The 57671-nt window shown below is 64.8% G+C and carries 46 protein-coding genes, 1 other RNA gene and 1 pseudogene (1 of these 48 running past the window's edge); 35 read left to right on the top strand and 13 right to left on the bottom strand.

The annotated features are described in order from the left end of the window. On the top strand, positions 1-307 hold the 3' end of the coding sequence (locus tag LN450_RS08755) for a sensor histidine kinase (protein WP_011347342.1). It extends 734 nt beyond the left edge of the window; 307 of the gene's 1041 nt are visible here — the last part of the coding sequence; its start codon lies off the left edge, out of view; it ends in the stop codon at positions 305-307. Next, complete coding sequence (locus LN450_RS08750; RefSeq protein WP_049756418.1) at positions 304-1008, top strand: LytR/AlgR family response regulator transcription factor; 705 nt, start codon at positions 304-306, stop codon at positions 1006-1008. The genes LN450_RS08755 and LN450_RS08750 overlap by 4 nt, the downstream gene beginning before the upstream one ends. A gap of 144 nt (positions 1009-1152) precedes the next feature. On the opposite strand, the gene LN450_RS08745 is transcribed toward LN450_RS08750, so the two are convergent. After that, positions 1153-2526, bottom strand: a complete 1374-nt coding sequence (locus tag LN450_RS08745; protein ID WP_011347344.1) for a serine hydrolase domain-containing protein — start codon at positions 2524-2526, stop codon at positions 1153-1155. Positions 2527-2921: 395 nt separating this feature from the next. Here LN450_RS08745 and LN450_RS08740 point away from each other — a divergent pair, with 395 nt between their 5' ends. The 3 genes from LN450_RS08740 (at position 2922) to LN450_RS08730 (ending at position 5926) form a co-directional block, all read left to right on the top strand. After that, positions 2922-3338, top strand: a complete 417-nt coding sequence (locus LN450_RS08740; RefSeq protein WP_011347345.1) for a hypothetical protein — start codon at positions 2922-2924, stop codon at positions 3336-3338. Then, positions 3335-4648, top strand: coding sequence for a PQQ-dependent sugar dehydrogenase (locus tag LN450_RS08735; RefSeq protein ID WP_011347346.1), 1314 nt, complete (start codon positions 3335-3337; stop codon positions 4646-4648). The genes LN450_RS08740 and LN450_RS08735 overlap by 4 nt, the downstream gene beginning before the upstream one ends. Positions 4649-4891: 243 nt before the next feature. Next, a complete protein-coding gene (locus LN450_RS08730; protein ID WP_011347347.1) occupies positions 4892-5926 on the top strand; it encodes a Gfo/Idh/MocA family protein in 1035 nt (344 codons plus the stop codon). Positions 5927-6244: 318 nt separating this feature from the next. Here LN450_RS08730 and LN450_RS08725 read toward each other — a convergent pair whose 3' ends face one another. From LN450_RS08725 to LN450_RS08715, 3 genes and pseudogenes are all read right to left on the bottom strand, one after another. Beyond that, on the bottom strand, positions 6245-6523 hold the full coding sequence (locus tag LN450_RS08725; RefSeq protein WP_029819423.1) for a hypothetical protein: 279 nt from the start codon (positions 6521-6523) through the stop codon (positions 6245-6247). A 134-nt stretch (positions 6524-6657) separates the two neighbouring features. After that, positions 6658-6825: pseudogene (locus tag LN450_RS08720) on the bottom strand (DedA family protein); the annotation flags it as partial. A gap of 27 nt (positions 6826-6852) precedes the next feature. After that, complete coding sequence (locus LN450_RS08715) at positions 6853-7815, bottom strand: hypothetical protein (RefSeq protein ID WP_011347349.1); 963 nt, start codon at positions 7813-7815, stop codon at positions 6853-6855. Positions 7816-8498: 683 nt separating this feature from the next. On the opposite strand from LN450_RS08715, the gene tssB reads away from it, so the two are divergent. From tssB to LN450_RS08595, 24 genes are all read left to right on the top strand, one after another. Next, positions 8499-9005, top strand: a complete 507-nt coding sequence (gene tssB, locus LN450_RS08710) for a type VI secretion system contractile sheath small subunit (RefSeq protein ID WP_011347351.1) — start codon at positions 8499-8501, stop codon at positions 9003-9005. After that, positions 8998-10515 (top strand): type VI secretion system contractile sheath large subunit, encoded by a 1518-nt coding sequence (gene tssC, locus LN450_RS08705; RefSeq protein WP_039416769.1) that lies wholly within the window; start codon positions 8998-9000, stop codon positions 10513-10515. Before tssB ends, tssC begins: the two co-directional genes overlap by 8 nt. Positions 10516-10614: 99 nt before the next feature. Then, positions 10615-11118, top strand: a complete 504-nt coding sequence (locus LN450_RS08700; protein ID WP_008571946.1) for an Hcp family type VI secretion system effector — start codon at positions 10615-10617, stop codon at positions 11116-11118. A 32-nt stretch (positions 11119-11150) separates the two neighbouring features. Beyond that, positions 11151-11984 carry a type VI secretion system accessory protein TagJ gene (locus tag LN450_RS08695; RefSeq protein ID WP_039416793.1) on the top strand — a complete coding sequence of 278 codons (834 nt, stop codon included), beginning with the start codon at positions 11151-11153 and terminating at the stop codon, positions 11982-11984. After that, a complete protein-coding gene (gene tssE, locus LN450_RS08690) occupies positions 11972-12475 on the top strand; it encodes a type VI secretion system baseplate subunit TssE (protein WP_008571949.1) in 504 nt (167 codons plus the stop codon). Before LN450_RS08695 ends, tssE begins: the two co-directional genes overlap by 13 nt. 2 nt (positions 12476-12477) lie before the next feature. Beyond that, positions 12478-14355, top strand: a complete 1878-nt coding sequence (gene tssF / locus LN450_RS08685; RefSeq protein WP_008571950.1) for a type VI secretion system baseplate subunit TssF — start codon at positions 12478-12480, stop codon at positions 14353-14355. Continuing rightward, entirely contained in the window at positions 14319-15329 is a 1011-nt protein-coding gene (tssG, locus tag LN450_RS08680) for a type VI secretion system baseplate subunit TssG (protein ID WP_011347354.1), read from the top strand. Before tssF ends, tssG begins: the two co-directional genes overlap by 37 nt. 32 nt (positions 15330-15361) lie before the next feature. After that, positions 15362-18100, top strand: a complete 2739-nt coding sequence (gene tssH / locus LN450_RS08675; RefSeq protein ID WP_074038553.1) for a type VI secretion system ATPase TssH — start codon at positions 15362-15364, stop codon at positions 18098-18100. 11 nt (positions 18101-18111) lie between these two features. Next, positions 18112-18561 (top strand): hypothetical protein, encoded by a 450-nt coding sequence (locus LN450_RS08670; protein ID WP_039417406.1) that lies wholly within the window; start codon positions 18112-18114, stop codon positions 18559-18561. A 191-nt stretch (positions 18562-18752) separates the two neighbouring features. Then, positions 18753-19301, top strand: coding sequence for a hypothetical protein (locus LN450_RS08665; RefSeq protein ID WP_011347357.1), 549 nt, complete (start codon positions 18753-18755; stop codon positions 19299-19301). Between the two features lie 207 nt (positions 19302-19508). Further along, positions 19509-20051, top strand: a complete 543-nt coding sequence (locus LN450_RS08660) for a hypothetical protein (RefSeq protein WP_074038552.1) — start codon at positions 19509-19511, stop codon at positions 20049-20051. Between the two features lie 331 nt (positions 20052-20382). Next, positions 20383-20580: a hypothetical protein gene (locus LN450_RS08655; RefSeq protein WP_039417404.1), complete on the top strand. Its 198-nt coding sequence runs from the start codon at positions 20383-20385 to the stop codon at positions 20578-20580. Further along, positions 20565-21044, top strand: a complete 480-nt coding sequence (locus LN450_RS08650) for a hypothetical protein (RefSeq protein WP_011347359.1) — start codon at positions 20565-20567, stop codon at positions 21042-21044. Before LN450_RS08655 ends, LN450_RS08650 begins: the two co-directional genes overlap by 16 nt. Further along, the gene (locus LN450_RS08645; RefSeq protein WP_011347360.1) at positions 21041-21610 is read left to right on the top strand and encodes a toll/interleukin-1 receptor domain-containing protein; all 570 of its coding nucleotides are present in this window, start codon (positions 21041-21043) and stop codon (positions 21608-21610) included. The genes LN450_RS08650 and LN450_RS08645 overlap by 4 nt, the downstream gene beginning before the upstream one ends. Positions 21611-21786: 176 nt before the next feature. Further along, positions 21787-23724, top strand: a complete 1938-nt coding sequence (locus LN450_RS08640; RefSeq protein ID WP_039417400.1) for a type VI secretion system Vgr family protein — start codon at positions 21787-21789, stop codon at positions 23722-23724. Positions 23725-23732: 8 nt separating this feature from the next. Further along, entirely contained in the window at positions 23733-24272 is a 540-nt protein-coding gene (locus tag LN450_RS08635) for a DUF6931 family protein (protein WP_011347362.1), read from the top strand. Beyond that, positions 24269-25654: a type VI secretion system-associated FHA domain protein TagH gene (gene tagH, locus LN450_RS08630; protein ID WP_011347363.1), complete on the top strand. Its 1386-nt coding sequence runs from the start codon at positions 24269-24271 to the stop codon at positions 25652-25654. The genes LN450_RS08635 and tagH overlap by 4 nt, the downstream gene beginning before the upstream one ends. Then, complete coding sequence (gene tssK, locus LN450_RS08625; RefSeq protein ID WP_011347364.1) at positions 25651-26988, top strand: type VI secretion system baseplate subunit TssK; 1338 nt, start codon at positions 25651-25653, stop codon at positions 26986-26988. The genes tagH and tssK overlap by 4 nt, the downstream gene beginning before the upstream one ends. A gap of 1 nt (position 26989) precedes the next feature. Continuing rightward, complete coding sequence (gene icmH / locus LN450_RS08620) at positions 26990-28306, top strand: type IVB secretion system protein IcmH/DotU (protein WP_011347365.1); 1317 nt, start codon at positions 26990-26992, stop codon at positions 28304-28306. A gap of 3 nt (positions 28307-28309) precedes the next feature. Further along, positions 28310-31768 (top strand): type VI secretion system membrane subunit TssM, encoded by a 3459-nt coding sequence (gene tssM / locus LN450_RS08615; RefSeq protein WP_011347366.1) that lies wholly within the window; start codon positions 28310-28312, stop codon positions 31766-31768. After that, positions 31765-32418: a type VI secretion system-associated protein TagF gene (gene tagF, locus LN450_RS08610; RefSeq protein ID WP_011347367.1), complete on the top strand. Its 654-nt coding sequence runs from the start codon at positions 31765-31767 to the stop codon at positions 32416-32418. Before tssM ends, tagF begins: the two co-directional genes overlap by 4 nt. Next, positions 32415-33137 carry a PP2C family protein-serine/threonine phosphatase gene (locus LN450_RS08605; RefSeq protein WP_011347368.1) on the top strand — a complete coding sequence of 241 codons (723 nt, stop codon included), beginning with the start codon at positions 32415-32417 and terminating at the stop codon, positions 33135-33137. Before tagF ends, LN450_RS08605 begins: the two co-directional genes overlap by 4 nt. Next, positions 33134-36037, top strand: coding sequence for a bifunctional serine/threonine-protein kinase/formylglycine-generating enzyme family protein (locus LN450_RS08600; RefSeq protein ID WP_011347369.1), 2904 nt, complete (start codon positions 33134-33136; stop codon positions 36035-36037). The genes LN450_RS08605 and LN450_RS08600 overlap by 4 nt, the downstream gene beginning before the upstream one ends. After that, positions 36034-36360 carry a hypothetical protein gene (locus LN450_RS08595; protein WP_008575757.1) on the top strand — a complete coding sequence of 109 codons (327 nt, stop codon included), beginning with the start codon at positions 36034-36036 and terminating at the stop codon, positions 36358-36360. Before LN450_RS08600 ends, LN450_RS08595 begins: the two co-directional genes overlap by 4 nt. 25 nt (positions 36361-36385) lie before the next feature. Here LN450_RS08595 and LN450_RS08590 read toward each other — a convergent pair. The 8 genes from LN450_RS08590 to LN450_RS08555 form a co-directional block, all read right to left on the bottom strand. Beyond that, positions 36386-36470: non-coding RNA, sX9 sRNA (locus LN450_RS08590), on the bottom strand. 58 nt (positions 36471-36528) lie between these two features. Then, entirely contained in the window at positions 36529-37557 is a 1029-nt protein-coding gene (tssA, locus tag LN450_RS08585; protein WP_011347370.1) for a type VI secretion system protein TssA, read from the bottom strand. A gap of 8 nt (positions 37558-37565) precedes the next feature. Continuing rightward, positions 37566-38537, bottom strand: a complete 972-nt coding sequence (locus tag LN450_RS08580) for a LysR family transcriptional regulator (protein WP_011347371.1) — start codon at positions 38535-38537, stop codon at positions 37566-37568. A gap of 113 nt (positions 38538-38650) precedes the next feature. Continuing rightward, positions 38651-41107 carry a two-component system VirA-like sensor kinase gene (locus tag LN450_RS08575; RefSeq protein ID WP_011347372.1) on the bottom strand — a complete coding sequence of 819 codons (2457 nt, stop codon included), beginning with the start codon at positions 41105-41107 and terminating at the stop codon, positions 38651-38653. Then, positions 41104-42096 (bottom strand): cytochrome-c peroxidase, encoded by a 993-nt coding sequence (locus LN450_RS08570; protein ID WP_011347373.1) that lies wholly within the window; start codon positions 42094-42096, stop codon positions 41104-41106. The genes LN450_RS08575 and LN450_RS08570 overlap by 4 nt, the downstream gene beginning before the upstream one ends. Next, the gene (locus LN450_RS08565; protein WP_011347374.1) at positions 42093-42872 is read right to left on the bottom strand and encodes a response regulator; all 780 of its coding nucleotides are present in this window, start codon (positions 42870-42872) and stop codon (positions 42093-42095) included. Before LN450_RS08565 ends, LN450_RS08570 begins: the two co-directional genes overlap by 4 nt. A gap of 401 nt (positions 42873-43273) precedes the next feature. Continuing rightward, positions 43274-44101: an alpha/beta fold hydrolase gene (locus LN450_RS08560; protein ID WP_011347375.1), complete on the bottom strand. Its 828-nt coding sequence runs from the start codon at positions 44099-44101 to the stop codon at positions 43274-43276. A 47-nt stretch (positions 44102-44148) separates the two neighbouring features. Next, positions 44149-45735: a GMC family oxidoreductase gene (locus LN450_RS08555; RefSeq protein WP_011347376.1), complete on the bottom strand. Its 1587-nt coding sequence runs from the start codon at positions 45733-45735 to the stop codon at positions 44149-44151. Positions 45736-46339: 604 nt separating this feature from the next. On the opposite strand from LN450_RS08555, the gene LN450_RS08550 reads away from it, so the two are divergent. The 6 genes from LN450_RS08550 to LN450_RS08525 all read left to right on the top strand — a co-directional run bounded on the left by LN450_RS08550 (position 46340) and on the right by LN450_RS08525 (position 55915). Next, positions 46340-47548 carry a cytochrome P450 gene (locus LN450_RS08550; RefSeq protein ID WP_228885039.1) on the top strand — a complete coding sequence of 403 codons (1209 nt, stop codon included), beginning with the start codon at positions 46340-46342 and terminating at the stop codon, positions 47546-47548. A gap of 141 nt (positions 47549-47689) precedes the next feature. Further along, positions 47690-48223, top strand: a complete 534-nt coding sequence (locus LN450_RS08545; RefSeq protein WP_228892355.1) for a LuxR C-terminal-related transcriptional regulator — start codon at positions 47690-47692, stop codon at positions 48221-48223. Beyond that, positions 48220-51309, top strand: coding sequence for a sensor histidine kinase (locus LN450_RS08540; protein WP_011347379.1), 3090 nt, complete (start codon positions 48220-48222; stop codon positions 51307-51309). Before LN450_RS08545 ends, LN450_RS08540 begins: the two co-directional genes overlap by 4 nt. Before the next feature lie 38 nt (positions 51310-51347). Further along, complete coding sequence (locus tag LN450_RS08535; protein ID WP_031422732.1) at positions 51348-51950, top strand: response regulator; 603 nt, start codon at positions 51348-51350, stop codon at positions 51948-51950. Positions 51951-52089: 139 nt separating this feature from the next. Next, positions 52090-52476: a hypothetical protein gene (locus tag LN450_RS08530; RefSeq protein WP_008575730.1), complete on the top strand. Its 387-nt coding sequence runs from the start codon at positions 52090-52092 to the stop codon at positions 52474-52476. A gap of 421 nt (positions 52477-52897) precedes the next feature. Beyond that, entirely contained in the window at positions 52898-55915 is a 3018-nt protein-coding gene (locus tag LN450_RS08525; RefSeq protein WP_011347381.1) for a sensor histidine kinase, read from the top strand. A 364-nt stretch (positions 55916-56279) separates the two neighbouring features. Here LN450_RS08525 and xopJ read toward each other — a convergent pair whose 3' ends face one another. Further along, positions 56280-57401, bottom strand: a complete 1122-nt coding sequence (gene xopJ, locus LN450_RS08520; RefSeq protein WP_011347382.1) for a type III secretion system YopJ family effector XopJ — start codon at positions 57399-57401, stop codon at positions 56280-56282. Positions 57402-57671 lie beyond the last annotated feature (270 nt).

The raw sequence follows: 57671 nt of genomic DNA, 5'->3' as shown, positions 1-57671 counted from the left end.
TGCAGCCGCATTGCTGCGACGGGTACCACGATTCTGCGTGCAGCTGCTGGTGGAAAACGCGATCAAGCACGGTCTGGGGCTCAGCAGCAGCGTCGGCGATCTGCAGGTAGGCATTGCCGTGCAGGATGATGCGCTGCATATCCATGTGCGCAACAGCGGGCGATTGCAAGCCGGCAGCAGCGGCGGCACGGGCCTGGCGAATCTGCGGCAACGCCTGCAACTCTCGTTCGGATCACATGCCGGTCTGCAATTACATGAAGAAGGCACGTGTGTGGTGGCACATGTATGGATTGGAGAGGGCGCGTGATTGAAGCGGTGATCGTGGAAGATTCGGAGCTGGCCCGCTTCGAACTGGAGCATCAGCTCAAGGGTTACCCGCAGCTGCGTGTGCTGGGCCATGCCGATGATGTGGACAGTGCGGTGCAGTTGATCGAATCGGCTACGCCGGACGTGGTCTTTCTGGATATCGACCTTCCCGGCGGCAACGCGTTCGATGTGCTGGAGCGCCTGAGTCGGGTTCCGCGCATCATCTTCACCACCGCCTTCGACGCGCATGCGCTCAAGGCGTTCGGCTACAACACGGTGGACTACCTGCTCAAGCCAATCGAACCGCAGCGGCTTGCCCAGGCAATCGAGAAACTAGGCGACGCGGTTGCCGCCCCGCCGGTGCGGCGTGCGATGGACAGCGCCATCTTCATCAAGGACGGCGAGCACTGCTTCCTGGTCAAGCCGCGCGATGTGCGGTTGATCGAGGCGGTCGGCAACTACAGCCGGGTGTACTTCCAGAACCACGCGCCACTGCTGTATCGGCCGCTCGGGGCGATTGAAACGCAGCTGGCGCCGGACAAATTCTTCCGCGCCAGCCGCAAGTACATCGTCAATCTCGACTTCGTGGAGCAGGTTGCACCGTGGAGCAACGGCGGCCTGATGCTGACCCTGCGCGGTGGGCTGGAAGTGGAAGTGTCCCGCCGCCAGAGCGCACGCTTCAGAGAGCTGCTTAGCCTTTAGCTTTCGGCGGTTTCTGGGTGGCTGGCAACGTGGGGGCAATTTGCCAGATCAGTGCCGATGGCGCACGCGAGCCACGGGGCATGCGTGTGGCATATGCCCACTCTGTGCACCGATTCCGCCGGAGGGCAGCCGCGCAGCCGCTTGTCAGTTGTCCCCGGTCGGTTCGCGAGTGCCGCTGTTGTCACCCATCAAGCGGTCGTGCATGGTCATGACTGCGTTGCCATTGCCGTCGTTGTTGAAGCTCAACGCATCCAGGCTCTCGCCCAGGTAGTAACGGCCGTCGGCATGCGGCAGCACGGCAACCGGGTCTTCTCCCTCGCGCTGCAGTTGCAGCGCGCCGTCCACTTCCGCAAGCACGCGGACATCATCTGCAGCAAAGCGATAACGGCCCAGCCATGCGCGGTCCTGGCTGCGCAGCGCGACCGTCGCCGCATAGGCATGCCCGGCGGCGATGGCGGCCAGACGCACGCTCAGGTTGGTCGGATCCAGGAACTCGGCATTGGTCAATACGGTCACGAAGACGTCCGGCTGCGTCACCCGCATCACATAGCTGTTGAAGCCGTTGATGAAGCCGCCATGCTCCACGTCGGCCATGCCGTTTACCTGGCCGATGATCCAGCCGAAGCCGTAGGGCGAGGCGCTGCCATCGGCCAACGTGGTCTTGCGCATCGCCTGCGCCAGCAGCGATGCCGACACCGGCAAGCCGTCGCGCAATGCGCGGTGCCAGATCGCCAGATCGTCCACCGTGCTGATCAGACCGCCCGCGCCTTGCGGCTGCGACATGCTGATGAAGTCGGCGTTCTGCAACTGGCCCTGCGCGCGGCGATAGCCATGCGCGCGTTGGGCGATCACGGTGAGATGGTCATCGTAGCGGGTATGCAGCATGCCCAGCGGCTGGAACAGCGACTGCTGCATATAGACCGGGTAGGGCTGAGCAGTGATACGTTCGATCAGATAGGTCAGCACGATGTAGTTGGAGTTGCTGTAGCGAAAGCGCGTGCCCGCAGCAAACTCCAGCGGCAGGTCCTTGAAATAGTTCATCAGGCTCCGCGCATCGGTGTCTTCCCGTCGCGCGGCGCGCGAGGCAGCGATGCTGCTGACATTCTTGATGCCGGAGGTATGCGTGAGCAGTTGCTGCACGGTGACCTTGGCGAGCGGGCCGCTCAGCGCCGGGTCCACTGACTCCAGGCAGGTATCCAGTTGCAGCTTGCCCGCCTGCACCAGTTGCAGTACCGCCATGGCGGTGAACTGCTTGCTGACCGAAGCCAGCCGCATTGCCGCGTCCGGTTGCATGGCCACGCCATTTTCGATGTCCGCCATGCCGTAGGCCCGGCGCAGCAGCACCTGATCGCCGCGCGTCACCAGCACCACGCCGCCCGGCTGGCTGTCCTTGAAAAACGCAGCGGCCTCGCGCGCCAATTCGGCCGTGGCTGACGCCGGCGGTGTGGTTCCCGTCGCGCGGGCCGTGCCGGCCATGCTCAGCGCGGTAGCCAGCAGCATCATCGCAATTGTCTTCATACACCTGCTCCTTCAGTGGATGGAGCGCAGCTTGGAAGCGGAGCCGTGCATCGCCCAGCGATGCATGACGTGCGGTCGAGACAGGCATCGAACGGTCGACGGAGCGGATGAGCGGGAGCCGTAAGTGACGGTCTGCGCTGCACGTGGCCCGGCATCGCGTGGGGTCAGGGCGTGGGCGCTATGGACATGCGGTGGCACTTCCCAGGCAGCCCGGCAGCAGGCTGCCCAGGCATCGAACGCGACAATAGATGCAGCCTGCGTGCGTTCGAAAGGCACTAGGCAGCGCCAGCTTCGGTTATCTGCACGGGCACGAATTGCGCGAATATCACGCTGCTCATCACATGCAAGCTGTCAGCATCGGGGCACGTTTCGCCATTGCCCCCAATGAGTCCGCTATGAATTCAACGACCGTTCCGGCCCGTCCATGGGCCGTCCACCCGTTCCACGCAGCCGTGCTCGGCGGTGTGTGGCCGCTGTTTCTCGGCGCCTTGCTCAGCGATTACGCCTACTGGAGCAGCTACCAGATCCAGTGGAGCAACTTCGCATCCTGGCTGCTGGTAGGCGCGATGGTGTTGACCACGATTGCGCTGGTGTGCGCCATCGTCGCGTTGGTGCGCGGAAGCCGTAACCTGATCTACATCATTGCGCTCATTGCTACGTGGATCGTGGGCTTTTTCGACGCCTTGCATCATGCCCGCGACGCATGGGCCGTCATGCCGGCAGCCCTGGCGCTGTCCGCGATTGCGACGTTGTTCGCATTGGTTGCGACCTGGGCAGGATTGTCCGGTCTGCGCGTAGGAGGTGCACGATGAAGCGTCAGACCACCAGTCTCATCACCGTCTCCATTCTAGCCGCAGCGCTGGCCGCATGCGGCAAGGCACCGGAGGTCAGTCAGCGCGGCGCAACCCCGGAACTGCCGGAGCCGGATCGCGGCTTGCTGCCCGACATGAAGATTGCCGAGCCCACCGCCTGGAACGAGCGCAAGCCCACCGTGCCGGCAGGCTATCGCATCACCCCGATCGCCAAGGATCTTGGCATTCCGCGCCAGACACTGGTGCTGCCCAATGGCGACATCCTGGTGGCAGAAGGCCGTGGTGGCGGCGCGCCAAACCTCAAGCCAAAGGATGTCATTGCCGGCGCGATCAAGGCCAAGGGCACCTCCAAGGCCAAGAGCGGCAATCGCCTGACCTTGTTGCGCGATGCTGATGGCGATGGCACCTACGAACTGAAAACGGTGTTTGCCGACAAACTCAATGCGCCCTACGGGCTGGCGCTGATTGGCGAGGCGCTGTACGTAGCGAACCAGGATGCGTTGGTACGCTTCGAGTATCGGCAGGGCCAGACCCGGGCGAGCGGGGCGCCCACCAAGGTCACCGACCTGCCGTCGGCCATCAATCATCATTGGACCAAGGCGCTCACTGCCAGCGCGGACGGCCGCTATCTGTATGTGGCCATCGGCTCCAACAGCAACATCACCGAACGTGGCATGGCCGTCGAGCTCGACCGCGCGCAGATCTGGCAGGTGGATGCCGCAACCGGCGCGCACAAACCGTACGCGACCGGTATCCGCAATCCCACGGCGCTGGCCATCCAGCCGGGTAGCGGTGCGTTGTGGGCAGTGGTCAACGAGCGCGATGAAATCGGCCCCAACCTGGTGCCGGACTACCTCACCTCGGTACGCGAAGGCGGTTTCTACGGTTGGCCTTACAGCTATTGGGGCAAGAACGTGGACGCGCGCGTCATGCCGCAAGATCCGCAGAAGGTGGCATCGGCGATCGTGCCGGACTATGCCCTGGGTTCGCATGTCGCCGCCCTTGGCGTTGCATTTTCTTCCAGCGCAATGGGCGCCAAGTTCGCCGATGGCGTCTTCGTCGGCGAGCACGGTAGCTGGAACCGAAATCCGCCGGTTGGCTACAAGGTCGTGTTCGTGCCGTTCCGCGACGGTCGCCCGGCAGGCGACCCAATCGACTTCGTGTCCGGCTTCCATGGCGAAGATGGCAAGACCCGCGGCCGGCCGGTGGGTGTCACGGTCGACCCACGCGGTGCATTGATCGTTGCCGATGATCTGGCCAACATCGTCTGGCGCGTCACACCAGACGCCGCGGCCGCTGCGCCCCAGTAGGCAGGACCAGCCGAGCAGTGACGATCCCGGTGTTGCACGCTCCGGGATCGTCGCTGCAGTCGGCCATGCTGATTGCTGCTTCCAACGAGGCGCGATGTCGATTGCGTGCACTGTCATGCCATGAAGACTTCGCGCTCACTCAGGTGTCGATGCCCTGCAAGCGACGCATCCTGGGGAGCATCGTCGTTGACATCGTCGGCGCTTTGCTAGCATCACCACACCATCGATGCAGAGCACATCCTCATGCTACCGACCACATTCCCGACGCCGGACCTGTTCTTGCCAGGCCAGGGCGAACCGGCATTGCGCTGGGGCGTGCTGGGTCCCGGCAAGATCGCATCCGCATTCGTCGATGCCTTGCGTCGCAATACGCGCCAATGTCCATTCGCGGTGGCCTCGCGCAGCCGCGAACGTGCCCAGACGTTCGCCGATACCTGGGCGATGGAACACGCCTGTGACAGCTATGAGGCGCTCGTCCATCACCCGGACGTCGACATCGTCTACATTGCGACCCCACACAGCGAACATCTGGAACATGGCCTGCTCGCACTTCGTGCGGGCAAGCATGTCCTGATCGAAAAGCCCATGACCACCTGCGCGCAGGAAGCCCGCATCCTGGTGCAGGAAGCGCGTAGGCGCGGACTGTTCCTGATGGAGGCCATGTGGAGCCGTTATCTTCCACACACCTCGGTAGTGCGCAAGCTACTGGCCGATGGAGCGTTGGGCGATGTCCGCCACGTGTTCGCAGACCTGAGTCAGTCGGGGCCTCGCGATCCACTGCATCGGCAACGCAATGCTTCACTCGGGGGCGGGGCGTTGCTCGACCTGGGCGTCTATACCGTGCAGTTCTCCTCGATGGTGTTGGGCGCACCTAGCGCAATCACGGCCGTGGGCGCGCTCACCCAGACCGGCGTCGATGCCTATTCGACCGTGGTGCTGTCGCATGGCGGGCACGCGCAATCCACCCTGGTCAGTTCCATCGTGGCCCGTAGCAGCTCCACCGCCTATGTCACCGGTAGCGCCGGCCGTATCGATCTGGCAGGCGATTTCCATAACCCGACCACGCTGCGTCTGGTCGGCAACGGCGACGCCATCGAACCGTTGCTCTGGACCGACCCCACCGGTGTTGACGGCTATCGCGCGCTCTCCTGGCAAGCCACTGCAGCTGCTCGCTACATCGGCCAGGGATTGATGGAATCGCCGCTGCATCCGCTCGACGAGGTCATTCAGATCATGACGACTTTGGACGTGGCGCGCTCGCAGCTAGGGATGGTGTAGGACCGCAACCACCCGAGACGACGCGCGGGCAGGGCGGCCATCCATCCAGGAAGAATCTGCTCTTGGAGGACTGCAGGCAGAGGATCGCAGCACGTACCTCTGGTCAATGGCCGCGCATTCTCTGCACGCATGCATTGGCCATTTCAGCCAAGAACATTGTAGAACGGCCTGTGATTGTCCTGGTGGCAACGAGAAAGCGTCTGGCGCATGTCCCGCATTTCAAGATCATGAAAAAGGCGCCCCCACTACAGAAGGGGCGCCAGTCCAGTTGCGCGTTGCAGTGAGTCAATATTGCGGTGCAAGCAATCGAAACCAGACTTACTGCGGCAGATCGCACTTGAGTTTGCCGTCGACATAATACGGCTTGGGAACATCCGGATTCTTGCTGGTCTTCTCGAACACCACTTCAAACGAGCCGAGATCCGGCGTGCCGTTGCGCGATGTGCAGGCTTCCTGCAATTTCTTCTTCACCGCCGCGATGCCTGCATCGCGATTGGCGCCTTCGGCGCTGTTGGTCAGGTTGGCAACTTCGGCGTAGGCCATCGAGCTTAGCCCCATCAGGCAACCAGCCAGGATCATCGTCTGTAGCTGCTTCATACAATCTCCTTTGTCGTGTCGCTCATGCGCTGCAGCTACCCTGCAGCGCCGACAGCATATGCGGTTCGCGTTAAGCGCTCGTGGGCACTGGAATCTGGCGCTTTCGGGTCATCAGCATCAGCAACGGCAGGCAGTCATCGCGCAACCGCAAGCGTCGCCCATGCAACCACGGCATAGCGTGCGGTCTTGGCAACGACCAGCAGAGGCACCACCGCACGCAGCGGCTCGCGCATGACCCCGGCGGCGAGCGTGAACGGGTCACCGATGACCGGCATCCAGCTCAGCAGCAGCGGCCATTTGCCATCTCCTAAGTTAGATGGGTCAAAGCCTCACGGCCGCTCTAGCTTCATGAGGAGCGCATTTGCCTTGGCCATGCGCGCTTGGACCGATGTCGAGGCGAGTGGGTCGAACCGCGCAACGACATTGCCGGAGCTGTCGCGTATCCAGATCGTTAATCCGACACCGAAACTCTGCGATAGCTCGCGCCAGGCGATAAGCTCCGCAAAGTCTTCGCCTGCCGAAGCGGTGGAGTACAACGACACAAATGGAGATTCGGCCAGAGCCCGATAAAGCATCGGTGCCTGTGACAGGGGCTGAGCTGGTTTGCGCCGGTAGACGGAGGACGCAAGCGGGCCGCGATCGAGTGGAGCGGCCAAGCTGCGGTAGTCGGTCCATATCTCGCGGAAAGGGCCGCCGTCGGCGGTGATCTTCAAGGTGCTGTCGACGACGTGAGTTGCTTCGTGCAGCAGCAGATACTCCAGAGCAGGAACCGCCCCTGCATCCAGTTGAATGCGATATCCCGACGCGTCTGTAGTGAAGAGGCGGGCATCCTTGCCGGTGAGAAAGGCGCTGAGCGAGGTGTCGAGGACATCTCCACGCACGGTAATCTCGAAGAGCGGTTTGCCATCGGCGCCGTCGTACTCGCGTGTCAATGCCGTACCCGGACTCCAGGGCGCATCAACGAAGCTCAGTCGCGCCAGACGCTGTTGCAGGATCTGACGGTGCAACGCAGGCAATGCGTCAATCGCGCGTTCGACCAAGGCCCACTCGCGGTCGCTTAGCTGATGCACCCGTGCGCGCTGATCGATACCAGAGAAGGCGCTCAGGCTGTCTTCGTGTGCAGGCTGGACCCGCGCGCGCAAGGACGTGCTGGACAGATCGACGTCCGCCTTCGGTGGTGTAGCCGAGACCGGCGCGGGTGCGCCAGCCCAACCGACATTCGCACACATCAATAAAGACGCCAACAGGCAACCTGCCAATGGGCCAGACGTGTAGTTCGGCAAATCAGACATGAGAGGCACCCGACAGAGACGGTGTTGCATCCGTATGTAGCGGACAAGTGATGTAGTGCCCGTAGATCGTAGCCTAGGCGGCACGAGGTGAGGTCGTATGGCACCTATGCACGCATCCGATTGAAGCTATCTGCCCCGCAATAGTGCACTGATCATCTTGATGCCCAGTTCCATGTCCGCTTGCCTGCATGCAGGCAAGCGGACATGGCGCAGCGTGATCAGCGTCTTCGCCGCCATGCCATGACGCATGCTCGCATCGTGCCGCCTGCTCGCACGGTCTAACCACGGCGCGTGCCACGCGTGTCCATCTCGGAAATATGCCAGCGATTCGCTGTGCGCAAGATCCGACTCCCATCGAAGGCTGCGCGGACTGCGATTACCTGAACGAATGCGTGGCCGTGGGGATTGCCTCGCCGCTTGACGCAATGGGCAGCGGCTAGCCAGCGATTGGATGCCGCACGGAAGAAGCCAGCGCATTCGAGTGCTCCGCCGGCGTGCGCTGTGGTTGTCATTGGATCCTGCGGGAAAGCCCATCACGCACACCCATACCTGCCATCCCGGCGTTCGATTTCATTCCGCCGACGGCAACGCACACGATGCACATCCGGTGCAAGGGATACGCCTTTGCCACACGGCCGCTGCAACCGCAGCGTCCAGCAACCACGCAGATCATCGGAGGCCGCATGTCCGTTCGCAGCAGCAGTCAGAAGTTCATTGCCAGGAATCGCGCGCCTCGCGTGCAGATCGAATACGACGTCGAGATCTACGGCTCGCAGAAGAAGGTGCAGGTTCCGTTCGTCATGGGTGTGTTGTCGGACCTGTCCGGCGCCAATACAGAAAACCTGCCGGCGCTGGAAGCACGCGATGCAGTGGAAATCGATATCGATAATTTCGACAGCCGGCTGCGTGCCATGCAACCGCGGGTGGCAATGAGCGTTTCCAACACCCTCACCGGCAGCGGCGAATTACCTGTCGATATCACCTTCGACAGCCTGGACGATTTTTCGCCCACCGCCGTGGTGAAAACGGTGGCACCGCTGGCCGAGCTGCTGGAAGCGCGTACCCAACTGGCCAATCTGGGCACGTATCTCGACGGAAAGGCCGGCGCCGAGCGCTTGATCGCCGATGCGATCAAGGATCCCACCTTGCTGCGCTCGCTGGTCGCGGCCCCCAAGTCGACGGATGAGTAACCCCATGGCGACCCAGAATTCTTCCGCTACCCAAGACCTTGCCGATGCCCAGCCGCTAACCAGTCAATCCGACGACTTTGCGGCGCTGCTGACTCGCGAATTCCGTCCACGCAGCGAACGCGCCGGCGAAGAAGTGCGGTTGGCTGTGCGCACCCTGGCCGAACAGGTGCTGGAACGCAGCGACATCATCAGCGACGATCTCGCGCAGACCATCAATGCGTATGTTGCCGAGATCGACCGCAAGATCACCGAGCAACTCAACCTCATCCTGCACGCACCGCACTTCCAGGCGCTGGAGGGTGCATGGCGCGGCCTGCATTATCTGGTGAGCAATACCGAATCGGACACGCAGTTGAAGATCCGCGTGCTCAACGTGTCCAAGAAGGAGCTCGCCAAGAACCTCAAGCGCTTCAAGGGCACCGCCTGGGACCAAAGCCCGGTGTTCAAGAAGATCTACGAAGCCGAGTATGGTCAGCTGGGTGGCGAACCGTATGGCTGCCTGATCGGCGATTACCACTTCGACCACAGCCCGCAGGATGTCGACACGTTACGCGGCATCAGCCAGATTGCGGCCGCCTCGCATGCGCCCTTCATCGCCGCTGCGGGTCCCGGACTGATGGGGATGGAAAGCTGGAGCGAGCTCTCCAACCCGCGCGATCTGGCCAAGATTTTTTCCACACCCGATTACGCGGCATGGCGGTCGTTGCGCCAGAGCGAGGATGCCAAATACTTGGCGCTGGCCATGCCACGCACGCTGGCACGGCTGCCTTACGGCGCCAAGACCGATCCGGTGGAAGCGTTCGACTTCGAAGAAGACACCCAGGGCGCCGATTCGTCGCGCTACACCTGGCAGAACGCGGCCTATGCGATGGCGGTCAACATCAACCGCTCGTTCAAGCAGTACGGTTGGTGCACGCGCATTCGCGGCGTGGAGTCGGGTGGGGCGGTGGAAGGCCTGCCGACGCACACCTTCCCGGCCGACGACGGCGGTGTGGACATGAAGTGCCCGACCGAGGTCGCCATCACCGACCGCCGTTCGGCGGAACTGGACAAGATGGGCCTGATGCCGCTGGTGCATCGCAAGAACACCGACATGGCCGCCTTCATCGGTGCACAGTCGCTGGGCAAGCCCGAGGAGTACGACGACCCGGATGCCACCGCCAACGCAGCGCTGAGCGCACGGCTGCCGTATATGTTCGCCTGCTGCCGTTTCGCCCACTACCTCAAGTGCATCGTGCGCGACAAGATCGGCTCGTTCAGCACGCGCCAGCAAATGCAGAGCTGGTTGACCGATTGGGTGATGAACTACGTCGACGGCGACCCGGCCAATTCCAGCGAAGAAACCAAGGCACGCAAGCCCTTGGCCGCCGCCGAAGTGGTGGTCGAAGAGGTCGAGGGTAACCCCGGTTACTACACCTCCAAATTCTACCTGCGCCCGCATTACCAGCTCGAAGGCCTGACGGTATCGCTACGCCTGGTCTCGCGCTTGCCATCGGCGCAAGCCGCCTGACCGCTTTCAGGCTTGGCTTTCAACACTAACGACCTGCGGCTGGCATAGCCGCCGGGTCGGCTCTCCCTTTCCTGCACCACCCACCACTGGAGAAGTTCCATGGCTTTCGATATGCATCTCAAATTCGGCTCGGGCGACGTCGAGATCAAGGGCGCGTCCAACCATTCCAAGCACAAGGACGAAGTGCCGATCATTGCCTGGTCATGGGGCACCAGCAACACCGGCAACCTGCACACCGGCGCCGGCTATGCGGCCGGCGGCAAGGCCAACGTGCAGGATATTTCCGTCACCAAGTACGTCGACAGCTGCTCCAACGCCTTGCTCAATGCTTGCTGCACGGGTGCGCGTGTGGATTCGGCCACGTTGTACGTGACCAACGCCACCGGCGAGCAGACCGACTACGTCACCATCGAGCTGAGCGAGGGCGTGATGATCACCTCGGTGTCCACCGGCGGCAGCGGTGGCGAAGATCGTCTGACCGAAAACGTGACGCTGCATTTCGGCAAGTTCAAGTACTCGTTCCAGCCGCAGGACGACAAGGGCAAGAAGCAGGGCGGCACCAAGGACTTCACCTTCAACATGCAGGAAGTGAAGAAGTCCTGAGCCAACGCAGTCCGACCGGAGCGCCAATGTCGATGTCCACCGTCCATCCCGAACATGCCTGCGCCCGCCTGATCAAGGCAGACAATCCCGAGGCCTCGTTGGCCACCGCCAAGGAGTGGGTGCGGCAATGCCCGGCCGATGCCCAAGCGCGCATCGGCTTGTTCCAACTGCTGGCCGTGGTGGGCGACTGGGAGCGGGCGCGGCAGCAGTTGCTGCTGGCGGCAGACCTGGATCAGGCCTGGATCGGCGTGGCTGGCGCGTATGCGTGCATTCTCGACGCCGAACGTGAGCGCGAGCAGGTGCTGGCCGGTCGGATGATGCCACTGATGCCTGGTCAGGTACCGCAGTGGCAACACGATCTGCTGCAGGCATTGCAACACGATCGCGACGGCGAGCCAGCGCAGGCCGCACGACGGCGTGCGCTGGCGCTGACTCAAGCCGATGCCATCGCGGGGCACGTCGATGGCGAACGTTTCGACTGGTTGGCGGACGCCGATCCACGGTTTGGGCCTTGCCTGGAGGTCATCCTCGAAGCGGGCTACGCCTGGCTGCCGTTCGCCCAACTGCGCAGCCTGCGTTTCGAGGTGCCTGGCAGTCTGCGCGACATGCTGTGGCAATCGGTGGAAATTCAATGGCGCGACGGCACGCACAGCCGTGGCGTGGTGCCTTGTCGTTACCCCGGCAGCCACCACAGCGACGACGGCGCGATCCGTCTCGGCAAGCGCATCACCTGGCAGGGCGAAGACCTGTCTGCCTGCGGTCTGGGGCAACGCCTGCTGGCCGGCAGCGAAGACGACTACCCCTTGCTCGATATTCGCCATATTGCATTCGACACCGCCGCGGTGGCAGCGCCATGGCCGAACTGACCCAACAAGAGCGGCTGCAGCCCTCGCTGCTGGACCGTTTGATCGACGACCGTCGGCATGAGCTGGCCGAGAGCCGCGACGCGCGCGCGATCGGTCCGGCCAAGCTGCGCGACTGCGTCATGCGCGACCTGACCTGGTTGCTCAACTGCACCCGCCATTGGCATGAGGACGCACTGCAAGCGTATCCGCATGTCGCCACCTCGGTGCTCAATTACGGCATTCCCGATCTGGCCGGCGCGCGCCTGGCCGGACTGGACGTGGTCGAGCTGCAGAACCGTATCCACGCCGCCATCGTGGCGTTCGAGCCGCGGCTCGCTGCGGCCAGCCTGCAGGTCACCGCCAAGGTCGATACCGGCCGCATGGACCGCATGTCGCTGTCCTTCGTCATCGACTCCGAACTCTGGGCGCAGCCATTGCCATTGGCGCTGTATCTGCGCACCGATCTCGACCTGGAAACCGGTCGCTTCAGTCTGTCGTCCGGAGCGCACTGAGCATGGATCCGCGCCTGCTCCACCACTACAACCGCGAGTTGCAGCATGTGCGCGAGATGGGCGCGGAGTTCGCGCAGGCGTATCCGAAGGTCGCCGGCCGGCTCGGCATGAGCGGCATCGAGTGCGCCGACCCGTATGTCGAACGCCTGCTGGAAGGGTTCGCGTTCCTGTCCGCGCGCGTGCAACTCGAATTGGAGGCACAGCAACCGGTATTCGCCCAGCACCTGATGGACATGCTGTATCCGCACTTCCTGTCGCCGGTGCCGTCGATGGCCGTGGTGGAGCTGCAACCGGAGCAGGGCGAGGGCATCGGTCCGGCGGGGCATCTTGTGCCGCGTGGCAGCGCGCTGCGCTCGTTGATCGGGCACGGCGACCGCACGGCCTGCGAGTATCGTACGGCGCATGCGGTGACGCTGTGGCCGCTGCGTCTGACCGCCGCCAGCTACCTGGCCTCGCCGGCGGCGCTGGCCACGCTTGGCGTGCCGGTCGAGTCGCGCGCGCGCGCCGGCCTGCGGTTGGTTTTCACTGTGAATGCCGGGCTGCGTCTGGACATGCTGGCGCTGGACACACTGCCGATCTTCATCACCGGCGCCGACGGACTGGCCGGCAGCCTCTATGAGCAACTGCATGCCAATGCGTTGGGATTCGTGGTGCGTGCCCGCGCCGCGGATGGGCAGGTGCTCAGTCGCAACTTCGGCCCCGAGCATCTGCAGCCACAGGGCTTCGACGATGAGCAGGCATTGCTGCCGCGCAGTGAGCGCTCCTTCAGCGGCTATCGTCTGTTGCAGGAATACTTCGCTTGCCCAGAGCGCTTCCTGTTCGCCGCCTTCGATGGCCTGGCACAGGTGCTGCCGCGCGCGGCGTGCACCGAGTTCGAGATTGTGGTGTGGTTCGATCGTGCCGTCGAACGGCTCGACAATGCCGTGGATGCGAGCAATTTCCGCCTGCATTGCACCCCGGCCATCAACCTGTTCCCCAGGCGCGGCGATCGCATCCATCTGCAGCCCGGCATCTGCGAGCATCATGTGCTGGCCGACCGCACGCGGCCGATGGACTTCGAGATCCATGGCGTGGAGCAGGTCGAGGGCTTCGGCGATGGCAATACGCCGATGCAGCGTTTCGAGCCGTTCTATGGCGCGCAGCCGCGTAGCTGGCATGAGCGGCGCTCGGCGTTTTATGCGCTGCGGCGTCAGCCGCGGCGGCTGTCGACCGGGCAACGCCGCACCGGGCCGCGCTCGAGCTACGTCGGCAGCGAAGTGTTCCTGTCGCTGGTCGATGGCGATCAGGCGCCGTATCCGCATCAGCTGCGGCAATTGGGCATGCAGCTGTGGTGCAGCAACCGCGATCTGCCGCTGCATATGCCGGTGGGCAAATCCAGCACCGACTTCGTGCTGGACGATGGCGGCCCGGTGGCGGCGATCCGCTGCGTGGCCGGTCCAACGCGACCGCGCTCGGGCGTGACCGCCGGCGATACCCGCTGGCGCCTGATCAGCCATCTTCAGTTGAACTATCTCTCGCTGCTGGAGGCCGGCGACGACGGCGCCACCGCAGTGCGCGAGATGCTCACGCTCTACCACGACCCGCACGATGCCGCGGCGCGGCGCCAGGTCGAGGGCGTGCGCCGCATTGCCTCACGCCCGATCGTGCGCCGCATTCCGGTGCCGGGCCCGGCCACCTATGGCCGCGGGCTGGAGATCACCTTGACCTGCGACGACGCCGCGTTCGAAGGGCAGGGCGTCTACCTGCTCGCCTCGGTGCTGCGGCATGTCTTCGCCCGCCAGGCATCGCTGAATTCCTTTACCGAAACCGTGCTGTGCACGCTCGAACGTAACGAGGTCGTCCGATGGCCAGCCCATCTCGGCAATCGGCCGATCCTGTAGCGTTGCTGGCGCACCTGGAGGCGCAGCCGCAGGACTTCGAGTTGTTCGAAGCGTTGCGGCGGCTGGAGTGCGAGCATCCGGCGCAACCGCGTCTGGGCCAGGCAGCACGGCCGTTGGAGGAGCCGGTGCGCTTGGGGCAGCGCGCCTCGCTGGAGTTCCCGCCGCGCGATATCGACAGCCTGCAACCGGGCCCGGACGGTCTTCCGCCGACGCTGCGGACGCTGGCCTTGGGTTTGTTCGGCCCGCATGGCGCGCTGCCGCTGCATCTGACCGAACACGCGATCGAACGCGAAGGGGCTGGTGACCCGACCTTCGCCGCCTTCGCCGACATCTTCCACCACCGCATGATCGCGCTGTGGTACCGCGCCTGGGCCGATGCGCGCCCGACCGTGCAGATGGATCGTCCGGGCGAGGACCGCTTTGGCGCGCGGCTGGATGCGCTGACCGGCGTGGACCAACCCGCGCTGCGCGGCCGCGATGCGATGCCGTTGGCCGCACGCCGGCACTTCGCTGGCCGCTTCGTCGCCCAGGCACGCAATGCCGAAGGCCTGCGTGCGGTGCTGATCGGCCTGTTCGATGTCTCCGTGCAGGTGCAGGAATTCGTTGCCAACTGGTTGCCGTTACCCGAAGAAGGACGGCTGCGGATGGGACGTGCTGCTGCGCGCATGGGGCGTGACGCCACGCTAGGCGCATCGGCGCGCAACGCCCAACACCGCTTTCGCCTGCGGATCGGCCCCTTGGAGATCGCCCGCTACCGCGAGTTCCTGCCGGGCGGCCCGGCCCTGGAAGTACTGACCGCCGCAGTACGCGGCTACGTCGGCGACGAGCAGGCCTGGGACCTGCAATTGGTGCTGGCGCGCGAAGACGTCCCGTTGCCGCTGATGGGGCAGGGCCAGCGCATCGGCCTGTCGCTCTGGCTCGGCCACTATCGCCGCCCGCGCGATGCCGACCAGCTTGTACTCGCACCGTCCTGATCGACCTCTGTATCCACTTTTCTGGAGTTCCCATGGCAGACATCAGTCGCGCCGCCTTGTTCGGCAAGCTCAACAAGACCACGTATCGCGGCATCGAATCGGCCACCGCCTTCTGCAGGCTGCGTGGCGACCGCGAGGTGGATCTGCTGCATTGGCTGCATCAGTTGCTGCAGGCGCAAGACGGCGACCTGCATCGCATCGTGCGTCATTTTTCGCTCGATGCGGCGCGACTTGCGCAGGACCTGACCGCAGCGCTCGATCGGCTGCCGCGTGGCGGTGGCGGGCATTTCGATCTGTCGGCCAGCGTGGAGGAGGCAGTGGAACGCGCCTGGGTGCACTGCACGCTGCGCTACGGCCGGCAGCGCATCCGGGGCGGCGACCTGCTGGTGGCGATCCTGCATACGCGCAGCCTGCGCAACGGCTTGCTGGCAATGTCCAGCGAGTTCGGCAAGCTGCGCGCAGAGGCGCTGGCCGACGATCTGGACGCCATCGTCGCCGGCTCGCCGGAGGACGATGCCACCGATATTGCGGCGGCCAGCGCTCCCGCCGGACCAGCCGCCGCTGGTGGGACTGCCGCGCTCGCGCTGTATACGGTCGACCTCACCGCACAAGCACGCGAGGGCAAGCTAGACCCGATCATCGGCCGCGACGACGAGATCCGCCAGGTCGTCGATATCCTGATGCGCCGCCGCCAGAACAACCCGATCCTGGTCGGCGAGGCCGGTGTCGGCAAGACCGCGGTGGTGGAAGGCTTCGCACAACGCATCGCGCGCGGCGATGTGCCGCCCGCGTTGAAGGATGTGCAGCTGCGCACGCTGGATGTGGGCCTGCTGCAGGCCGGCGCCAGCATGAAGGGCGAATTCGAGCAACGCCTGCGCGCAGTCATCGACGAAGTGCAGGCCAGCCCCAAGCCGATCATTTTGTTTGTCGACGAAACCCACACCCTGGTCGGCGCCGGTGGCGCGGCCGGTACCGGCGATGCGGCCAACCTGCTCAAGCCCGCACTGGCGCGTGGCACCTTGCGCACCGTGGGGGCGACCACGTTTGCCGAGTACAAGAAGTACATCGAAAAGGATCCGGCATTGACGCGACGTTTCCAGGCCGTGCAGGTGGACGAGCCGGACGAAGCCAAGGCGGTGCGCATGATGCGCGGCGTCGCTTCGATGATGGAACAGCACCACCGTGTGCAGATCCTGGACGAAGCGCTGGAAGCGGCAGTCAAGCTCAGTCACCGCTACATCCCGGCGCGGCAGCTGCCGGACAAATCGGTGAGCCTACTCGACACCGCCTGCGCGCGCGTGGCGGTGAGCCTGCACGCTACGCCTGCGGAAGTGGACGACAGTCGCCGCCGCATCGAATCGCTGGAGACCGAACACGCCATCATCGAACGCGAGCGTGCGATTGGTATCGTGGTGGAGGAGCGTGCTGCCGCTTGCGCCAACCTGCTGCAAAGCGAGCATAGCCGCCTGCGCGAGCTGGACCAGCGCTGGGTTGGCGAGAAGGCATTGGTGGACGAGCTGTTGTCGTTGCGCGCACAACTGCGTAGCAGTAATTCATCGGTGGAAGGCACCGGCAGTGCGTTGGAAGCAGAGGCCGACACCGACGCAGATGCCGCCGCAGATGCCGCTGTCGCGCAGTCGGCGTCTGGCGACACTGCCGTGCTCGACGCACCGGTACAAGTTGATCGCGACACCTTACTGGCACGTCTGCAGCTGGTGCAGGCTGAACTGGCAGCATTACAAGGCGAATCGCCGCTGATCCTACCCACGGTCGATTACCAGGCGGTCGCCGCCGTGGTCGCCGACTGGACCGGCATCCCGGTCGGGCGCATGGCGCGCAACGAGATCGACACCGTGCTGCGCCTGCCCGACCTGCTGGCCAAGCGCGTGATCGGCCAGGACCACGCCATGGAAATGATCGCCAAGCGCATCCAGACCAGCCGCGCCGGTCTGGACAACCCGGACAAACCGATCGGCGTGTTTCTGCTGGCCGGCACCTCCGGCGTCGGCAAGACCGAAACCGCACTCGCGCTGGCCGAAACCTTGTACGGCGGCGAACAAAATCTGATCACCATCAACATGAGCGAGTACCAGGAAGCGCATACCGTCTCCTCGCTCAAGGGTGCACCGCCGGGCTATGTGGGCTACGGCGAAGGCGGCGTGCTCACCGAAGCGGTGCGCCGCAAGCCGTACTCGGTGGTGCTGCTGGACGAAGTGGAGAAAGCCCACCCGGACGTGCACGAACTGTTCTTCCAGGTCTTCGACAAGGGCTGGATGGAAGACGGCGAAGGCCGCCGCATCGACTTCCGCAATACCTTGATCATCCTCACCAGCAACGCCGGCACCGACCTGATCGCCAGCCTGTGCAAGGACCCGGAGCTGATACCCGACCCGGAAGCCATGGCCAAGGCCATCCGCGAGCCGTTGTTGAAGGTGTTTCCGCCGGCATTGCTCGGGCGGCTGGTGGCGATTCCGTATTACCCGCTGAGCAACGACATGCTCGGCCAGATCGTGCGGTTGCAGTTGAATCGCATCAAGAAGCGCATCGAGGAGCGCTACAAGATTCCGTTCGAGTACGACCACTCGGTGGTGGAGCTGGTGGTATCGCGGTGCACTGAAAGCGAGTCGGGCGGACGAATGATTGATGCGATTTTGACTAACTCGATGTTGCCGGAGATCAGTCGGCAGTTTCTCACTCGGGTGATTGAGGGCAAGAAAATCAATCATTCGCGCGCATCGGCCGTGGCGGATGGCTTTTTCTACGAATTCTGAGGGCAGAAAACATGGTGGCCAAGGCGACGGTGTATCTGAATGGTATCGAGTACGGCAGCAGCGATGCCGCCATGGGTGGTGGGAGGCGGGGAGGGCCGGTCAACGATCTCGCCGATCACGCCGAACGCAAAGCCTGGCGAGAGGCATGGCCAAGGATCTGTCGTGAAGTACGGGCGACCGCGGACGGAACGCCATTCGAGATCACCATCGAAGTCAACATGACGATCTGCGCGGACTGCCAGAAATGGATGATTGTTGAAGTTCGTCGCCATCTCGGCCAGTTGGGTCGAGCTTTTACCTTTTATGCCACGGTGGGAAAGGAAAAGCCGGTTGTCGTGGCGCGTGACACGGTATGGAACGCGAAGGTCGGTCAATGCCGACTTTGGAAGGCTGATCGAAGCGATCTGCAGATGGGTCGTGTACGAAAGCACGAGGTGATCTATGAAAAGACGCGAGGATAGATGCGTACTCATTTGATCGCCGGCCGTGCATGCAATTGCAGAAAAGCTGCGATCCGAGGACGTCCGCTGCCAGACCCAGTCGCGCAGCGCGCATCTGACGCGAAACGTCGGTTCGCGTCTAGTGATAGTTGGCTGCAGAAGGTGTGCTTCGACGCTTCTCCATCGCTGCATCAACAAGAACGGGATCCGAAATGGTCAATGCAAAGTACATCACAGAAGAAACCGCAGCCCATGGTCGCGTGCTGGCCTTTCCGAACGTCAGTTCATGCGTGGCGGTAGTCGTCGTGTTGCCGGATGAACTCGTCGGTTGGCACGTCACGGTGAAGACGCTCGACTCGATCGACAAGGGCATGGCCGCGCAGGGGGCCGCAAAGTTTCTTGACTATGCCAGAAGCGGGACACCCCGCAGGCTGCTCATCGTGGGTCACTTCACCCACCATGACCCCACGGCGCTGCGCGATTGGGTGCGGGCTCAGCTGGCTGTCGACCTGCCCACGCAGTCTTTCGATATCACCAGGCACCGCAAGGCAGAGACGAATGTCGCGTACCACCTCTTCTTTGAGCATAACGGCCACGACATTCCGCAGATCACCTTCAAGAATTCGACGAAGGTGGGAGTAAGCAACGTCACCAATGGCGAGAGCGGAGTGCCGAATGGAGGGCTGCCCGTTCACAACCGCAGTGCGGACTTCACGGTCAGTCGCTGGCACAGGCTGCGGCGCCATTTCGTCGACGTATGACCTTCGGAGCTAGCAAGACAAACGAACGCGCCAGCGGACATGCATCGCATCTTCCCGCCGCAGAGAGAGCGATACCGCAAAGCGCCCTCCGGAAAACTTGGGTCAGAGTCAACTTCCCTTAGCTCGGTGGACGATGTTCATTGATAGCTACCAGGCGGGGCGATACCCCGCGACAAAGAACACATGTGCACATGAGAGGAGGCTTACATGTTGGAAAAGAAGATCAATGTTGGCGATGACGCCAGCTGGCTCCCTAGAAATGAAGGAGAGCTAACAGGCAGCGGTGGCTTGATAGAGGTGCCCGGCACGGTACTGGAGGGGTACGCCACGAAGTACCTTCCTTTCATCCCGAATGCCATCAGTGCAGTCCATTCGGGAGGACTGGATGTGATCAGTTACAACTTTAGCGGCTGCTTGATGGCTGCCTACACTGCTCAGGACGGGCGGAGAATGGTTTGCCACGTGTCGACGGGTGAAGGAAATGATTGCAAGAGCGCCTGGGACCAAATTAGGAGCACTTCGACGAACGTTCTTGAGTTTCGTCCATCCGATTACGTCGACACCAAGGGACGTTCCTTGGCCGGATGCTACGGACTGATCACAAACGATGATCGGAGTCTGGCTATTACCGTGGTTTCAGGTAAAAACCCGAACTCAAGGTTCATCTCTGCAATTACCGTGGTTTCAGGTAAAGAGCCGAACTCAAGGCTCATCTCTGCGATTAAAAAGATGAGGTTCTGGCGGGATTGAAGCCCGTTTCGGGAGCAAGCAAGTCCGGGACACGGCCAACACGCGTGGAGTAGCGGGGTTGGAGTAACGAGGTCGGATTGACTTCCGATAAGTCCCTGCGGGCTGTTCGGGTGTGTGATCTGATTTTTTGTTGGCGAATGAGAACCATGGGGTCGAACGGCAACAAGCGATGACACATGCATCGTCACGTTTACGTGCGCCGTGACGGTAACCAAGCAGGGAGGCAGTTGCCTGATGGTGGCGCACCGCAGGCGTCCGTGCACAAATCTATGAGATGACGAAAACCAGCAACGAAGCACGACATGGCCAGCCAGGACACCTCGCGCCCACATTGCCTTTCACATACACGCATTGGATCCAGCAGGCCTCGCGCGTGCTGCACCCGTGCAGTGCCGAGCTGCCTGCGCTGGACATCCTGATCGACGCGTATGGCAGGACGCCGAGCGAAAACAACCTGCGCTGTCTGAAGAATGCGTTCCGCCCCTGGCGTGATGCGCAGGGCGAGGGCGATGCGTGGATCGACAGTTAGCGCAACGACAAGAAGATGCTGCCGTTCGTGACGCTGAACACGGCGCTGTTCAAGGATGGCGACAGAGACACAAGGATCTGATCACGCGGCGCCAGTACGACGCGGGCATGGCGCAGATGGGACTGCCGAAGGACTTCAGCTCGCGCTACGTCGAGGAGTCCGGCTATGCGCCGAGCAGCGAGGACGGCCTTGTGGAGGAGTGGATCAAACCCGGCCTGCGCGCGGAAGGCAGCGTCTGGCGGCGGCACGTGCTAATCCGATCGGGGCATTCCTCGGTTGATGCGCTGCACGATTCAACGACTATTACGGAGAACGACATGGACAACGCAGTGACAGGGGCGCACGGCCAAGCCGGCTTGCATTGGGTAGGCCATGTAGGCCATGAACGAGTTGGATTTCGGGATCCCCGTGGAGTAATGCTGCGATCGCGCGTGCAGGATCCTGCAAGGCGGGTGAGCGCATGAGCTGCAGAATCCTCACCAGCTTCGCCATGGCCAACCATGGCTCGACCTTCATGCACTGGCTGCGTAGCGAGTTGATGAAGAGCCTTGGGCTCTACGACATCGATGCGGTGTATGTCGATTCGATCGTGTCGCGGTCCATCGACGATCGTGCCACGGTCGCTCCCGATACCCGCGCGCACATGCGTTCGCCGACGGGCGCAATGCCCATCGGTGCGATGCGCGAGGACTGGAATGCGCTCTATCAGGCGGCGATGCGCCAGGCGCAGTTGATGTTGTTTTGCTACACGGACGAGTTCAGGGACAGCCAGTGGTGCCGGCAGGAATGGGACCAGTTCATCGGTCAGAAGGCGGGGCGTCCTGCAGACCGACAGCTACGCGGGCTGATACTGGAATTCACCACCGATGCCTGCACATTGCCTGGAAGTCGTGGCGATGGCGTGACCCGGATACCGGTCGCCAAAACCGATGGCGGGCGCTGCGGGCTGGCCTGGGACAAAGGGGACTACATCCTGTCGAGCACGGATTATGCGCGGGTGCTCGCCCAGATCCAGCAGCTGATCCGTTGAGAGCGCATGCCGGGCATCGAGGCGATGCCATGGCGTGGGCGGGAAGACCTACTCGTCGACGGTATGTGTGGCATCGCGATTATCGATTTCCCTGCACACCAGCGCGGCCGGCAAAGTCATCGCATGCCATCGAGCCCTGCGCCTATGTACCGCAAGACCACTCCGGGAGCCTGACCATGGCCCATGCCATTACCCTGCAGTCGCCGCTGGGCAAGACGCTGCGCTTTGTGCGGATGAGCGCGCACGAGGCGCTGGGGCGCCCGTATGCGTTCGTCTTGCATGGCATCAGCCGCGATGTGGCCATCGACCTGCGCGCTTTGCTGGGCAAGCCGATGGCGGTCAAGGTCACTTCGCCTCAGGGCTACGTGCGGCACTACCACGGCATTGTCGCCGAAGCCGAGCAGACCGGTTTCGAGCAGATCGAGGGGCTGCGCTACGCCACCTATGCCTTTTCGCTGGTGCCCAAGCTGTGGTTGCTCGGGCAGCGCCGCGATTGCCGCATCTACAAGAACAAGAGCGTGCCGGAGCTGGTGCGCGCATTGCTGGCCGACGTTGGCTGCACCGACGTCAAGTTGCGCCTGAGCGCGAGCTACCGGCCGCGCGAATATTGCGTGCAGTACCGCGAGAGCGGGCTGGACTTCGTCAGCCGGCTGATGGAGCAGGAGGGCATCTACTACTACTTCGAACACAGCGCCAGCACCCATACGCTGGTGCTGGCCGATAGCCTTGGCGGCCACGAGGCGGTGGCGCCGTTCGCGCAGATTCCGTACTGCCCGCCCGGACAGAAGGGCAGCCGGATGAAGGACGCAATCACCGACTGGTCGCTGGCGCGCAGCGCGCACAGCACGCGCGTGCGGTTGGACGACTACGACTATCTCAAGCCCAAGGCGTCGCTGCGGGTGAACGAGACCCCTGCCGAGTCCTCCGGACCGGCGTTGGGTGAGCTGGAGGTGTTCGACTATCCCGGCGAGCATCTCGATATCGCCGCCGGCCGCCGCCACGCACAGGTGCGTGCCGAAGCACTCAACGTGGCGCAGGCGCAGTACCAGGGCTGGACCGATGCCTGCGGTTTGCAGGTGGGCGCGTTGTTCAAGCTACGCGACTTCCCGCTGGCCGAGCACAATCAGGAATACCTGGTGACCAGCGCGAACACCGAATTGGTCGAAGTGGATTATGTGTCCGGTGGCGAGACGGTTGCCGAGCCGTTTGCGTCCACGTTCCGTGCGCTGCGCAGCCGGCAGCCTTACCGCAGCCCGCAGACCACACCGCGTCCCAGCATCGCCGGATTGCAGACCGCGGTGGTCGACGGCAAGACGCCCGAGGACATCGCGGTCGACCAGCACGGCCGCGTCCAGGTGAATTTCTTCTGGAGCCCGCCAGGAACGCCGAACGCCTACTGTTCGTGCCCGGTACGCGTGGCGCAGGCGTGGGCGGGCAAACGCTGGGGCGCGCAGCACATTCCGCGTGTCGGCCAGGAGGTGGTGGTGAGCTTTTTGGAAGGCAATCCGGATCGTCCGCTGATCATCGGCAGCGTCTACAACGCCGACCAGATGCCGCCGTATGCACTGCCCGAGCACCGCACCCGCAGCGGAGTGAAGAGCCGCAGCTTGTTGGGCGGCGCCGAGGACTACAACGAGATCCGTTTCGACGACAAGAAGGGCAATGAAGAGCTGCTGCTGCATGCGCAGCGCGATCTGCGCCACGAAGTGGAGAACGACCATTTCGTCACTGTCGATCGCAACGAGACCGCGGAGGTCAAACGCGAACGCAGCCACACCGTGGGCGGCAACGACCGTCTGGACGTGGGCAAGGCGCTGCGCATCCAAGCCGGCAGCGAGATCGAGCTGGTGACCGGCATGGCCCGCCTGCAGCTGAAGGCCAGCGGCGAGATCGTACTCAGCGGCACCCGGCTCACGCTCGATGGACGCGTCAGCGTCGGCATCCAGGGCGGCGTTAGTGTCGACGTCAGCGCGATGGCCAACCTGACCCTGCGCTCGAACGCTTCGGTGCTATTGCAATCGAACGCCGTGACCACCGCGCGCGCCAACGCGGCGCTGCTATTGCAGTCGTCCGGTCCGGCCGTGCTCAAGGGCACTCCGCCCATCATCGCCTGAGGACCGCCATGTTGCAGATTCTTCCCGCCGCGCGGCAGATGCGGCTCTCACCCTGCGCGCATGCCGCCCTGGCGCCGGACATGGCGCCGGAGACTGCCGTGCGCGAATTGCTGGCGCGCGGGCTTGCCCAGGACGCGTTGCCGTTGGCGTTGCGCTTGTTGCCCAGGCCGTATGCGGTGGCGTGGCTGTGCCAGTGCATGCGCGCGCAAACGCTCAGCGGCCACGACAGCGAAGGTCTGCGGTTGGCGCAGGCGTGGGTGCAGCAGCCGGGTCCCACCCAGCGCGAGAGCGCACGTGCATTCGCCGCCGACGACGACTATCAATCGGTCGGCGCCTGGCTGGCGGCGGCCGCGGCCTGGAGCGATGGCAGCCTGAGCGAGGAGGACGGCCCGCCGGTGGCCGACCACCTGACCGCGGCGGCGGCCGTGGCGGCGTTGCTGCATCTGGCTGGGCGCGAGCCTGCAACCTTCGAAGCGCAATTGGTGCGCTGGAGCGAAGATGCCGCACGGCTGCTGTCCGGATTGCGCGTGCGCGAGCGTACGCCATGAGCGCGGTGTCACCCCGGCTGACGCTGACGGTGCGCGATGCGCAGGCGGTGTCGGGCAGCAGGCCGCCGCAGGCCAGCTTCGCGGCAGAAGGCGGGCGCATCGGCCGCGACGCCTCCTGCGACTGGGTGCTGGAAGGCGAAGGCGTATCGCGTCTGCATGCCAGCGTGCGCTATCTCGACGGCGTGTATTTCATCGAGGATCACAGCACCAACGGTGTCCTGCATAACGGCGTGCCGCTGCGTGCCGGCTTCCCGGTGCCGCTGCATGCCGGCGACGCCTTGCGCATCGATGCCTTCGAGATCGACGTGGCGGTGGAAGGCGCAGGCGTCACCGCTGTTCCGGCGGCCACGCAGACCTGGAATCACGCCGAGCCGTGGACACTGTCGCCGACGCCACCACCGCAGCCATCCCAGCAACCGCCGCTGGAGCGCGAGCGCGATGTGTTTGCCGAACTTGGGGCAGCGTCGACGCAACCGGCCGACACCGACCCGCTGGCCTTGTTCGCCACCTCGTTCACGCTGGCCGGCAGCCAGGGCGATGCGGCGGCGTTCGGGCTGGGGCATGCGCCGGCAATGGCTGACGCTTACCGTGCCCCCGTGGCCGTGCCGGCTGCCGCTGGCGTCGTGTTGCCCGAGCATTGGGATCTGACACGCAGCGAATTTGCGTTGCCGCCGGCTGCCGATGCAATCGCGGCCGTACAAAGGCCGTTGCAGCCCGCACCAGTCTCCGTCGTCGCCGCGGCGCCAGCACCGACACCGACACCAATGCCAATGCCGGCCTCGGCAAGCGAAGTCGCGCCGGCATCGACGTCCACCACGGTCCCCACCGCGGCGCAGCCGGTCGTCGCACAGTCGCCGGATGCACCCGAACTGCCTGCGCTGTTCGCCGCCATGACCGCAGGCCTGATGGATGTATTGCGCGCACGCGCCGAGCTGAAGAACAGCCTGCGCCTGCCGGTCACGCTGATCCAGCGCACGGAGAACAATCCCCTCAAGTTCGCCGCCACCGTGGACGAAGCGGTCGCTCGCCTGTTGGCGCCAGCAGGCCCCGGCTATCTGACCGGTGCGGCTGCGATCGACGAAGCCATGGAAGACATCGGGCGTCACCAGGTGGCCTTGCTGGCCGGCATGCGTGCGGCCTTCGAGCATGTGTTCACCCAGTTCGATCCGGCGCGCTTCGAGGCAGACGCCGCCGGCCATTCCGCGCTCGCCGCCTGGGGCAATCGGCCCTGGCGACGCTACGCGCAGCACTACCGCGAGCTGCTCGGCGATCCTGACGAGCGCTTCCGCCGCCTGTTCGGCGAAGAGTTCGCCCGCGCCTACGAACAACAGCTGGCCCGCGCCAAGACGCAGGCCCAACCCGCAGACGGCGACCGAGCATGACCCCCTACAACAAGGTGATCTGGAGCGAGGGCCTGTTCCTGCGCCCGCAGCACATGCAACAACAGGAGCGCTATCTCGAGCGCTACATGGAACTGCAGGCCGGTGCGCTGCGGCCGCATGCGTGGGGATTCAGCCAATTGGAGTTGGAGCCGGAACTGCTTGCCATCGGCAAGCTCGGCATCCGCCGCGCCCGCGGTTGCTTTCCTGACGGCACGCCGTTTTCCATTCCCGATCGCGATCCGGCGCCGCCAGCCTTGGACGTGCCGGCCAACTGCCGCGACCAGGTGGTGAGCCTGGCGCTGCCGCTGCGCGCAACCGCCCAACCCGATAGCGCCTGGCCTGATGGCGATGGCAGTCGGCTGGCGCGGTATCGCGTGGGCGAAGCGGAAGTCGGCGATGCCTCCGGCAGCATCGCCGGTACCGTGCTGCTGGAAGTGGGCGTGTTGGCCAGTCGCCTGCGCCTGCAGTCCGAACCGGGCGAAGGGCTGGTGGAGGTGCCGATGGCGCGCATCGTCGAATGCCGCGCCGATCGACGGGTGATTCTCGATGACGCCTTCATCCCGACCGCCAGCCGGATCGAAGGCGCAGCGCGCCTATCTACGCTGCTGGCCGAGTTGCTGGGACTATTGCACCAGCGCGGCCAGGCGCTGGCCGAACGCGTGGCCGGCAGCGACCGGGGTGGCGTGGCGGAAATCGCCGACGTGCTGATGCTGCAGGTGATCAACCGCTACCAACCGCTGGTGGCGCATTGGGCGAGCGCGCCGCTGGAGCATCCCGAAGCGCTGTACTGCGTGCTGCTGGGGATGGCCGGCGAACTGGCGACCTTCACCCGTGCCAGCAAACGCAGCGGGCCATTCCCGCCGTATGCACACGATGCGTTGCAGGCGAGCTTCGAGCCGGTGGTGGCGTCCTTGCGCGAAAGCCTGAGCGCGGTGCTCGAACAGTCGGCGATTGCCGTGCCCTTGCAGCAACGCAAGTACGGCGTATGGGTGGGCATGGTGCCCGATCCGGCCTTGCTGGACTCGGCGGCGTTCGTGCTGGCGGTCAAGGCCGATCTGCGCGCCGAAGACTTGCGCAAGCGGCTGCCCACCGAATCGAAGATCGGCCCGGTGGAGAAGATTCGCGACCTGGTGAACCTGCAATTGCCAGGGGTGGCCGTGAGCGCGCTGGCGATGGCGCCGCGGCAGGTGCCGTATCACGCCGGTTGCGCCTACTTCGAACTCGATCGGCAATCGTCGCTGTGGAAGACGCTGCGCACCTCCGGTGGCGTGGCGCTGCATTTCGGCAGCGGTTTTCCCGGCCTGGAACTGGAGCTGTGGGCGGTGAGGAATTGAGATGAGCAATACGGTCGACCAACACGACGACGATGCCACCGTGGTCCGCAGCGCGACGCCGGCGCCGCGGCCCGCTGCCGCCACGCCGGCTCGCCAGGCGACGACGCGCACCGTGCAACCGCCCGACCTGGATGCCGCCATGCGTGCGGCGCCGGGCGCGATGCAGGGCAATGCGGTGGTGCGCGCCGCCACGCCGCTGCTGTTGCTGGCGGTGCAGTTACGACACTCCACGCAGACGCCGGACATCGCCACCTTGCGCGAACACTGCAGCACGCGCCTGCAGCGCTTCGAGCAGGAGCTGCGGCAACAGGGCATCGACGACAAGACCGGCATCGCCGCGCGCTATGTGCTGTGCACGCTGCTGGACGAAGCCGTGCTGGCCGCGCCGTGGGGCGAGGGCAGCGGCTGGTCGCAGCGCACCTTGCTGGTGACCTTCCACGGCGAGACCTATGGCGGCGCCAAGGTCTTCGACCTGCTCGATCGGCTGGCGCGCGATCCGGCGCGGCACCTGGACCTGCTGGAGCTGCTGTATCTGGCCTTGGCGCTCGGCTTTGGCGGTCGCTATCGGGTGGAACAGGGCGGGCGCGCGCGGCTGGCCGATCGCCAGGCCGAGCTGTACCAACTCATCCAGCGCCAGCGCCTGCCGGCGCCCGCCGAGCTGTCGCCCAACTGGCAAGGCGCGCAGGCACCGTTGCTGCGCAATACGGCGGCCACGCCGCTGTGGATCGCGACGCTGGCCTCGCTGTGCATCGTGCTGCTGGCGTTCGTGTGGTTGCATGCGCGCCTCAATGCGCTGACCGCGCCGATCAGCGCGCAGCTGGCGCGCATCGGCCTGGAGCGGGTGACGTTGCCGATCCCGGCGGCGGCCACACCCGCAACCAGCGCAGCGCTTGCACCGCTGCTGGCCGCCGAGCAACGCGCAGGATGGCTGACCGTCCAGACCGAGGGCGATGGTCGCAGCACGGTGCGGCTGGCCAGTGCGTCCATGTTCCCCAGCGGGAGCGCGGAGTTGGATGCCGATCAGACCCGCCTGCTCGAACGCGTTGCTGCGGCGCTGGAACAGGTGCCGGGGCGGGTGGTGGTGGTGGGACATACCGACGACCAACCGGTGCGCTCGCTGCGCTTCAAGGACAACTTCGCCTTGTCGGCGCGCCGCGCCCAGAGCGTGGGCGCCGTGTTGGCGGCCGGCTTGCGCGACCCGCGCCGCGTCCAGACCAGCGGCGCGGGCGATTCCCAGCCCATTGCGTTACCGCCGCAGCTGCCCGGCAACCGTGCGCGCAATCGGCGCGTCGAAATCCTGTTGATTCCCGAGACCTGACCCATGCGCCTTGTGCTTGATTTCCTGCGCACCCGCTACGTCGCCAGTGCTGCCGTCCTCGCTTTATTGGCCATGCTCGTCTGGGTCGGCGGACCCTATCTCAGCGTGGGCCGGCTGCAGCCGCTGGCCAGCGTGAGCGGCCGCCTGCTGGCCGTGGCCGTGCTGCTGCTGGTGTGGGCGGGGTGGCGCTACCTGCGTTGGCGCCGCGACAACGCCAAGCAGCAGCGCATGGCCGGCGAACTGGTCGGGCAGGGCGCCAGCGCCGAGGACGCCAGCGGCAACGACAGCCGCGCACGTGCAGCGCAGGAACAGGTCCGCCTGCGTGCGCGTTTTGCCGAGGCGATGGCGGTGCTGCGGCGGCGCCGTCGCAACGGTCCCGGCCTGCATGTGCTGCCCTGGTATCTGCTGATCGGCGCGCCCGGTTCCGGCAAGAGCACCTTGCTGCAGTCTTCGGGCCTGGAGTTTCCACTCAAGGAACATGGCAACCACGCCGCGCTGGAAGGCGTTGGCGGTACGCGCAACTGCGATTGGTGGTTCGCCGACCAGGCAGTGTTCCTCGACAGCGCCGGGCGCTATACCACCCAGGATTCGGACGCCATCGCCGATGCCGGTGCCTGGCACGGCTTTCTGGACCTGCTGCGGCGGCACCGCCGGCAGCCATTGAATGGCGTCATCGTGACGGTGAGCGTGGCCGAGCTGCTGGAGCTCGATGGCGATGCCGGTCTGTCGCATGCGCGCGCGGTGCGTCATCGGCTGGACGAACTGGTCGACAAACTGCGCGCCCGCGTGCCGGTCTACCTGGTCGTGACCAAATGCGATCTGGTGTCGGGCTTTGCCGAGTTTTTTGCCGATCTGGATGCCGCCGGCCGCGCGCAGGTGTGGGGAGTGTCGTTCCCACAGGCGCAGGCTGCCGATGACACCGATCCGTTGACGCCGTTCCCCACCGAGCTCGAACGCCTGCTGGAGCGGATCGATCAGCGCGTGCTGGAGCGCCTGCATCGGGCGCGCGATGCACGCGAGCGTGCCGCGGTGCTGTCCTTTCCACAGCAGTTGCGGCTGCTGCAACCGGCGCTGATGGAGTTCGTGCAGACCGCGTTCGGCCGCCATGGCTATGCCGGCCAGCCGTGGCTGCGTGGTGTCTATCTGAGTTCGGGGACGCAGCAAGGCCATCCGATCGACCGCGTCATCTCGGCAGTGGCGCGACACTTCGGCGTCGCCGCTGCCGGCCTGCCGCCGGCCATCAGCGCGCCACGCAGTTACTTCCTGCCACGCCTGCTCAACGACGTCGTCTTCGCCGAGGCGGGCCTGGCCGGCAGTCAACCCGGCAGCGCGCAGCGCCGTCGGTTGCTGCAGCTGGCCTGCTGGGCCGTGCTGACCGCCACCACCCTGGGCGTGCTGTCGGGCATGGCCGGCAGTTACGCCCGCAACGTGCAACTGATCGGGCAGGTGCGCGATGCGCTCGACGCCTATCCTGCCGGCGCGCTGCCTGCCGATGCCGGCGAGGCCGCGTTCTATGCCAAGGCCTTGCAGCGTTTCGACGCGCTGGCGCGCGCGCGCGATGTGGCACTGCCGCCGGGTCAGTCGATCCCGTGGTCGCGACGCTTCGGTCTGCACCAGGGCAGGGCCTTGGCGCGCGATGTGCAGGACGCCTATCTGCGCGACCTCAACGGCGCGCTGCTGCCGGCATTGGCGCAATCGCTGCGACGCAAGCTGGAGCAGGCCAGCAACGATCCGCAACGGTTGTATCCGCTGCTGAAGGGCTACCTGATGCTGGGCGACCCGGCGCGCCGCGACGTCCTGCATCTGGCCACGCTGGCAGGCACGGTCTGGCGGCAGATATTTCCCGACGATGCGTCGGTGCGTGCGGGATTGAACCGGCATCTGCGCGCCCTGCTGGGTCCGGTGGACGGTGCCCGCGCGCTCGCGCTGGATCGGCAGCAGATCGAGCAGACACGGGCGAGCCTGCGAACCGCCGAACTGCCGGCATTGGTCTACGGTGGCCTCAAGCTGACGCAACCCGGCGTCGATGCCGGCCAGGCGCCACGTCTGGATCGCCGCCTGGGCCTGTTGGGCGATGTCTTCGAACGCCGCAGTGGCCTGCCGTTGTCTGCGCCATTGCCGCCGCTGTTTACCCGCCAGGCGTTCCAGGCACAGACCGGTGGCGGCATCGCGCGTGGTGTGCAGCAGTTCCTCGCCGACGATTGGGTACTGGGCACGGCACCGCTGGACCCGCTGGCGCGTTCGCAGCTGGAGCGCCAGGTATTGGCGCTGTATCAGCGCGATTACATCGCTGCCTGGGACAGCCTGCTGGCCGACCTGGTGCTGCGGCCGGTCACCCAGACCGGGCAGGCGAGTGCGGTGGCCGCCAAGCTGGGCGGGCCGGCATCGCCGTTGAAGGCCTTGCTGGTGCTGCTGCGCGAACACACCCACGCACTGGGGCGCACGCCACCGGCCAAGGGCGGTGCGAGTGCTGCAGCGGGTGGAGAGGCCACCGCCGCGGCCGAGCCCGATGTGGCGGCCGACCCGATCGAACGCCATTTCGAGCCGCTCAACCGCTTGCTCGATGGCGGGCCGGGCGCCAGCGCGCTGGACGAAACCCTGGCCGCGCTGACCCAGATGAGCCGTACGCTGTTGGGCGCTGCTGCCGGCGTTGCCGCCGACCAGAACGATCCGGCGTTGCTGATCGCCGCGCAACAGGCCGAACAATTGCCGCCGCCGCTGGGAAACTGGATGGCGACCCTATCCGGCCGCGGCCGCGCATTGACTGCCAGCAGCGCCGGCGAGGCGCTACGCAACGCGCAGCGGCAGGCGGCCGGGCGCGAGTGCGCGCTGCTGGTGAGCGGGCGTTTCCCGTTCGTGCCGGGCAGCCGCAACGACATCCCGTTGCGCGATTTCGCCGAACTGTTCGGACCCGGCGGGCGCATGGACCGCTTTGCGCAGCAATCCTTGCTCGGCAAGGTCGATACCAGCGGGCGTCGCTGGCAGTGGAATCCGGGCATGGCGGCGGTCGGTGCCGACGACGTGCTGGAGCGCGCGCAACTGGCCGACGAGATCAAGCAAGCGTTCTTCGCGGGCGGCGGCGCGCAGCCGCAGGTCGCCTTCACTGTCTCGATCCCACCGCAAGCGGCAATCAGCCGGCTGCAACTGGAGGTGGATGGGCAAACCCTGGAGGTGCGCGAAGGCGCGCGTGCCAGCCAGTCGATGACCTGGCCCGGACCCAATCCGGGCCTGGTGCGTGTCGCGGCGTGGGACGCCAGCGGGCAGGCCTTGCCGGTGCTCGAATACCGCGGTCCCTGGGCCTGGTTTCGGGCGCTGCAGGCCGGGCGGCTGCGCCGCAGCGGCGATCTGGACTACACCGCCAGCCTCGCCCTGGGCAGCGCCACGGTACGGATGGACGTCCAGCCGGCGAGCCTGCGGCATCCCTTTGCGGCATCGGCCGTGCAGCGGTTCAGTTGCCCATGAGCGCCATGCAACGCCCGCCGGGCTTCTACGGCAAGCTGCCCGCGGTTGGCGATTTCGTGCATCGGCGCTTGCCGGAGAGCTTTGTCGACCCATGGCATGTGGCGATGCAGGACGTGCTGTCTGCCGCAGGGGCAGTGAGCAGGGCGCCTGAGGGCCAGGCACCGGTGTGGCGCTTCGTGCTGCCGACGGGCCTCGCTGGGACGGCCGCATGGGCTGGGGCGATGCGTGCCAGCGTCGATCGCGTCGGCCGCGCCTTTCCCCTGGTCATCGCCGCACCGCTGCCTGCAGGCGATGCCGGTGGCACGACGGCTGCGGTCATGCCGACCTATCTACATCTGCCAACTTGGCTGGATGCTGCCGACACAGTGTTGTGCAACATCGGGGCAGAGCGACGGCAGGACGGTGCCTGGTTGGACCGCGTCTGCGTGACACTCGCACAGCAGGCGCACGACGAGACAACCATGTCGGCGTCGCCGCCGTTGTCTGCTGGCGCAATCACCGCTGGCAGCAGCCTGTGGTGGACGGCCATGACAGGATCTGCGCCGGGTGCCTGGATGCAGTTCGCCGGCTGGCCTGCGGCCTGCCATGCACACGTCCTGCTTGGCGCATTGCAAACAGCGAACGCATGCGTTGCAGAGGACATGCAGTGAGCGCCTGTTACGTGTCCGCCGGGCGTACCGAGCAAGGCAATGTCAGGCGCCAGAACGAGGATGCGATCCTGCTGCGCGACGATCTCGGCCTGTGGGCAGTGGCCGATGGGCTGGGCGGCCACAGCGCCGGCGATCTCGCCAGTCGCATGGTCGTCGATGTACTGGGCGCGTTGCGGCGCGACGGCGACCTGGCCAGCTTCGTCGACGCCATCGATGCGCAGCTGAGCCAGGTCAACCAGCAACTGCGTGCCTTGGCGCGCGCGCGGCGGGTGGACGTGATCGCCAGCACCGTGGTGGTGCTGGTGCACGACCACGACCTGCTGATGTGCGGCTGGGTGGGCGACAGCCGTGCTTATGCGTTCGAAGAAGGCCAGCTGCAGCTGCTGACCCGCGACCACGTGGCCGGCGACAAGGATGAGTTGACGCAGGTGGGACGAGCGCAGCCGGCCGGCGGTGCGCTCACCCGCGCGATCGGCGCCGACGATGCGCTGTACGTGGATTGGGTGGTGCGCGCGCGCCGGCCAGGTCAGCACTACCTGCTGTGCTCGGACGGCATCAACAAGGAACTCAGCGACGATGAGATCGCCGCCCACTGCCGGCGCGAGCAGCAGCCCGCTGCGCTGGTGGCGCGCCTGTTCGATACCGCGCTCGGCCGTGCCGGGCGCGACAACGTCTCGGCCGTGGCCCTGCGCCTGGCCCCACGGAATGCTCCGCCATGACCCCCCGCGATCACGACACGACCGGCCGCACCTCGCCGCCGGACGACGACCGTACCCGCGTACGACCGGCCCGCGACCTTGCCGATACGCCGCCACAGCCGCCGGCTGTGGATGACGATGTCACCCGCATCGCACCGCTGACCCAGCAGCGCGCCGCGCAGGCCTCGACGGACGCGGCGACCCGGATCAACCCGCCAACGCACAGCGATGACAGTGCCGGCGCATCGAGCTGGCGGCGGGTCGCGCAATTGCAGGGCGAGTCCCAGGTGGGCGTGGGCATGCTGCTGAAGGCACGCTTTCTGCTGGTGCGCGAAATCGGCCGTGGCGGCATGGGCGTGGTTTACCTGGCGCGCGACGAACGCAAGGTGGAGGCACGTGACCGCCATCCCTATATCGCGGTGAAAGTGCTCAACGACGATTTTCGCCGTCATCCGGATTCGCTGATCGCACTGCAGCGCGAATCGCGTCGCGCGCAGAGCCTGGCCCACGACCATATCGTGCGCGTGTACGACTTCGACAAGGACGGCGCCATCGTGTTCATGACGATGGAGTACATCGAGGGCGACGACCTGCGCGGGCTGATCCGCAGCCGGCTGGGCGAGGGCATGCCGCTGGCCGAGGCATGGCCGCTGATCGAAGGCATGGGGCGCGCCCTGCAACGCGCGCATGCGGCCGGCATCGTGCATTCGGATTTCAAGCCGGGCAACGTCATGGTCGGCGCAGGAAACGTGGCCAAGGTGTTCGACTTCGGTATCGCCCGTGCCGCGAAACTGGCCGGCGCCGAATCCGGCGATGACCACACGCTGTTCGACGCCGCGACGCTGGGCGCACTGACACCTGCCTACGCCAGCCTGGAAATGTTGCGCGGCGACGAGCCGGCGTTCGCCGACGACGTCTACGCGTTCGGCTGCGTGGTGTATGAACTGCTGTCCGGCCGCCACCCGTTCGGCAAGCAATCGGCGACGCAGGCGCAGGCGCAGCAGCTGCGCGTGGCGCCGTTGTCGACGCTGAGCCGCCGGCAGAATCGCGCAATGCGCAGCAGCCTGGCGTTCGCGGCCGCGGCACGGCCGACGATGACGGTCTTGCTGGAGCAACTGCGCCCACGTAGCCGCAGCGAGCGTGTGTTGCCGTACCTGCTGGCGGGCGTGCTGTTGCTGGCCGGCGGCGCCGGTGCGGCGGTGTGGCTGCAGGTGCATGCGCAGCGGGAGAAGGTGGCCGGGGTGCTCGAGCGCTTCTCGCCACAAGCGCCGAACCGGTTCGTGCACGAGGCGCATGCACGGGCGGCATTGTGGGCGCTGGGAGAGGACGACCGCCGGCGCTTGATCCTGGACCGCAGCAGCACCATCGAGGCCTTCCTGCTGAGGCGGCTGGATCACTATTGGCAGCCGGCACGCGGCCGCGAAGACTATGTGGGCGCGCAGCGTATTTTGATCCTGCGCGACCAGTGGAAGCTGTTTTCGCCACGCCTGGATGCGCGTCGCAGCGCCATGGAGCAGGAGCGCGATGGTCTACTCAACGGTCTGGACACTGCGTTGACCGGCGCAATCGACGCCGGCGCCCTGTTCGAGGATCAACCCGGCAACGTGGTCGCGCTGCTCGACCGCGTGCGCCGCCTGGCACCGGACAGCGGCCTGCTGCGCCATGCCGAACTCGAATTGCGCTACCGGCGTGGATGCGCCGATGCGCTCAGCGCAGGTCGCATCGATGAAGCACGCCGCTGGCTCGCGACCGGGCGCCGCGTGTTCCCGCATTCCACGCTGCTGCAGGAATGCGCACACGAGCTCGACGCGGCAACCGTCACCGCGTCTGTCGCGCCATCTGTCCCGCCGGCGCCGCTGGTGGACGATGCGCAGGCCCAGCGTGCCGCGCAGATCGCCACGCGCATCGAGTCGGTGCGCACCGCAGCGGCCGCCAATGACGTCGTCAAGGTGAAGAATCAACTTGCGCAGATCGCGGCCAGCAGCCCGGAGCATCCGTTCCTGCGCAGCGAGGGCGCGCAACGGCTGACCGATGCCTATCTGGGGCTGGCACGCGGGCTTTGCCGCGAGGGACGCTGGAAAGACGCCAGCGCCGTCGTTGGGCAGGGACTGGACGCACAGGACGCCCCGCGCCTGCGTCAGGCGTTGGCGCGTTACCAGTTTGCGCTGGAGCTGGAACAGCTCGGCACCGCACTGCCTGCGCCGGCGGTGCTGCAGCGTCTGCGCGAGCGCAGGATGGCGCTGCAAGCGCAGGACGCCGACGGCTTCCGCGCCTTCCAGAGCGATGTCGCCAAGGCGGGCCGACAACGCGCGTCCTACACCGCAACACTGCTGCCGAAGCTCGAGCCGGTGGCGGCTGCGCCTGCAACGCCGACGAAGCCGGAAGATCCCTGTCGGGTCTCGGCACCGCCTGGCGGTGCGGCCATCTGCAGCGACGACCTGGGCAAGCATGGTCGTGGCCCTGAACTGGTGGTGCTGCCCAAGCCCGGGCGGGCGCTGGCGATGATGCGGCGGGAAATCAGCGTGGCCGACTTCGCGTTGTTCTGCGCCGACACCAAACGTTGCAGCGTCTCGCGCTGGACACGCAGGTCGGCGCCGGTGGACGACGTACGCCTTGCGCTGATCGGCGATTACGCCGCCTGGCTGAGCAGTGTCAGCGGCCGCAAATACCGACTGCCGCGCGATGCCGAGTGGTTGCGTGCGGCACGCGCCGGCGAGCGCGCCTGCACGGCGACCGTCTCCAACAGCTGGGGGCTGCTCGACATGGCCGGCGGCATCGCCGAGTGGGTCCAGGACGGCGAGGGCGTGGCCGTGCGCGGCAGCCAGCGCGGTGCGGCTGCCTGTATCGGCCCCGGTCCGGTGAGCTCCGATGGCGAGGCCGCGCGCGGGATCGGTGCACGCCTGGTGAGAGAACTGGAATGAACGACTGGGAAACCCGGGCCAACCTGGTCCTGCAGGACTTGAACGCGGCGCAGGCGGAGCGGCGCCTGGACCCGGCCGAGTATCGGCGGCGGCGCCTGCAATTGTTGCAATCGATCGTGCGCTCGGCAGGCCAACCGACCGAGCGCCGCCGGCGTGTCGCGGCGCCGCGCAACTTGCCGACCCCAATCGTGACGGTACGACGCGATCGCCAGCCGCCGAACGCCCTGCAGGCGGCGTTGCGCTCGTGGAAACTGCGCTTATGGGCGGCGGTGATGCTGCTGGGCGCGGCCTGGGTGTACTGGCATGGCCTTTCTACGTTGTGACGCCCGCCATGCAGGCCGGCAACGCGGCTAGCGCGTTTGACCGACAGCCGCGAGCAGCCGCCAGGCGAGCGTGGATGGCACACAAAAACCACAGTGCAGACGTACTGCATCAGGATCCAGAGCGTCGTCCACGCCCGCCCGGCGGCGGTGCGGTGGTTCTGTCAGCCGCTAATCGGAATGGTCCTGGCCCGACACCACCTGCAGCTCGTCGATCCCGCGTGGCGCCAGGTCGCGCATCAGCGCGGCAAAATCCAGGCCGACCAGCCGTTGCGCGCGCCGCAACAACAACGGCACCGGGCTGGAAGGCTCGCGCCGCGCGTAGTAATCGCACAGCTGATCGAGCATGCGGCGAACGTCGTCCGGATGCTCCAGGGCGTGCGCCCGCGGTGCGGGTGCATTGGCGCCGTCGGCGACGGATGCTGCATGCTCGGCTGGGTCGGCCGTGGAGCCGAAACGCTCGGCGACATAAGGCCGCAGGAACGCGCGCAACTCGCCCAGGTCGTGCGTCAACGGCGCCAGCTCCGGTCCATATCCCGGGGTGCGCTCGGCGAACAGGCCGGCCATCGCGGCGATATCGCCCTGCGCAGCGGCCAGGGCCGCATCCAGCTCCAGCAGCGCCTCCAGCGGACAGTCGCGCAGGCAGGCATCGATGGCGGCCGGCTCTGGCGCTTCGCTGGGATCGTCCGCAGCGCGCTTGAGCGTGCCCTGCACGATGCGCAGATCGCGCAGCGAAAAGTGCCCAGGATGCAGTCCCTTGAACAGGCGGACGTTGCGCAGCTGCGTCAGCGTGCGCTCGCTGTCGGCCAGCGCCGCGATGGCGTTGACGCGTTCGGTCGGGTCGTTGTCCTCATCGGCATCCAGACCAGGATGGACGTCGTCCCAGAACCGCTCCAGCAGGTGCCGGAGCAGGCTGACGCCGCTGGACCAGCCCACCAGGCCGTCCTGGTGCAGGCGGGCAATGCTCAGCAAGATGCCCAGTCGCAAGTCCTTGGAGCGCAGCAACAAGTGCTCGGCGCTGTCGGCGACCTGACGCCACTCCGGCGCCTCGGGCACCAGCACGCCCGCGCCCAGTGCGCGTTCCTGACGCGGGCGTGCCAGTTCTTCCAGGCTCTGGAACTCCGGGGTGTATTCCAGGTTCGGACCGGACGGCGCCTGTGCGTCCACCGGCTGCAGTAGCTGTTCGCTGTCGATCTGCATGGCGCCGCTCACGAGACGGACAGCACGAGGTCGCCACGGCCGGCGGCGCGTCGCGCTGCCGGCGCGGCGGGCGCTGCTGGAACCAGCAGTTCCAGCACGCGTTCGCGCAACCAGCGATGCGCGGCATGGCCATCGTTGCGGCGATGCCAGGCCATTGCCAGCGCCATGTCCGGCAGCGGGAAGGGCAGGTCGAAACAGTCCAGCGGTGCATGCCCGCTCTCCGCTGCCAGCGTGGCCGGCACCGTGGCGACCATGTCGGTGCCGAGCACGATGTCGCGCGCGGTCGCGCACTGCGACACGGTCACCGCGATCTGGCGGGTGTGGCCCAACTGCTGCAGTTGCGCATCGATGGCGAGGTTGCAGGCCTGTGCGTGTGCCACCTGCACATGCGACAGCCGGCTGTAACTTGCCGCGCTCAGCGCTGCGGTACCGCGCGGATGGCCACGGCGCTGCACCAGCACGTAACGTTCGTCGCGCAGGCGGCGCAGACGCAGCGCGGAAGGAACTGCCTGCGCATGATCGATCAGCAGATCCAGCTCGCCGCTTTCGAAGGCGTCCAGGCTGGTGTCGGCACCGATCTGCACGAACTCCAGGCGCATCTTCGGATTGCCCTGGGCCTGGATCGATCCCGCCAACCCCGCACCCAGCGTGCCGATCGCATCGGCGGCGGCGGCAATGCGGAAACTCGCCGATGACGTCGACGGATCGAACGCACTGTCCTTGCCGAGCAGACTCAGTTTGCCGATGGCTTCGCGCAGTGGCGATGCCAGTTGATCCGCACGCGGCGTGGCCACCATGCCGCGCCCGGTGTCCGAGGGCATCAGCAAGGGATCCTTGAACAGCACGCGCAACCGTGCCAGTTGCGAAGACAGTGCCGGTTGGCTCATGTGCAATCGCTGCGCTGCGTGGGTGACGTTCTTCAGCTCGAGCAATGCGTCGAGGGACACCAGAAGAGGTAAGTCGCTTGGTCGGATATTCATGTCGTGGATCGCTCGTAGTGGAATGCAGGCGGTCTGCTGCGCCTGGGCATCCGCTACGCTAGGCAGCCCGCGCTACGTTCCGGTGTCGATCCGCAGCGACTGTGTTTCATTTGTCACAGAGCAGGGGTGCCTTCATCCTGCGTTGTAACTTCTAGCGTGCGACCCAGTGCACGTTCCAGCGCCATGGCCAGCGCGCCAAGATCGAACGGCTGCGCAATGATCTCGGCGATGGCGCCGCCCAAACCCTTGCGTGTCGCCAGGCTCGCACGTGTGGCGAGGATCAGCGGCAGCGTGGGTGCCGCGGCGTGCAGCGCGCCGATGGCCTGTTCGGCATCGCCGGCGCGATCGCGCTTGAGCAACACGCCATCGAAGCGCGCCGGATCGGCAGCCGCCATCGCGACGGCGGCCGGCAGCTCCAACATGCCGACCGGTTCGTGCCCGAGTGCGGCCAGCATTTCTTCCAGGCGGTCGAGCTCGGCCGCGTCGTCGCACAACAACAGCAAGCTCGCATGGCGCGAGCGCGTCTTCGGCAGGGGAGCGGCCTGGGGCGCGGCTGTGATGCCCGTGCGCAGCGGCAGCTCGACCACGAAGGTCGTGCCGACACCTAGTGCGCTGTCCACGTCGATCCGCCCGTCGTGGTTATCGATGATCTTGCGAACCGTTGCCAACCCCAACCCGGTGCCGCCGCTGCGGGTAGTGAAGAACAGATCGAAGATGCGATCCAGTTGGTCGGGCGGGATGCCGATGCCGTGATCGCCCACACGCAACTGCGCGATGCGCCGGGGCGTGCCGTCGGTTGCAGTGCCTTTTCCGGCGGACAGTTGGATCGTGACCGTGCCGCGCATGTCCATCGCCTGCGCAGCGTTGCTGGCCAGATTCAGAATGATCTGCTGCAGTTGCGCCGGATTGCCCAACGCGTGCAGCGGCTCCTGCTCCTGCTGCAGGTCGATGGCCACCGTCGAGGGCAGCGAGACCGACAGCAGCGAGACCGCGCCCTGCAGCAAGGCGTTCAGTTCGACCGGCTGCACGTTGTAGTTCTGCACGCGGCCGAAGCTGAGGATGGATTCGATCAGATCGTAGGCGTGGGCGGTGGTATGGCTGATCTCGAGCAGGTGCTCCGAGGCCGGCGAGTGCGGGTCCAGTTTGGACAGTGCGATCTCGGCATTACCGCGGATCGCGCCGACGATGTTGTTGAAGTTGTGCGAGATACCGCTGGCCATGGTCCCCAGCGTTTCCATCCGTCGGGCCAGTTCCAGGCGATGTTCCAGTGCCAGCGCTTCGTCTTCGAGTCGTCGCCGCTCCAGCGCATCGAACAGGGTGTCGAGCGCGATATGCAGCTGCGGCAACAGTTCGGCCACTGTCGCCAGGCCGCGATCGCGGCGCGGGGCGCGTGGCGGCAGCCGCAAGCACAGCAGCGCGACCGTCCCCGCGTCTGCGTGTTGCCGCAGGCACAGCCACTGTGCGTCGCGCACGCGTTCGGGCGTGCCCAACACGGCGACGGTGCCGTTGGCGTCGACGACCAGCACATCGCTGGCGGCGATCGGTTGGGTGGATGCCAGCGCGGCAAGCATCGCGCGGAAGGTGTCGTCCTGCGGATCGGGCCAGATCCGCGCGTCGCTGCCGACGGGGACCAGGCCCAGGCGAGCGCCTGGCAGCTTGGCCCACTTCACCAACCGCACCAGTCCGGCCTCGATGCCGGCGTCCAGCTGATGGCGATCGTTGGCCACCAGGCGGCGCGACACCGCGACCATCAAGCGATCGAATTCCGCGCGTCGACGTAACACCCGCGCGCGTTGCCGCAGCAGCTTGCCCAGGTACAGCAAGGCGCCCAACATGACGACGGCCAATGCCAGCAACAGGAAGCGAACCTGGCGTGCAGTGGCCTGCTGGCTGGCATGCTGCTGTTGCAGATACGTCTTGAGCTGTCCATACGAGGCCAGCGAAGCGATCGGACGCATGCGGCGGATGGTGGTGTCTGTCTCCGGCAGCAGCTTCAGCAGCATGCGTCCATGCGGGAGCAGTGGCGCGCTGGTTGTGCGTTGTGCCGCTTCGTCCAGGCGTCGGCGTGCCAGTGCCACTGCATCACCGGTCGTGTCCAGGCTCAGGCGTTGTACCGCGCTCGCCAGCATGCTCGCTGCGCGCGCCTCAGCGGGATCTTCGCCTTGCCGGATCTGCGCGCTGCTCTCGCTCCAGAAGTAGGCCAGCGAATTGGACAGCAGCGAGTTCTGCGATTTGAACAGTTCCCGCTGCAGCGATTTCTCGTTGTAGTCGGCGTCCAGCGCCGCGATCGCCCGGAACAACGCAGGGTCGTGATCGGCCAGGTGGCGCAAGTGCTGCAAGATGTCGCGTGCGCGGGCATCGCCGCTCACCAGCGAATCGTAGTCGCGCAACAGGCCAATGCGTGCCTTCAGCACGTCGTTGTCCAGATTGGTATCGACCATGTCCAGCGCGTCCAATGCGTCCAACGCATGACCGTAACGCTGCGTGTCGCGATCCAGCGCCGCCATGCACAGGCTGAAGAAGATCAGCCCCGCCAGCAGCACGGCGCTGAAGATCGTCGCCCACCTCACGGCGCCGGCGCCGTCAACTGCCGGCCTTGGTGCTTGCCGGTCAATGTCTGCAGAAATGCGGCAATGTCGGCCACATCCGCCGGGCTCAGTGTGACGCCCAGTTGCGCCGTACCCATGGCCTTGATTGCCTGGGGCAGGGTGGTCGCGCTGCCGTCGTGGAAGTAGGGCGCGGTGGTCGCGACATTGCGCAGGCTGGGAACCCGCAGGATCGGGGTGCCATGCCGTGCGGCGGGAGCGAAGATGCCGCTGCGCTGGAACAGGTTGCCGCCCACGTTGACGCCCTGGTGGCAGGAGATGCAGCCGATCGACTTGAAGGTGGTGTAGCCGCGCAACTCCTGCGCGTTGAGCGCAGCGTCGCTGCCTTGCAGCCAGAGATCGAAGCGACTGCCCGGCGTGACCAGCGAGCGTTCGTAGGCGGCGATGGCATCGAACAGCGCGGCCCGATCCGGTGGCCTGCCATAGGCCGCGCGAAAGCGCTGATTGAGCACCGTGTCTTGTTGCAGTCGTCCTACCACCGTCGCGATATCGGCGCGCATGACGCTGGGGTTTTCCAGCAACGACGCCGTTTGCGCTTCCTGGCTGCGGAAATTGCCGCGCCAGCCCAGGCGAAAATTTGCGGTGGCATTGAAGACGGTCGGTGTGTTGAACGCTGGCGTCGCGCGCCCGGGCATTCGGGTCATCGCATCGGCGGCAGCACCGTTGCTGGCCAGGTGATGACATGAGGTGCAGGCAACGCGATTGTCGCCCGACAGCCGGCGATCATTGAACAGCAGCGCGCCGAGTGCGACCTTGCGGCTATCCAGGCCGGTCGCTTGCTGGATGGCGTGGATGGGCTCGCGTGTGCGCACCGACGGAGCTGCAATTTCAGCTGCCGGCACGAGCTGCATGACGAGCAACGCTGCAGAAGCGAGCGCGACTTTAAGGATCGGCGCCGGCGACCAACGCCATTCGCGATGGTCTGGCCTGGCTCGCGCCGGCGGCTGTGTCATCGAGCGTGCTCGACCGGCGGCGTGAAGACATAACCGGCGCCGCGCTGGGTCACGATCAGCGTCGGCTCGCGCGGATCCTGTTCCAGCTTGCGTCGCAGGCGCAGGATCTGCACGTCGATACTGCGATCGAACACGTCCTCATGCAGACGCGTGGCACGCATCAGGTGCTCTCGGCTCAGCGCTCGTCCAGGCGCATCGACAAAGGCGCGCAACAGCGCGTATTCGCCCTTGGTCAGCGGAATGGCGGGCGTACCCGCGCGCGACACCGTGCGGGCCTGCAAATCGAATTCCCAGGCAGCGAAGCGCACCCGGCCTTCGCCCGCATCACGCGCCACCGCCACCTTGGAGGCGATATGGCGACGCAGCACGGCGCGGATCCGTGCGGTCAGTTCATGCAGCCCGAACGGCTTGGGCAGGTAGTCGTCGGCGCCCAGCTCAAGCCCTACCACGCGATCGATTTCGTCGCGGCGATGGCCGGTCATGATGATCACCGGAATGTCGGATTCCTTGCGCAAGGCGCGCAACAAGTCCAGACCGTCTTCGTGCTTGAGCATCAGATCCAGCAGCAGGATATCCGGTTCGCGCCGACGCAAGGCCTCGGCAACCTCGCTGCTGCTGGTGGCGACAAAGGCTTCCATGCCGTGGGAGCGGATGTGGCCCATGACGACGTGTGCCATCGCCTGGTCGTCGTCCACCACCAGCACCTTGGCGGCGGGTGCGGGACGTGCAACGGATACGTCAGAGGAGGAGGGGGAGTTGGAATGCAGCTTGATCATCGACTCTCTATCCCGGCATGACCGCGTTCGCGGACAGATTCCGAGTGTCGATCGGCTGGGGTGACCGAATCGACCGCGTTGGGGAAGTGCGTCCATGCGCGGCGTGCCACGATACGCCGTCGCGGGGACGGCATCTTCACGCACGATGCTAGGGTGTTTTTGTGTCGGCTTGCCACGTCGACGAGCGGGTGGTCACGCTCCGTGCCGTGGTCGATGACGACTTTTGTTCGATCTTGTGACCAGCCACTCGCTCTGCGACAACACGGGTGAGGGACCGATCCCGTCGCCAGCCCGATCCGACCACGAGGTTTTCGAATGAACCGCATTGTCGAGTCTGCTTCTGTCGTGGGTGGCCGTCGCCGATGGTCGGCGACGGTCCCCGTTCGCCATCGACCTTGGCGTCAGCCTGTCTTGGCGCTGCTCTTGGCTTTGGAGGTGGACTTGGCTTTTGTCGCAGCACCACGCGCTGCGCGGTCGATCACTTCGGACACGGTCTGCGCCTGCGTGATGAACAGCGCGTGGCTTCCCGGCACGGTGGTGATGTCCGCGCCGATGCGCTTGGCCATGTGCAGCAGCATCGCCTGGTCGAACGCCTTGTCCTCGGTGGCGATCACGGCCCAGCTCGGTTTGCTCTTCCAGGCCGCATGGTGCAGCCGCTCGCCGAATGCGGACATCTTGATCGGCACCTGCGACGCGGCCATGAATGCAGCGTCGGCGTCGCTCACATCATTGGCGAAGCCGGCCTTGAAGTTGGCCGGGCGCACGAAGCCGAAGCCGTCGGGCCGGGTGTCGATCACGAACTCCGGCGTTGGTGCGAAGCCCTGGTACAGCTGTGCGGTGGTCTCGCCGGCATCGGGCGCGAGTGCAGAGACGTAGACCAGGCCGATGACCTTGTCGTGCACGCCGGCTTCGCTGATCACCGTGCCGCCCCAGGAGTGTCCCACCAGGACCGTTGGGCCGTCTTGCTGATCGAGCGCGCGCCGGGTGGCGGCGACGTCGTCGGCCAGCGAGGTGAGCGGGTTCTGCACGATGGTCACGCGATAGTCGCGCTTGACCAAGCGCTCGTAGACGTTGCGCCAACCGGAGCCATCGGCGAAGGCGCCGTGCACCAACACGACATTGCGTGCAGCATCGGCCGGCAGCGCTTCAGTGGGGGCAGCGCCCTGGGCAGCACTCATGGTGGCGGCAGCCATGGTGGCTGTCAGCAGTAACGGGAACGGAAAGCGCATGGTGGATCTCCTTGGTTGAACGAGCGTGGGTAAACGCGTCAGACGGCTCAGAGGCGATGGGCCGCTTTGATGATGTCGGCGGCGCGTTCACCGATGACCACGCACGGGGCCATCGTGTTGCCGCTGGTGACATTGGGCAGGATCGAGGCATCGGCGATGCGCAGGCGGTCGATGCCGTGCACGCGCAGTTGGCCATCGACGACGGAGAGGGCATCGCGGCCCATTCGCGCCGTGCACCCCTGGTGCCAGAAGGTGATGGCGGAGTTGCGCAGGTATTGGTCCATCTCCGCACCCGAGAGCGGCCCGGGCATCGCTTCGCGCTTCAGTAATGCATCGAACGCCGGTGCATGGGCAAGCTCCCGGGCAATGGCAACGCTGGCACGCGCCGCCCGTAGATCGTCGGGGTGGGAGAGCGTGTTGGCGTGGATGCGCAGCGGCGCGCCCGGATCGCTACCGGTCAGGTGCAAGCTGCCGCGGCTCTTGGGATGCGACAGTCCGGCGAACACCATCCAGCCGTGGTCCGGCGCGCCCATGTGCGCGGTTTCGGGCGTAGCCACCGGAAATTCCAGCTGGCAGTGGAACACGTCCGGTAGCTGCAACGCCGGGTCGGTCTTCCAATAGAGCGTGGCTTCCGAGCCGCCATACTGCGCAGCGATCGGCGCCCTGGATTCGAAGATGCAGCCGAAGGCCACATGGTCCTGGTGGTTGCGGCCGACGCCCGGCAAATGCTGGACGACGTGGATGCCATGGGGACGCAATTCCGATTCGGGGCCGAGCCCGGACTGCATCAGCAGCTTGGGTGTATTGATCGCGCCCAGCGACACCACCACCTCGCGGTCGGCCATGAACCGTTGGCGACGATCGCCAACGATCGCTTCCACGCCCACCACCGAGTGGCCGTCGAACAGCAGTCGGCTCACCTGCGTCTGCAGCAGCACGGTCAGGTTCGGCTGGTGGCGCTTGGGCCACACGTAAGCGCGAAAGATCGACGCGCGGCTGCCGTCCTTGACGATCAGTTCGGTCAAGGCGACGCCGCCGCGGCCTTCCATCATCTCGCCATTGGGACTATCGAACGTCGGCAGGCCGGTGGATGCGGCGGCCTCGACCATGGCGCTGGCAACCGGATGCGGATCGCGTGCGGTTTCGACATGGACCGGGCCGCCGCTACCGCGTCGCAGCGGATCGGCAATGCCTTGCCAGTCTTCGATGCGGCGGTAGACATCCAGCACCGAGCGATAGCTCCAGCCCTCGTCGCCGGCCTCCTGCGCAAAGCTGTCCCAATCCGCCTGGTGGCCGCGTGCCCACATCATCACGTTGATGGCCGAACCACCGCCCGCCACCTTGCCCATGTTGAGCGGAATCGCGCGATTGTTCAGATGCGGATTGGGCTCGGCAACGAATTGCCAATCGCGCTCGGAGCCAAGATTGAGCGGCCATTGGGTCGGGGTCATCACCTCCGGAACCTCATCGCTGCCGCCAGCTTCGAGCAGCAGGACCTCGACCTGCGGATTTTCTGCCAGCCGCGCGGCGAGGGCGCTGCCGGCGGGGCCTGCGCCGCAGACGATGAAGTCGTAAGGACGTGTGAGTTGCGGCGTATCGGCTGTCAATCGGAGTGGATCGGAAATCATTGGCATCTCTTGAATCCGGTAGAGAAGCGGCAACGCAGTGCCTTTGCGCTTCCGAAAAGGGTGGGGGATGCATGCATGGCGCAAGCCAGCACGGCGCGATCCTGTCGACTCGGCGCATGCGCCAGGCAATTCCTGCGCTAGAGCGATCAAGGACTCTGGATGGCGGCAGCACGGCCAAGGCACGAAGGCGCGGCATCACGCCGCATGTCGATGCCGCTTCGGATACTGCAAGCGCACCACGACAGGTCGGCCGCAGCAGTATCTGCACTGCGCGTGCCGAGCGATATTCGATATTCATCGTATGAAGCGCGAGGCGTACGGTATAGCGCGCGTTACTCCAAAGGGGTAAATCGACCGCGCGACTTCCGGGCGATGCGACATCCTTTGCGTGCGCACTACCATGCGCGTCCGCTGCAATGCCGCTGCCATCGGAAAAAAAGGCGCACGGGCGGCCCGCCTTGTCGCACAGCCCTACAGGCTGTCTCAGTGCTCGCGTCGTTCCCAGGTCGACACGCGTTCGCCGCTGGTATCCCTCTGGCTCTTACCGACGGTGCATGCAGCACTGTCCAATCGAAGTGGATTCCCTCGCAGTCCCCCACACGAGATGATCATGCAGCAACCTCTGAAATGTACGAGCGCCGAACTGCAGGCCAACCCCCAGATCGTATTCGCACGCTTGCGTCCGCTGACGCCCGTCCTGCAGCGCGACGACGGACTCTATGTCGCGATACGTGCGCAGGATGTGCAGCAGCTGCTCGTCGACCCGCGAACCAGGCAGATGGAAACCGAGATCGCCACCGCGCGCGGTGTGACCGATGGTCCCTTGCTCGAGTTCCTGAAGCACACCATGGTGCTGAGCAATGGAACGGCACATCGGAACCGGCGCCTACCGCTCGTTCAGGCATTTGCGTCGCGCTTCGTCCAGGACGTACGCCCCTACGCGCGTCGCGTTGCCGAACAACTGATCGATGCGCGCTACGACGCGGGTGCAATGGACGTCATCGGCGACTTCGCAAGCTGGCTTCCTGCGCGTGTCATTTGCCACATCCTGGGATTGCCCGAGACGGATATCCCGGCCTTCACCCGTTGCGTTTACAGCGTGTCACGCGCGTTCAATTCCACCTTTACCCCTGACGAAGTCCCCGAGCTACAGCAAGCTTCAGGCGAGCTCGATGCCTATGTGCGGGGCTTGATCGCCCACCGTCGGCGTCACCCGCGCGAGGACTTCATCACCAGCTACATTGCTGCCAGCGATGCATCCGGGCAGCTCTCCCAGACCGAAGTCGTGGCGCAATTGATGTCCATCCTGCTCGCCGGGAGCGACACCACGCGCAGTGCACTTGCAATCCAGACCTCGCTCTTACTGCAGCATCCGGAGCAGTGGCAAGCGGTCTGCCGCGACTCAGCATTGATTCCGGCGGCAGTACGCGAATGCCTGCGTTATCAGCCGGCGGTGGCATCGGTGCCGCGTATCACGTTAGAGGACATCGTGCTGGATGACACCTTGGTGCCTGCAGGGAAGATCCTGTCTTTGTCCACGCTATCTGCACTACGTGACCCGGCGCTGTATGCGGAACCGGAGCGCTTTGACATTCATCGCACTGACGCTCCCAAGCGCCAACTCGTATTCGGCGGTGGTGTCCATCGCTGTCTCGGTGAGGCATTGGCCATGATCGAGCTTGAGGAAGGCCTGGCTGCAATGGCGCAACGGCTACCGGACATGCGATTCGACGGCAATCCGGTCGTGGTCCAGGGTGGGTTCGGCATTCGGACCGCGCAAGACTTCCGCGTCAGCTGGGGCAGTGCCCGGACGGGTTGACGCATCGCGTAGCAAAGCACTCACTGCCGATCCGATGCTCGGCTATTACCCTAAGGTGCAATGCAGCTGCTGGACTTGAGAGCATTGTGGGGGTGGGGACGCGCAGTTACGGTAGTAGGCGTTCCAACGGGACCCATCCGCATGCAACAGCCTCCTCCGATCATGTTCGTCCTGGTCGATGCCAGCCGCTGGCAAGCACCAGGACTTCCGCTATCGTGCGGTGAGGTGGCCGCCCGGCGCGATGCGGCAGTCAAGCCGGCCATGCTGGTGATGGGGGATGGCGCACACGCGCCCTGTGTGTTGTTGCGATCGGACGATCTCGATGGCATCGATGCGCAGCTCGACGAGTGGATCGTGGCGACGGCGACCAGGTTCGCGGACGCAATGGCGCGCTACGCAGCATTGACGCCGCGCGAGCGGCAAGCATTACAGCTGGTCACCGATGGCCTGCTCAATAAGCAGGCTGCCGCAGCCATGGGCATCAGCGAGGCGACACTACAGATCCATCGCAAGCGTGTCATGGACAAAATGGGTGCGCGCTCGTTTGCCGAGCTGGTGCGCATTGCCGATCTGCTGGGCCTATCAGGCGATGCTTGCCACCCTCCCGCGCCTCCCGACCGTCACAACGCACGGGTCCCACCTCGTCCACGCCGGCTTGGCGCACGCGCGGCGTGAGCGTGTCTCGTGCCCCAGCGTTGGCATTCGCGTTGGCATTTCGGCTTGTGCTGGGGTGGGCACTGACGCTGTGCGCATGTCTGCCGGCATTCGCACAGCTGGCGGAGGTCCCGCTTTTCCAGTTGCACCAGATGCACTGGACGGTCCAGACCGGCGCGCCGAGCGGCATGATCGCCATGACCCAGACGCGCGATGGCTATATCTGGGTTGTCGCCAGTGGAGGCTTGTTCCGATTCGATGGGGTCGAGTTCGAACGCGTCCAGCAGGTTGCCGGCGTTCCTTTGCCGACATCTCAAATCTATGCACTGTGGGCAAGGCCAGCGGGGGGTTTGTGGGTCGGCTATCTGTTCGGCGGCGCCAGCTTCATCGGTGAGGATGGAACATCGCAGCACTATTCCACTCAGGATGGCTTGCCACCTAACACGGCGATGAGCTTTGCCGAGGATGGCGGCCGCATGTGGATCGGGACCTCACGCGGCTTGTTCCGGTTAGAAGGCGGGCGGTGGACGCAGGCGGAAACGGCCTGGCAGTTTCCGCCGGTGCAAGTCAACCAGCTGGAACTCGACGGCGCGGGCACGCTGTGGGCTTATACGGACGATTCGCTGTACTTTCGCCGGCGTGGAGAGCGTCACTTCGAACTTGGCCTGAGGCAGGCGAACGATACCAAATGGAGTTACTTGCTGAAATCGCCGGATGGGCAGGTCTGGTTGGCGCAGCATCGATTAGGGCTCAGTGAGCTGAAAGCCCCGCAGGTCGGAAACGCATTGGCAATGACCTGGCAGAACTTTCCCGAGTCTGCCGCTGAGCTGCTGGTATTGATGATCGACCGCGATCGCATGCTTTGGCATGCGTCCTCCAATGGCCTCAAGCGGGTTCCACTGCTCCGACAAGACCGCACGGCAACACAGAGCACCCCGGCGAGCAAAGACGTCACTGCCCCCATCCGTCTGTTGGGCGAGACGCCGATCGCGCTCATGCAGGACCGCGAAGGCAACGCCTGGGTGATCTCTGATGGTGGGTTGTCGCGATTTCGTAGCTCTGCCTTCTTGCGAGTTGGGCTTGAGCGCGCTTCACGCGGCGCGGCATTGACTGCAGCGGGAGATGGCTCGATCTGGGTCAGTGATTCGGACCATGGACTGCACCGATTACGGGACGGATTAAGGCAAGAATCGCTGCCGTCGTCCCATGAGAACTTTTCAGCCCTGCACCGGGATCACAACGGCACCTTATGGCTGGGTGGACGCCACAGTTCCATTTATCGCAGCAGCAGCAAGGGACTTGTCGAATGGCGTCCCCAGCACACACACAAAGCCAGCGGCATCCAGGCGATTGCCAGCCAGAAGGATGGCACGCTCTGGGTGTCGGTGATCCGGGGAGGCGTGTACCGGGTCGTCGACAATCGCTGGATGCTGTGGGGCGGGTTGGCCGCGTTGCCGCGCGAGCCGGCGACATCGATGACCGTGGATGCAGCTGGGCGGCTCTGGCTTGGCTATGTGCACAATCGCCTGGCGGTCGTCGATGGCGACCAAGTTAGGGTATACAGCGCTGCGGATGGGTTGGCGACAGGCCCGGTGCAGGTCATGGCCGTGTCGGGTCGCGATGTCTGGATCGGCGGCGAAAAAGGCCTCGCTCGTTTCGATGGCAAGCGGTTTCACTCGGTACTCAACAGCGAAGGACTTCGGTTCGGCAGCATCGCCGGGCTCATCCAGCGGGCAGGGGGGGAACTGTGGTTGAACACCAGCGATGGCGCGGTCTTCATCGATGCAAATGAAGTTCGCAATATCGTGGCAAACCCGGCACATCTGGCAAGGTCCAGGCTGTTCGACCACAACGATGGCTTTCCAGGTGCCGTACAGCTCCTGAGCACATGGCCAACTGCCATCGAAAGTACTGATGGACGGTTGTGGTTCACGACCTCCAGCGGCGTGGTTACGCTTGCGCCGGGGCCACTGCCACGCAATATGGTGACGCCCAACGTCTACCTAAAATCCATCACGGTGGATGGCCAGCGCACCAGTATCGAAGGACAGAGTCGCTCAGTGATAGCGCTGCCTACCAAGCCGCGGGTGATTCAGCTCGCCTATACCGCACCCAGTTTCACCATGCCCGAACGCGTGCAGTTCCGCTATCGCCTAAAAGGATCGGCCATGGGCTGGGAAGACGTAGGCACCAGGCGCGAGGCCTTTTTCACCGGTCTGCGCCCCGGGAACTATCGTTTCGAGGTTGTTGCAGCAAACGAGTCGGGGGTTTGGAACAACGCTGGCGCAAGCGTGGACTTTGTCGTTCCGCCCACCTTCGTGCAGTCACGCACCTTCCTGGCCCTGTGCATTGCAGCGATCGCCTGCGCCCTATGGGTGCTGTTTTTCCTGCGCATGCGCCAGGTCAAGGCAAAGCTACAATGGCGAAGTGAGGCGCGATTGTTGGAACGCGAGCGCATCGCACGCGATTTGCACGATACGTTTCTGCAGGGCGTGCAAGGGCTGATGCTGAGATTTCAATCGGCTGCCGAACGGATACCGGACGGAGAGCGCGCACGCGAACTGATGGAAGATGCGTTGGATCGCGCGGACAGAATTCTGGCCGATGGTCGCGACAAGGTGGCTGAATTGCGCACTTCGGTCTGCATGGACCTGCCGGATGCATTGGCGATGTCCGGAAGCGAACTGGCGCGCGATTATGGCGTGGCCTTCCAGGCCTCGGTGGAGGGCAGCCGACGCGCACTGGATCCGCTGGTTCTGGATGAAGCCTTCCATATCGGCAGCGAAGCGATGGCCAATGCCTTCCGCCATGCGCGTGCCACCCGCGTGCAGGTCGTCACCGTTTTCGGGCGCCGGCAACTTGAGATACGCGTCAGCGACGATGGATCTGGCTTCGATCTATCGGGAGTCAAGGATGGGCACTGGGGCCTGAAAGGCTTGCGCGAGCGTGCCGCCAGGGTGCGCGGCAATCTCAGCATTTCGAGCAAACCGGGTGTTGGGAGCACCGTGCAATTGCAGCTGCCTGGCAGCTGGGCGTATAAAGACGCCCGAAGACGGCGCTGGAACTGGCGCAAGCTCCTTGGCATGCATCAGGAGGACCCGACGTGAATCGGGCTAGAGACACCTCGCCAGCGTTGATTACCGTCATGGCCGTTGACGACCATCCGCTGCTGCTCGACGGCATCAAGGCCGCGTTGAGCGAGCAGCCGGACATCGCCTTGATCGCCGAGGCCACAAACGGCCGCGAGGCGATCGAACAGTTTCGCGTGCATGGGCCGGACGTCACGCTGATGGATCTGCAGATGCCTGGCATGGGCGGGCTGGAAGCGCTGCGCGGCATCCTCAGCGAATGGCCGGAAGCGCGCATCGTGATTCTGACCACCTACCGCGGCGACGCGCAGGCGATGAGCGCGCTCAAGAGTGGAGCCAGGGGCTTCATGCTCAAGGGAATGATGCGCAAGGAATTGCGCGATACGATCCGCGCAGTCCACGCAGGGCGGCGTGTGGTGCCTGCGGAAATCGCTATGGAACTGGCACAGCATGCCGGCGAGGACGACCTGTCACCACGCGAGATGGAAGTCTTGCGAGAGCTGGCGCGTGGCAACGCGAATCGGGAAATCGCCGAAAGCCTCAGCGTCACCGAGGGCACGGTGAAAGCGCATATGAAGCGCATCCTGTCCAAGCTTGGTGCCAAGGACCGTACGCACGCGGTGTTACTCGCCCTCAAACGCGGCATTCTCGAGGTGTGAATCGGGGCGATCTTGCGTCGCCTGCAACCCATCGGTCACCAGAACAAGATGGAGGCAAGGCGAAGGGGCCTTGCTCTGCAAGACGACTCCACCTAGGCGTGAGGGCGGCGCCTAACGGTCAAAGGCATAAGGAAAGATCATGGCGCTGCGTTGGTTATTGCTACTGCCGATCCTCTTGGGCGGCTTTCTCATTGCCGGCGTCCTCGGCAGTCTGTCGACCGCAGTGGTTGGCGTCTGGCATCTTCCTGGCGCAGGCTTCAGCGCCGCGCTGGCGGTTGTCATTCTTGCCTATGTCGCTGCGCCTGCAGTCAAGCTGCAGACCGCGCTCTGCGCGCTGCTGCTCGGCGGCGGCGTCGCCTGGTGGTTGCTGGAACCCTCGTTTTATCCAGAAAGCTACCGCGATCGGGGGGCCTATATGCCGACGCATCTGCCTCTGCTGGCGACCTGCCTTGGCGGACTGCTTGGACTGTTTACCGTGCTTGTCCATCACCAGCGGCGCCGTGTCGCGCATCGAACGCCAGGCTGATCAGGGCCATTCAATGCGCCCCCATGTCGACCAGGGCGAGGTGGACATGCCTACCTACGGAGAGTCCGGTCACGTCGGCATGCTTTGCTTTGAATTACAACGCATCTGACACTGCTTCGCCAACGTTGAGGCGGTGAACCACGCACATGCCAGGTGATAAACGATTGAGCTGGAGATGGTCGACCATGCCCGACTCACTGGCTTTACACGGGTAACTCTTGCAATCTTGCAATGCGCTTGAGCTTGCTATCAAGTCAAGGGCTTTTGGTGATATCACGTAATCCGGCGGCATGAGATACAGTCACGCAGCCCGTGACGCACAGAAGCGCTTTGGCCATCACCGCGATCGACGCGAGAGGCCAGGGCTGCAGAACGCTCTCCGATTCGGAGTGGGCCTGGTCTATCCACCCTGAGATAGGAGATGGCGGCGTTGCGTCGTCTGACACCCTTATGGATGCGCTTCATCCTGCACTGCTGCATCGCGGGCGCAGGATTGCTGTTTGCGCTAAATGCGCATGCGCTCGACCGCGAGCGCAACCTCGCGCAGCTGCATCATACCGCCTGGACTGCGCGCGATGGCGCGCCGAGTCAGGTACGTGCGCTTGCCCAGACCAGTGATGGCTACCTGTGGATCGGTGGAGCAACCGGCTTGTTCCGCTTCGATGGCGTGACCTTCGAACGCTACGACAGCATTGGCGGCTCGCAGCTGCCGTCGCCCAATGTCACCGCGCTGCTGGCGACCCGAGAGGGCGATCTCTGGATCGGCTTTCGCAATGGCGCAGTGGCCTGTCTCAGAGACAAGACCTTGCAGGTGTATTCGGGCAAAGATGAGCTCCCACCCGATATCGTGTTCGGATTCGCACAAGATCATGACGGGGCTATCTGGGCCGGCACCGCGCGTGGTTTGGCTGTCCGCGAGGGCAAACGCTGGAAGACGGTCGGCGTGGTGCAGGGCTTTCCGGAAGGCGAGCGCGCGCGGGTGCTGGGCGTCGATCGGACGGGCACGCTGTGGGCCGCCGGAATCGAGAAGCTGCTGTTCCTGCCGCGCGGCGAGCAGGTCTTCCGCGATACGGGCCAGCGATTGAATGATGCCGCTCAAATCGCTCAGGACGCAGCGGGACGCCACTGGATCGCCGAGACAGCGCGCGCGGTGCGGCCGCTCGCGTTGGCAAGCAGCGGCCGTGTCGGCAAGGACGAAGAAATCTGGGTGGGGTCGCAGGCCATCACGTTCGACCGAGATGGCGGGCTGTGGATCGCCACCGTGGGTGACGGCCTGCGCAGGATCAGCCACCCCGAACAACCCAAACCGGCTTCCAGGGTCGAGGTGTTTACGCAAGCAAACGGACTCAGTTCGGATTTGCTGATTGCCGCCCTGGAGGATCGCGAAGGCAATCTTTGGTTTGGCAGCGATAAGGGAGTCGATCGTTTCCGCCATGGCGATGTTGTACCGGTGAGCATACCTGGCGGACACGCCGGGTTCACCCTGATGGCGGGAGAGGGCGGTGATATCTGGGCTGCCAGCTTCTCGGCCAGACCTCTGCTGCAAATCCGCGGCAACGCAGTGATTCCGCATGCGCAGGTCGTCAATATCGACAGTGCCTATCGTGATCCCGTCGGTGCCATTTGGTGGCCAGGATATGTTGGTCTCTGGCGCTACTATCAAGACCGTTTCGTGCTGATGCCCTGGCCCGCTGGTGTGCGTGGAGGCGATTGGTTCTTGCACACGCTTCACGGCGATGGCAATGGAGGACTGTGGGCCGACATCGGAGGCCATGGGTTCAAGCACTTCCGCGACGGCAAATGGGAAGACACCACCCCGGGCGGATATCCTGCAGGCGCCACAAGTGCGGTATTCGAAGATACCCAGGGGCGCGTCTGGCTGAGTACGCTGCCCGATCGCCTGCACCGCATCGAAGGTGGCAAAACCCATACCTATACGAGCGAACAGGGGCCTCAGGTGGGCCGGGTGATGGCGATCGGTGGCCGCGGACCTCATCTTTGGGTTGCCGGCGAACTCGGACTGGCGCTGTACCACCAAGGGCGCTTTTCCAAGATTGTTGCCGCAAAAAATGACACGTTGGGCAGCATTTCTGGCCTGGTCGAAACTGCCTCCGGTGACCTGTGGCTCAGCGATGTGCAAGGGGCGATTCGCATACCGGCTGCAGAAGTCTCGCAGGTGCTCGCTAATCCGACACATCCGGTGCGTTACCGAAGGTTCGACTATCTCGATGGCTTGCCTGGCGCCCCGCAGATGGCGCCGACCAACTTCACCGTAGCCGAAGCCAGCGATGGGCGGGTGTGGTTCGCCACCGACAACGGTTTGGCCTGGATCGATCCCAACCGCTTGCACCACAATCCGTTGCCACCGCCGGTGTATCTGCATGCTGTGGAGGTGGATGGTCGTCCGTTTTTGCCCGGAGCGTTGCTGCAATTGCCCGTCGGTGCACAACAACTACGCATCGCCTACGCCGCGCTGAGCCTTTCGATTCCAGAACGGGTGCGGTTTCGCTATCGGCTCGAAGGCGTCGATCAGGGTTGGCAAGACGCCGGCACGCGGCGCGAGGCGATCTATACCAATCTGCGTCCTGGCCACTATCGATTTCGCGTTCTTGCCGCCAACGAGGACGGGGTCTGGAACACGCAGGGTGCAGCGATGGAGATCCAGATTCCACCGCCCTTCTATCTGACGAGCTGGTTCTTGACGTTATGCGTGCTCGTTGGAGCCGGGCTGCTTTGGCTCATTTACCTGCGCCGACTGCGGGTTATGGAGGCACGCTTGCAGGCGCGGCTGGCCGAGCGCCATCTCGAACGCGAACGGATCGCGCGCGAACTGCACGACACCTTGTTGCAGGGTATCCAAAGCCTGATCCTGCGCTTCCAGGCGGCGATCGAAAAACTCCCCGTGAAGGAGCCGGCACGCATTGCGATGGAGGGCGCGCTCGAGCGTGCCGATGATGTGCTGAGCGAAGGGCGTGATCGCGTGCAAGGATTGCGCGCCGCTGCCGCGCCGGTCAGCGACTTTCCGCAGGCGTTGGCCAGCGTGGGCGCTGACCTGATGCACGACGCTGCACCGAACTTCCAGATGCGCGTCGAAGGTACGCAGAGACCGCTCGATCCACTGGTACATGACGAGATGTTCGGCATCGGACGCGAGGCCCTCATCAATGCGTTCAACCATGCACAGGCGGGCACCGTAACGCTCGAACTGCATTACGGCGCCAAGGCGTTGCGCCTGTGTATCAGTGATGATGGCCGCGGCATCGCGACCGAAGTGCTTGCCGCGGGCGTGCGGCCCGGTCACTGGGGATTGGCCGGCATGCGCGAGCGCGCTGCACGCATCGGTGCCACGCTCGCATTTCGAAATGGCGTTGCCACCGGTACCGAAGTGGAACTGCACGTTCCCGCAAAAATTACATACAGCCAAGCAAGTGGACGCTAACACTAAATAAACTGGACGAAGCTATCAGTCAAACTGGACGGCGGCGTCATTTAGGCTGGACGGTTGTGACTTGCAAAGTCAGCGCAGGCAGGCAAGGAGGATGCAACTCGCACAGCACCGGCTGGCCTGCTGCTGGTCAGAGGCAGCGGTTACAGAGCGCCCAGCGCCGCCTGCGGGAGGACTGCGCGGCCGCGTACTGCTAGCGAGGGATTCTCACGGAGCCTATGGGCGATCACCGCATGCGCTATCCATGGAGTGAAGTCGCAGCAATATATCTGCGCCCCCCCCCCCGTCGTCGCGGCAAAGAGAGCCGACCTACGCGACCATCGCCGCGCGCAGCCCGGACATCAAGTTCACCATTTGCCTATGACTGGCGATCAGAGATAGCTGTCTCCAGTGCTGATCGAATCTTTGTGGCGCGCGACGTCTCGATCGACGCGCTGTAACCTCGATCTACGCGGAAGGCCTGAACTCGTTGCTCCAGCGATTCATGTTGCTGCTGGCGTCCGCTTGTGCTGACATCCGTGTAGGCACTTCCTGGTTGGGATCGGTCCACTTCTTCTACCACGCCGCTGCTGTGCGTGTGCTTATAGAAGATGGCGGGCAGCATCTGTTCTCCGAGCATGAGTTCGACTCCAGCGTCTTCCAAGAGCGCGTCGGGCGAAGCCGCGCCTTGCCCGTATGGATCAATCGTCCCGTGGTTGACCATGTTGTCATGCCACTGATCGAACAGGGATGAGTGCTGGTGAGCGTGCAAAGCGAAATGCAGATCGAACATCAGGCAGTCCGCTGCAGACTTCTGTGCCCCCACCTGAATGAACGCAAATTTGGCATTTTCACCGAGCTGGGACAGGGCCTGACGCCGCAGTTGGGTATGGCCGGTCACGAAAGTGAGCAGTCTCGCCGGCTCCAGTACGATTACGCTTGCTTCGCCATTAGGTCTCCGTCGAACATCCGCTGCCACGTGATGTTCACCATCACGTTCTAGTCGAAGAACGGCACGCTGGGAAACTACTGAGGTGGTTTGCTCGGACAAAGACTGCAAGAAGTCAATAGGCGAGTCAAAGTGCTGGATGTTCAATCCAGGGTAACGACGGTTGTACACCGAGGCTAAGGCCGGCAGATTTTTGATGTCGAGCTTCAGAAGCGCCTCATCCGGCTGCTTGTTCGCCGCCAACATTTTCAAGGTCCGCTCTCCGTACTTCACTATACTTGAGCGGACTCCTGCATCTTTTGCATCCGACAGGGAGTTGGCTAACAGCTTGGTTTTCAGTGCGACTCGCTCAGGCAGGCCGCTACGAGAAAGGTCAACTTTCTTGCCGCGTCTTGCGAGCCCCTGCAACGCTGGGTCAGTGGCCGAGTAAGAAGACGTGGCCTGAGCCGGGGTCCCACTGCCCTCTTCCGAGGGCGTGGCCTGCTCTGCGACGTGGGCTGCATAATGCTCAGGTGAGCCTGCCACGCTCGGCTTTGAAACGCATAGACCCATGTTGATCTCCTACAGTGACTGTGGGAGCAAGTTTGGCGAGAATCTCTCCGATTCGCGCTGGCTCACCGAAGTCATAGCTGTGACGACGAAGCATTGACGCGCGGGATTCTCGAGCCTCTATAAGAGGCTTGGCAGGGATTCTTGAAAAATCCTTTTCTGACAGCAATTTAGATCACTTTTTTGCTTTTTTTACGGATCCCTGCCGACCCTCGATCGGCTTGTATTACATCTCGATGTAATCGAACACTTCGGTGCGAAGTCTTGGAGCAG

The organism is Xanthomonas euvesicatoria pv. euvesicatoria (genome assembly GCF_020880415.1).
Taxonomy (GTDB): Bacteria; Pseudomonadota; Gammaproteobacteria; order Xanthomonadales; family Xanthomonadaceae; genus Xanthomonas; species Xanthomonas euvesicatoria.
The sequence above is the reverse complement of the archived record's forward strand: the minus strand, read 5'-3'. Positions and strand labels throughout refer to the sequence as shown.

Coding starts and splice junctions, on each gene's coding strand:
- LN450_RS08530 (WP_008575730.1), top strand. CDS start 52,090: ATGGCGCTGCGTTGGTTATTGCTACTGCCGATCCTCTTGGGCGGCTTT.
- LN450_RS08695 (WP_039416793.1), top strand. CDS start 11,151: ATGTCCACCGTCCATCCCGAACATGCCTGCGCCCGCCTGATCAAGGCA.
- LN450_RS08700 (WP_008571946.1), top strand. CDS start 10,615: ATGGCTTTCGATATGCATCTCAAATTCGGCTCGGGCGACGTCGAGATC.
- LN450_RS08555 (WP_011347376.1), bottom strand. CDS start 45,735: ATGCCAATGATTTCCGATCCACTCCGATTGACAGCCGATACGCCGCAA.
- LN450_RS08735 (WP_011347346.1), top strand. CDS start 3,335: ATGAAGCGTCAGACCACCAGTCTCATCACCGTCTCCATTCTAGCCGCA.
- LN450_RS08580 (WP_011347371.1), bottom strand. CDS start 38,537: ATGAATATCCGACCAAGCGACTTACCTCTTCTGGTGTCCCTCGACGCA.
- LN450_RS08715 (WP_011347349.1), bottom strand. CDS start 7,815: ATGTCTGATTTGCCGAACTACACGTCTGGCCCATTGGCAGGTTGCCTG.
- tssE (WP_008571949.1), top strand. CDS start 11,972: ATGGCCGAACTGACCCAACAAGAGCGGCTGCAGCCCTCGCTGCTGGAC.
- xopJ (WP_011347382.1), bottom strand. CDS start 57,401: ATGGGTCTATGCGTTTCAAAGCCGAGCGTGGCAGGCTCACCTGAGCAT.
- LN450_RS08525 (WP_011347381.1), top strand. CDS start 52,898: ATGGCGGCGTTGCGTCGTCTGACACCCTTATGGATGCGCTTCATCCTG.
- tssM (WP_011347366.1), top strand. CDS start 28,310: ATGCGCCTTGTGCTTGATTTCCTGCGCACCCGCTACGTCGCCAGTGCT.
- LN450_RS08665 (WP_011347357.1), top strand. CDS start 18,753: ATGGTCAATGCAAAGTACATCACAGAAGAAACCGCAGCCCATGGTCGC.
- LN450_RS08660 (WP_074038552.1), top strand. CDS start 19,509: ATGTTGGAAAAGAAGATCAATGTTGGCGATGACGCCAGCTGGCTCCCT.
- LN450_RS08560 (WP_011347375.1), bottom strand. CDS start 44,101: ATGCGCTTTCCGTTCCCGTTACTGCTGACAGCCACCATGGCTGCCGCC.
- LN450_RS08595 (WP_008575757.1), top strand. CDS start 36,034: ATGAACGACTGGGAAACCCGGGCCAACCTGGTCCTGCAGGACTTGAAC.
- LN450_RS08550 (WP_228885039.1), top strand. CDS start 46,340: ATGCAGCAACCTCTGAAATGTACGAGCGCCGAACTGCAGGCCAACCCC.
- icmH (WP_011347365.1), top strand. CDS start 26,990: ATGAGCAATACGGTCGACCAACACGACGACGATGCCACCGTGGTCCGC.
- tagH (WP_011347363.1), top strand. CDS start 24,269: ATGAGCGCGGTGTCACCCCGGCTGACGCTGACGGTGCGCGATGCGCAG.
- LN450_RS08570 (WP_011347373.1), bottom strand. CDS start 42,096: ATGACACAGCCGCCGGCGCGAGCCAGGCCAGACCATCGCGAATGGCGT.
- LN450_RS08730 (WP_011347347.1), top strand. CDS start 4,892: ATGCTACCGACCACATTCCCGACGCCGGACCTGTTCTTGCCAGGCCAG.
- tssK (WP_011347364.1), top strand. CDS start 25,651: ATGACCCCCTACAACAAGGTGATCTGGAGCGAGGGCCTGTTCCTGCGC.
- LN450_RS08545 (WP_228892355.1), top strand. CDS start 47,690: ATGCAACAGCCTCCTCCGATCATGTTCGTCCTGGTCGATGCCAGCCGC.
- tssC (WP_039416769.1), top strand. CDS start 8,998: ATGAGTAACCCCATGGCGACCCAGAATTCTTCCGCTACCCAAGACCTT.
- LN450_RS08535 (WP_031422732.1), top strand. CDS start 51,348: ATGGCCGTTGACGACCATCCGCTGCTGCTCGACGGCATCAAGGCCGCG.
- tssA (WP_011347370.1), bottom strand. CDS start 37,557: ATGCAGATCGACAGCGAACAGCTACTGCAGCCGGTGGACGCACAGGCG.
- LN450_RS08745 (WP_011347344.1), bottom strand. CDS start 2,526: ATGAAGACAATTGCGATGATGCTGCTGGCTACCGCGCTGAGCATGGCC.
- tssH (WP_074038553.1), top strand. CDS start 15,362: ATGGCAGACATCAGTCGCGCCGCCTTGTTCGGCAAGCTCAACAAGACC.
- tagF (WP_011347367.1), top strand. CDS start 31,765: ATGAGCGCCATGCAACGCCCGCCGGGCTTCTACGGCAAGCTGCCCGCG.
- tssB (WP_011347351.1), top strand. CDS start 8,499: ATGTCCGTTCGCAGCAGCAGTCAGAAGTTCATTGCCAGGAATCGCGCG.
- LN450_RS08670 (WP_039417406.1), top strand. CDS start 18,112: ATGGTGGCCAAGGCGACGGTGTATCTGAATGGTATCGAGTACGGCAGC.
- LN450_RS08635 (WP_011347362.1), top strand. CDS start 23,733: ATGTTGCAGATTCTTCCCGCCGCGCGGCAGATGCGGCTCTCACCCTGC.
- LN450_RS08740 (WP_011347345.1), top strand. CDS start 2,922: ATGAATTCAACGACCGTTCCGGCCCGTCCATGGGCCGTCCACCCGTTC.
- LN450_RS08640 (WP_039417400.1), top strand. CDS start 21,787: ATGGCCCATGCCATTACCCTGCAGTCGCCGCTGGGCAAGACGCTGCGC.
- LN450_RS08565 (WP_011347374.1), bottom strand. CDS start 42,872: ATGATCAAGCTGCATTCCAACTCCCCCTCCTCCTCTGACGTATCCGTT.
- LN450_RS08725 (WP_029819423.1), bottom strand. CDS start 6,523: ATGAAGCAGCTACAGACGATGATCCTGGCTGGTTGCCTGATGGGGCTA.
- tssG (WP_011347354.1), top strand. CDS start 14,319: ATGGCCAGCCCATCTCGGCAATCGGCCGATCCTGTAGCGTTGCTGGCG.
- tssF (WP_008571950.1), top strand. CDS start 12,478: ATGGATCCGCGCCTGCTCCACCACTACAACCGCGAGTTGCAGCATGTG.
- LN450_RS08600 (WP_011347369.1), top strand. CDS start 33,134: ATGACCCCCCGCGATCACGACACGACCGGCCGCACCTCGCCGCCGGAC.
- LN450_RS08645 (WP_011347360.1), top strand. CDS start 21,041: ATGAGCTGCAGAATCCTCACCAGCTTCGCCATGGCCAACCATGGCTCG.